The organism is Rubrivivax rivuli (assembly GCF_004016505.1).
Classification (GTDB): Bacteria; Pseudomonadota; Gammaproteobacteria; order Burkholderiales; family Burkholderiaceae_C; genus Rubrivivax; species Rubrivivax rivuli.
This window is the reverse complement of the sequence record NZ_SACR01000006.1, coordinates 112,962-168,483: the sequence shown is the minus strand read 5'-3', so window position 1 is coordinate 168,483 and position 55,522 is coordinate 112,962. Positions and strand designations below refer to the sequence as shown.

The following is a 55,522-nucleotide window of genomic DNA, read 5'->3' as shown; positions in this document are numbered from 1 at the left end:
GGCCCAAAGCCCGCTGGTGGACTTCAGGCTTGCTTGCGCCGGCTCCAGCCCAAACCCAGCAGTGCAACTCCCACAAGGGCCAGGGATGCAGGTTCCGGCACGCTCGTCGCGCCGGCTGTGAAGCGAATGTTGTCGATGGACCAGTAGTCGCCGGAGTTCGCTTGCAGCGTGAACCTCTGGATCGACGCTGAACCAGCATTGATGCCGTAGAAGGCGCTGTATGGGAAGGGCATGGTGCTGACCTGGTTCGGGACAACGACGGTCTCGATCACCCCGTTGAAGGCGTTGTAGGCAGTCAGGTTCTGGCTGAAGTTTGTAGCGCCAATCTGCAACCCAAATGCCGTCATAGGATTCGAAAACGTGAACGTCAGGGCGCCTCCAGCGTTGATCAGGCAAGGCGCGCTATTCCCTGAGTAAACGCAATTGCCTGATGAATCAATGGTGAAGCCGCCCGTGATGGTGAGCGCACCGATCGTCAGGCTCGAGTAGGGCCCCCCTGTGATGCCCGTGAAGTTGACGAGTGTTGACCCTGCTAGAGCCGGGTCGCCGGCCGTCGTGATGGGAGTTGCGTAGGACGGACCTGCAGCGAGCAAGAGAGTTGCCAGCAATGCTTGGGTGAAGGGCTTCATAAGGTTCCAGACTCAGGGGTTTTGGGGGCAAAGGTTCAAAGCGCTTTTTACGTAGTCTCCCGATGCGCCGGGGAAATCACAAAACATGCCAGCCCACAGAAACTGAATAGTGACAGTGGTTTAGAGGTTCTACAGTGGGACGCAAGGAGGGGCGTGTAAACTGCGCCGACAGTACTGATCCCGTGGCGCTCAGGACGGCCCCTTAGCGAACCGAGATGCCTTCGTTGGTCTGCACGTGGCGCCCTACGGCATACACCAGGCATTTGGAAGTGGTGCACCAGCGAGGCGGCATCCCAGTGGTCACAAACTGCCGATTCGCTGTTCTCAAGTCCGGGCGAGGCACAGCCGAGCGTCGGGCGGCTTTGAAAGAGCCTGGCGGGCGCGAATGGGTCGACAGCATGCGTTGAACCACGAAATGGTGCTGCTGCAAAGCGGCCAGCGCTTGCGTAGCAGGCTGGGGCGCGAGCCCAGAAGACCTTTCTGGCATCGCGCCTCACCCCTCGGAACCCGCCCGGTCAGTTCCATCAGCACTTGCAGCCAGGTCAGCTGCAGAGGCAGCGCCTGCTCATTCGATTTCCGCATGAGCTAAGCCGATCTCCTTCGTTGGAAGCAGCACCCAGCCTGCCTAGAGTCGCGGCCTCTCGCCACCGCAAGCCTGGACCCCGCCCGTGCCTTCCCGTCGCCTTCTGCTGTCTGCCGCCGCCCTGCTGCTGTCGGCCACCGCCCCTGTCGCCTGGGCCCAGGCCCCCGCGCCGCAGACGCTGCTGAACGTCAGCTACGACGTGAGCCGCGAGTTCTACAAGGCCTACAACGAGGTCTTCGCCGCGCACTGGCTCAAGACCACCGGCCAGAAGGTCACGCTGAACCAGAGCCACGGCGGCAGCAGCCGCCAGGCGCGCAGCGTGGCCGACGGGCTGGAAGCCGATGTCATCACGATGAACCAGCACAACGACATCGACATCCTGCACACGCGCGGGGGCCTGGTGCCGGCGAACTGGGCGCAGCGCCTGCCGAACAACGCCTCGCCCACCACGAGCGTCAGCGTGATCCTCGTGCGCAAGGGCAACCCGAAGAACATCCGTGACTGGAGCGACCTCGGCCGAGCCGGCCTGGGCGTGATCATCCCCAACCCCAAGACCAGCGGCAACGGCCGCTATACCTACCTGGCGGCGTGGGGTGCGGCCGTGAAGGGCGGCGCCGGGCCCGAGGCTGCGCGGGCGCTGGTGACGCGCATCTTCGCCAACGTGCCGGTGCTCGACGGCGGGGGCCGCGGTGCCACCACCACCTTCGCGCAGCGGCAGCTGGGCGACGCGCTGGTCACCTTCGAGAGCGAGGTGCCGCTGATCGTGCGCGAGTTCGGCGACCACTTCGAAGTCGTCTACCCCAGCCGCACCATCCTGGCCGAGAACCCCGTGAGCGTGGTCGACAAGGTGGTCGACAAGAAGGGCACGCGCAAGCTGGCCGAGGCCTACCTGCAGTACCTGTACACCGAAACCGGCCAGACCATCGCTGCACAGTTCGCGCTGCGCCCGCGTTCGCCGCAGGTGCTGGCGAAGTTCGCCAAGAGCTTCCCCAAGCTCAACACCTTCACGGTGGACGAGGTCTTCGGGGGCTGGAGCCAGGCGCAGAAGGACCACTTCAACGACGGCGCGCTGTACGACCAGATCATCGCCGCGGCCAAGCCCCGCTGAGGCACGCAGGTCTGCCATGTTCCTGCGCCGGACACTGCTAAAGCGCCACAGCGTGCTGCCGGGTTTCGACCTGGCGCTCGGTTTCGCGCTGCTCTACATCAGCCTCATCGTGCTGATTCCGCTCTCGGCGGCCTTCCTCAAGACCTTCACGCTGACCTGGCAGCAGTTCCTGGATGCCACCACCACGCCGCGCGTGCTGGCCAGCTACCGGCTCACCTTCGGCGCCAGCTTCCTGGCGGCGCTGCTGAACGCGGTGTTCGGGCTCATCGTGGCCTGGGTGCTGGTGCGTTACGAGTTTCCGTTCAAGCGCGTGGTGGATGCGCTGGTCGACCTGCCTTTCGCGCTGCCCACCGCCGTGGCCGGCATTGCACTGACCGCGCTGTATGCCGGCAACGGCCTCATCGGCCAGTGGCTGCCCTTCAAGGTGAGCTTCACGCCGCTGGGCGTGTGGGTGGCGCTGGTCTTCATCGGCCTGCCCTTCGTGGTGCGCACGGTGCAGCCGGTGCTGGAAGACGTGAACCGCGAACTGGAAGAAGCCGCCGCCACGCTGGGCGCGAGCCGCTGGCTGACCTTCCGCCACGTGATCTTTCCCATCGTGATGCCGGCCCTGCTGACGGGTTTTGCGCTGGCCTTCGCGCGCGCCCTGGGCGAGTACGGCAGCGTCATCTTCATCGCCGGCAACATGCCCATGGTCAGTGAGATCACGCCGCTGCTCATCATCACCAAGCTGGAGCAGTACGACTACGCCGGTGCCACCGCCATTGCGGTGGTGATGCTGGTGGCGGCGTTTGCATTGCTGCTGTTGATCAACCTGCTGCAAAGCTGGGCGCGCAAGCGCCAGGGTGGTTTGGCATGAATGTGGAGCCCCCAAGCTCGCTGGCGCTCGCTACCCCCCAAGGGGGCCGTCCCTCGACGGACCGGCAGAGCCGGATCCGTGAGGGGAAGCTTGATCGTCCGCATCCTCCTCGCGCGTTGCGCAGCGCCACCGCCGAAGCGCCCTGGGTGCGCGTGCTGCTCATCACGCTGGCGCTGGCGTTCATGACGCTCTTCCTCTTCGTGCCGCTGGCCACGGTGTTCTACGAGGCGCTGAAGAAGGGTTGGGACGTCTACCTCGCCGCCATCACCGAGCCCGATGCGCTCAGTGCGATCAAGCTCACCCTGCTGGCGGCGGTGATCAGCGTGCCGCTGAACCTGGTGTTCGGCGTGGCCGCCGCGTGGGCGATCGCGAAGTTCGAGTTCCGCGGGAAGAACGTCCTGCTCACGCTGATCGACCTGCCCTTCTCCGTCAGCCCCGTGATCGCCGGCCTGATCTACGTGCTGGTGTTCGGGCTGCAGGGCTGGTTCGGCCACTGGCTGCAGGACAACGACCTGAAGGTCATCTTCGCGGTGCCGGGCATCGTGCTGGCCACGGTGTTCGTGACCTTCCCCTTCGTGGCACGCGAGCTCATCCCGCTGATGCAGGCCCAGGGCATCGAGCAGGAAGAGGCGGCGCGCGTGCTGGGTGCCAGCGGCTGGCAGATGTTCTGGCGCGTGACGCTGCCCAACGTGAAGTGGGCGCTGCTCTACGGCGTGATCCTGTGCAACGCCCGCGCCATGGGTGAGTTCGGCGCCGTCAGCGTGGTCTCTGGCCACATCCGCGGCCAGACCAACACGATGCCGCTGCACATCGAGATCGTCTACAACGAGTACCAGTTCGCGGCGGCCTTTGCCGTGGCCTCGCTGCTGGCGCTGCTGGCGCTGGTGACCCTGGTGCTGAAGTACGCGGTGGAGCAGCGCGTGAAGCACCAGATGCGCGGCAAGCACCAGGCCGACGAGTGAGAAAGCACCCATGAGCATTGAAGTCAGGAACCTGCAGAAGGCCTTCGGCAAGACGGTCGTCTGCGACCACCTCAACCTCGACATCCCGGCAGGTGAACTGGTGGCATTGCTCGGGCCCTCGGGCTCTGGCAAGACGACGCTGCTGCGCATCCTGGCGGGGCTGGAAGTGCCTGACGCTGGCAGCGTGCTCTTCCACGGCGAAGACGCCACCAGCACCGATGTGCGCGACCGCAATGTCGGCTTCGTCTTCCAGCATTACGCGCTCTTCGGCCACATGACGATCTTCGAGAACGTCGCCTTCGGCCTGCGTGTTCGGCCCAAGGCCACGCGCCCCAGCGAGGCCGAGATCAAGAGCAAGGTGACGCAGCTGCTCAAGCTGGTGCAGCTGGACTGGCTGGCCGACCGCTACCCGCACCAGTTGAGCGGCGGGCAGCGCCAGCGCATCGCCCTGGCCCGCGCCCTGGCCGTGGAGCCGAAAGTGCTGCTGCTCGACGAACCCTTTGGCGCGCTGGACGCCAAGGTGCGCAAGGAGCTGCGCCGCTGGCTGCGCCGCCTGCACGACGAAGTGCACGTCACCAGCGTCTTCGTCACGCACGACCAGGAAGAGGCCATGGAGGTGGCCGACCGCATCGTCGTGATGAACGAGGGCCGCATCGAGCAGGTGGGCACGCCCGACGAGGTCTACGACCACCCCGCCACGCCCTTCGTGCTGCAGTTCCTGGGCGACGTGAACCTCTTCCACGGGCGCACCGAGCACACGCCCGGTGGCGCCGCCGTGAAGGGCGAGACGGTCTACGTGCGTCCGCACGAGCTGGAGATCCTGGCCGAGGCGCCGGCCCCGGGCGAGGCGGGCGAAGCCTGGCCGGCCACGCTCTCGCAGACGCTCACCGTGGGCCCGCACACGCGCATCGAATTCCAGCGCGAGGGTAGCGGGGGCGAGGCGGGCAGCTACCTCGACGTGGAGCTGCCGCGCAGCGAGTACACCGCGCTGCGCGAGCGCTTGAGCCTGCAGCGCGGCAGCCGCGTGTGGCTGCGCGCGCGGCGTGTCACGCGCTTCGAGGTGGGGCAGCGCGCCGCCTGAGCAGCGCCGCCACGCCGGCCAGCATCAGCAGCGCGCTGGCGGGTTCGGGCACCGCGCTGACGCCGAAATCGAGCTGGTAGCTGGCCACGCCGGTGCCGGTGTCCTGCACCCAGAAGCTGTAGGTGCCTGCCGGCAGCGGCGACTGGAAGCCACTGGCGCCGAAACCGATGCCCATGAGGCCCAGGATGTCGGTGCCGATGTCGTTCGCACCGAAGTGCACCCAGCCCAGCAGCCCGGCAGGGCTGCCGCCCGTGGGGTTGACGGTGACCTGCGGGCCGGCCTGCACGCCGATGAAGCTCAAGCCCGAAACGCCGAGGAAGCTGCCGCCCACCACGGTGAGCGTGTCGAGCTGCCAGCCTGCGGGCAGCGTGAAGCTGAAGTAGTCGCGGTCGACCACGCTGTTCTGGCGGCCGGTGGTGCCGCGCACCGGGTTGCTGCCGAGTTCCAGCGTGATGGCGGTGGGCGTGGTGCCGAGGTTGGCAAAGTCGCCCTGCACGGCTTCGTCCCAGCCGCCGGCGGCGTGGGCGGCGTGGGCGGCGGGCAGCGTGGCGGCCAGCGCGCAGGCGGTCAGCAGCGTGCGTGCGGTGCGGGTGGGTTGGGTGGGCAGGCGCATGGCAACTCCAGGGGGCGCGGCGCGCCGATCGCCCCATGCTAGTGCGGGGGTGGTCCCGGCCGCACCACCGGCTCAGGCGGGTCCTACACTGGGGCATGGCCGCGCCAGACCAGTCCTTCCGCTACGCCTTCATGCCGATCTGGCGCCTGCAGACGACGATCTGCACCGCCGCCATCATGGCCGTGTGGGTGCTGCTCTCGGTGCTGCTCGACCGCCCCCTGACGCGGCCCGGCCTGCTCACCAGCCTGAGCACCTCGGCCTCTTGCGCGGTGGCGCTGGGAATGGTGATCGCGCTGGCGCGCTTCCGCGTCGGGCCCGAGGGCCTGCGCACCTTCAACAGCTTCGGCCGGTGGCGCTGCGTGCCCTGGGCGGCCATCGAGCGCGTGGAGCCGGCGCGCTACTACTTCCTGCCCCACCTGCGGCTCACCGTCGATGGCCACCGCACGAAACACTGGGTGCCGCTCTTCCTGCACGACATGGGCGGTTTCCGCCAGGCCGTGGCCCAGGCCGCGGGGGCCCGGCACCCGCTGGCCCGTGCGCTGCCGATACCCGCGTCAGCCGCCCACCGCGACGAGGCCCCTTGAGCACGGCCCTCGACATCCTGCTGCGCCCGGCCGCGCCCGACGACGCGCTCTGCCTCTCGGTGCTGGCCATGCAAGTGTTCCTGGACACCTACGCCACCGAAGGCATACGCCCGGCCCTCGCGCGCGAGGTGCTGGCCGGCTACAGCGCCGAGGTCTTTGCCGCTGACATGGCCGCCGCCAGCACCCGCATCACCGTGGCCGAGCGCGCGGGCCACCTCATCGGCTTCGCCCACCTGACGCTGGGCGCCACCGAGCCGCTGGCGCCCCCTGGCGTGCAGGCCGAACTGCTGCGCCTTTACGTGCAGGAGCGCTTCACCGCCCGCGGCGTGGGCACGGCCTTGCTGGCGCAGGCCGAGGCCCAGGCCGCAGCGGCCGGGGCCACGGTGCTGTGGCTCACGCCGTGGGTGCACAACCACCGCGCGCGGGGCTTCTACAGCGCCCGCGGCTACGCCGACTTCGGGGCCACCTGGTTCCGTTTCGAAGGCGAAGCCCACGAGAACCGCGTCGTCGCCAAACACCTGTTGCCCCAGGAGGCTTGAATGCTCGAAGGAAGCTGCCATTGCGGTCGTGTGCGCTGGGCCTGGCATCACCCGGTCTTGCCCGAAGGCGCCACCGCCTGCAACTGCACCGTGTGCCGCCGCTACGGCACGCTCTGGGCCTACGACCACGAAGGCGAAGGCATCACCGTCAGCGGCCCCACGCGCGCCTACATCCGTGGCGACTCGGTGGAGTTCCACTTCTGCCCCGAGTGCGGCTGCGTGGCCTTCTGGCGCGGGCAGCAACTGCAGGCCGATGGCCGAAGGCGCATCGCCGTGAACCTGCGCATGACCGAGCCCGGGCCCATCGCGCGCATTCCCATCGACCACTTCGACGGGCTGGACACCTTCGACGACCTGCCGCGCGACGGCCGCTGCGTGGCCGATGTCTGGTTCTAGCGGGCTGCGCTTGAAGACCTGGGCCGTCGTGCTGCTGGGCCTGTGCCTGGGCTGGGCCGTGCAGGCCCAGCCCTTCAACGCCGCCACCTACAACCTGCGCTTCAACACGGCCAGCGACGGCCCCAACGCCTGGCCCCACCGGCGTGATGCGGTGAAGGCCCTGGTCCGCCATCACGAGATCGACTTGCTGGGCACCCAAGAGGGCCTGATCGACCAGATCGAAGACCTCGAGGCCCTGCCCGGCCTGGCCCGCGTGGGCGTGGGCCGCGACGATGGCCGGCGCGCGGGCGAGCACTCGGCCCTCTTCTTCCGCACCGAGCGCTTCGCGCTGCTGGCCAACGGCGATTTCTGGCTCAGCCCCACGCCCGAGGTGCCTGGCAAGGGCTGGGACGCCCGCTGCTGCCACCGGCTGGCCACCTGGGCCCGGCTGCGCGACCGGGCCAACGGCCGCGTCTTCGTGGCCTTCTCGGTGCACTTCGACCACGAAGGCGTGGTGGCCCGGCGCGAATCGGCCCGGCTGATGCTGCGCAAGATGCGCGAGATCGCCGGCGACGCACCCGCGCTGCTGCTGGGCGACCTCAACGCCACGCCCGAATCCGAGCCGGTGCAGATCCTGCTCACCGGCCTGCGCGACGCCCGCAACCTGAGCGCGACACCCCCCGAGGGCCCGGTGGGCACCTTCAACGGCTTCAAGCCCGACGCGCCGCTGCTGGCGCGCATCGACTACGTGCTGCTGAGCCCGCAGTGGCGCGTGCTGCGCTACGCAGCCCTGGCCGATCGGGTCGAGGGCCGCTTTCCTTCGGACCACCTGCCCGTGGTGACCCGCCTGAGCCTCGAGTGAATGGGTTCCGCTAGCCTTGCCGGTTTCGAGCCTGCCGCCCGCCCCAGATGAGCACAGACGCCTCGCAGAAGAGTCCGGAAGCCGGCGCCCAGGATCCGCCCGGGGCGGCCTCGCCAGTAGCGGCCAGCCCTCCAGAAGCTGCAGCCGCAACGGCGCCCACCACGGTGCGCCTGGAAGGTCTGGCCGAGGCGCTGCAGCAGGCCCGCTCGGCGCTGGATTTCGTCGGCCCCGCCGGCCGCTTCCACGTCGCCAACCTGCGCATGGTGCTGCTGCGCAATGCACTCATCGTGCTGGCCATCGTGGCGGCGGCGGTGCTGCTGGGGGTGGTGGGTGTGCGCGAGGCCAGCCGCCCCACGCTGACCATCGCCGCCTTCGACGTGCCGCCCAGCCTGCAGGCGCGCGGCCTCTCGGGGCAGGTGCTGGCCAAGGCGCTGTTCGACGAGCTCATCCGCCGGCGCGAACTGGTCACCACGCTCGATGCGGGCGAACTCAAGGGCACCTGGGCCGAGAACCGGGTTGACGTGGCCATTCCGCAGGCCGGCTTCACGCTGCAGTCGGTGTTCCGCTACCTGCGCTACGCCACCGGCAACGAGACCTCGATCGACGGCGAAGTCGTGCTCGACGGCGACAACGCCACGCTCAAGGTGCGGGTGGCCGGGAAACCGCCCACGGTGGTTCAGGGCCCGCTGGCGGAGTGGGATCGGCTCGTCGGCGCCCTGGCTGGCGGTGTGCTGGAGGCCACGCATCCCGCAGTGCACGCCGCGTGGCTGGGGCAGAAGGCGCAAACACCCGCGGAGCTGGCCGCTTTGTCCCGGCACCTGCGTGCCATGCAGCGAGCCCATCCCCCGCACAGCAACGCCGTGATGTCGGTGGCCTACGACGCCTACGGCAGTGCGCTGAAGCTCCAGGGCCGCACCGACGATGCGATGGCGGCCTTTGGCGAGGCCATCGCGCTGGACCCCACGAATGGCTCGGCCGTCGTCAACATGGCCAGCGCGAAGTTCGGACTGCGTGAGTTCGAAGAGGCCGAGCGGCTGTACGCGCAGGCGCAAGCGATGCGCCTGCCAGACTTCGTGAAGCTGTCGGCACTGCGTTCACGCATCCATGGCGCCATCGACATCGGCGATTGCGACGCCGCGCGCCAGGCGCTGCGCGATGCGAAGGCTTCGCCCTTGTACGAGCCTTGGAGATTCATCAACAGCGAGGCCACCTTCATCCACCAGTGCGATCACGAAGAGGCGCGCGCGGTCGCCATGGTGGCCAGGGCATATGCGCTGCACCCTGAAGACGCCGCCTATGCGAACACCCTGTCGAAACTGAACTACGAGCGCCCCGAAGGCCGCTATCGCGAGCAAGGGTTCAAGGTCAGTCGCGAGGCGATCGCGGCGGGCATTGCGAGCGGTGCCATCTACGAGAACTTCAGGGCAGCACTGTTGGAGGCCGGTCGCTTCGACGAGGCAGCGGAGGTTCTGGCCAAGGAGGAACGTCTCTTCCGCGATCCCGCCCAGCTCGAGCTCTGGCGCAAAGGTGTGGCGGGCTGGGTTCACCTGAACCGTCGGGAATTCGCCAAGGCAGAAGAAGCCTGGGAGGCTTCGTTCGCCAAGCTTCCGCCCCGCGAGCAAGGGGAGTTCTCCGATTGGGCTCGGGTGCAGATCGGTCTGGGTCGGTTCGACCGCGCCCTGGCCATCTACCGCGACGGGCTCCAGCGCCTGCCCCGCAACTGCCGGCTCTGGCAGGAACTGGGCTCGGCCCAGGCCGCACGCGGCCGGCCCGAAGACATCACAGCGGCCTTGGCCACCTTCGACCAGGGCATCGCTGCCGTGCCCAAGTGCGGCCTGAGCTACAACGCTGCTGCGCGGCTGCTCATTGCGCAGGGCCGGCCGGCGGAAGCCAGGGCGAGGCTGGAGACCTTGATCCGACAGGCCCCGAACTCCGACGGCGCGGTGATTGCCAAGGAGTTGCTGGCCAGCCTGCCGGCCAAGCCCTGAACCTGCACGGTCTGCGGCGGGGCCGGCCCGCCCGGGCACCGGTGCATGCCCGCAAGCGCCTTGAAGGAGGACCCGCTGATGACCCCGAATCGCCGTTTCGTGTTGACTGCTCTCGCCGCGACACTGCCGAGCCTGGTGTGCGGCCCGGCCGCTGCCGCCGCCCCGCCCGGCACGCCAGCCCGCCTGGGGCAGGCGGTGAACGCCGCGCAGGCCCAGGGCTTCGCGGGCGAGGTGCTGGTGGCCGACGCCGACAGCGTGTGGTTCGAGCACGCCGTGGGCCTGGCCCGGCGCCAGCCGGATGTGGCGCACAAGACCGGCGCGGTGTGGCGCTGGGGCTCGGTGAGCAAGCAGGTGACGGTGACCATGGCCATGCAGTTGGTGGATGCCGGGCAGCTGAAGCTGGACGACACGCTCGCCGAGCGCTGGCCGGCGTTCCAGGCACCCAACGCCGCGCAGATCACCGTGCGGCACCTGATGCAGCACTTGTCTGGCCTGGCGCACCCCGACAACAGCCCCAGGGACCCCGATGGCGTGTGGTCCTTCTACCGCCGCAAGGGCCCGCCCTGGCAGCCCGACGCGCTGCGCTTCTGTGCCGGGCCGGCGACGGCCGTTCCGGGCGAGCGCTTCTACTACGGCGACTGCGACACACTGGTGCTCGCCGGCCTGCTCGAGCACCTCACTGGCCAGACCATCCCTCAGCTGATGCAGCAGCGCCTGGCGCAGCCGCTGAAGCTGCGCAGCCTGCGGCTGAACGAGGGCCGCACGCGGGCGATGGCGGTGGCGATGGACGCCCGCCGCCAGCCCGTGCCCCAGCCCGTGATGGCCACCTATGGCGCTGGCGGCGCGATGGAAGGCACGGCACGCGACCTGCTGGCCTTCAACCGCGCCCTGCTGGCCGGGCGCCTGGTCAGCGCGGCCTCGCGCCAGGCCATGTGGACCGGCGAGCCGAAGTGGGGCTATGCCGGCCTGGGGGTGTGGGCCTTCACCGCGCCCATCGCCGGCTGTGCCGAGCCCGTGGAACTGGTGGAGCGCCGCGGCTACGTGGGCGGCATCCAGGCGCGCAACATCATCGTGCCGGCGCGCGGCGTCTCGGTCGTGATGTTCAGCAACCAGGCCGACTTCGATTTCGGCGAGATCTGGCAAGGCAAGGGCTTCTCGCATGACGTTCTGGCTGCGGCGCTGTGTACTGCCGCCGAGGGCCCGGCGGCAACGCTGCCGCGGTGAGCCGAAACCCCCAGGCGCGCCGGGCGCGATACTGCGCGCCATCCTGAACCCCGGCTTCGCCCCCACCTTCCATGGAAAAGATCCTGGCCAGCATCGGCTCGCTGCTCTACGGCATGCGCTTCACGATGCTCTTCTTCTACGTCGGGCTGGTGGCCATCATCTTCGGCATCCTCGGCAAGTTCATCTTCGAGACCTACAAGCTGATGAACACGCTGCTCACGGGCAGCATCGAGAAGATCGACCTCATCATCAAGGTGCTGGAGCTGGTCGACATGACCATGGTGGCGCAGCTGGTGTGGGTGGTGGCGCTGGCGGGTGTGTCGCTGTTCGTGACCACCGGGCACTTCGACAGCAAGGACATCAAGAAACCCGACTGGCTGGACCACGTCAACACCTACAACCTCAAGCTGAAGCTGGCCTTTGCCATCATCTCGATCTCGGGCGTGCACGCGCTCAAGACCTACCTCAGCGGCGACCTGTCGCTGGAGAACACGAAGATCGTGGCCGTGATCGCGGTGATCCACTTCTCATTCGTGCTCGCGGCCATCGGCATCTCGTTCGCGGAGCGGCTCACGCGCGACCAGCACTAGTCGCACCCGGCGCGCGCCAGCTCAGATGCTGTGCGCCTCGGGCTGCGCGCCATCCAGCGCCGCCTGCACAGCCGCCCGCGTGAGCGTGGGCGCGAAGGTGCGGATGAAGTCGAAGACGTAGCCGCGCAGGTAGGCCCCGCGCTTGACGGCCACGCGCGTGGTGTTGGTGGCGAAGAGGTGGCGCGCGTCCAGCGCCACCAGGTGCCCGTCGCGCGCTTCGTCGAAGGCCACCGAGGCGATCACGCCCACGCCGATGCCGAGTTCGACATAGGTCTTGATGACGTCGGCGTCCATCGCCTGCAGCACGATGTCGGCCCGCAGACCTTCGCGCTGGAAGGCCTGGTCGATGTGGCTGCGGCCGGTGTAGCCGCTTTCGTAGGTGATCAGCGGGCACTGCGCCAGCCGCGCCAGCGTGAGCTTCTGCCCCGCCGCGGCCTCTTGCGCCAGCGCGTGGCCCGGTGGCACCACCACGGTGTGCGTCCAGCGGTAGCAGGGCAGCGTGACGAGATCGGGGAAGTCGGCCAGCGCCTCCGTGGCGATGCCCAGGTCGGCGTGGCCGTCCAGCACCATCTGCGCGATCTGCCGCGGTGAGCCCTGCTGCAGGTGCAGCACCACGCCACCGTGCTGCGCGCGGAAATCGCGCACCGCGGTGGGCAGCGCGTAGCGCGCCTGCGTGTGCGTGGCCGCCACCGTCAGCAGGCCCTGTTCGGCGCTGGCGAAGTCGGCCCCGGCGCGGCGCAGGTTCTCGGCCTCCTGCAGCAGGCGCTCGATGATGGGCAGCATGGCCTGGCCGGGTGGCGTCAGCCCCAGCAGGCGGCGTCCGGCGCGCACGAAGAGCTCGATGCCGAGTTCGTCCTCCAGCTCCTTGAGCTGGCGGCTCACGCCGGGCTGCGAGGTGTGCAGCGCCTCGGCCACCAGCGTGAGGTTGAAGCCCTGGCGCACCGTCTCGCGCACCGAGCGCAGTTGCTGGAAGTTCATGGGGTCGGTTTCATGGCAGCGCGCAACCTTCCATTATTCGGAAGCCGCGGCCGCTGCGGCCAGGAAGGTTTTCGAGTCAGCTGATGCGTTTTCCGCAGCAGGGCCCAGGCCCCACCACGGCGGCAGCAGCGCCACCACCTCGGGCCGTGTGTAGCGCTCGTCCAGCAGCCACAGCCAGCCGCGGTCTTCCGGCGTGCGCAGCACGCGGCCGGCGGCCTGCACCACCTTCTGCATCGCCGGCACGAGCTCGGGCGGACCCAGGGGCTCTGCGTCGTCGTCGGCCCCCAGCAACTGCTGCAGCCGCTCCTGCATCGCGTCTTGCTGCGGCGACACCGGCGGCAGTGCCAGCGTGGCGATGAAGGCGCCGATGAGCAGCGGGCCGGGCAGGTCCACGCCTTCGGCGAACACGCCGCCCAGCACCGCGAAGCCGATGCCCTGCCCCTGCGGCTGGAAGCGCGCCAGAAAGCCTTCGCGCGCGGCCGGGCCCATGCGGCGGTCTTGCCGCCATTGCGGGATGTCGGGCCGCAGCGCAGCCAGGCGCTCGGCGGCCTGCGCGAGGTAATCGAAGCTGCTGAAGAAGGCGAGGTAGTTGCCGGGGTGGGCATCGAACTGCCGCGCGAGCACGCCCACCAGGCGCTGCAGCGAGGCCGGGCGGTCGGCATAACGCGTGGACAGGCCCGCGGCCACGCGCACCTGCAGGTGTTCGGGCGGGAAGGCGGGCGGCACGTCGAGCCAGCCGGTGTTCTCGGGCAGGCCCAGCAGGCGCTGCGCGTAGGCCGGCGGGGCTATGGTGGCGGAGAACAGCACTGCGCTGTGCAGCGCTGCGAACCGCGGCCGCAGGAAGGGCGCCGGCGCCACGTTGTGCAGCACGATGGCAGCACGGCCGCCCTGCCCGTCGTGCGCGGTGTCAGGGTCGGTCTGCAGCGCCAGCAGCGTGTGCGGGCCCAGCGTCTCCAGCAGCCGGGCGTGGCGCTGCAGTTCGAAGTGGAAGTTCAGCAGCGGCCCGGTGGCCAGCGGCAGTTGCTGGAAGTGGTCGGCCAGCGCGCCGCTGGCCTGCTGCAGCGCCTGCACGTAATCGTCGGGCGGCTCCTTGCACACCTCGTAGGGTGTGCTGGCACTGGCCAGCCACTCGCGCGCGGCCGCGGCCAGCCGGCGCAGTGGCGCGCGCAGGGCGGCCGGGGCGGTGGCCGCGGTGTCCTGCAGCAGCGCCAGCGGCAGCTCCGCGCTGTACATCGCGCGGGTGCGCTCGACGAGGTTGTGCGCTTCGTCCACCAGCACCGCCAGCTTCCAGCCCAGGGCCTGCGCCAGGCCCCAGGCGTGGCCGTTGGGGTCGAAGAGGTGGTGCACATCGCCCACCAGCACGTCGGCCCAGCGCAGCAGCTCTTGCCCGAGGTAGTAGGGGCACAGGCCGTGGCGCAGCGCGATGCGGCGCTGCGCGGTGGCGTCCAGCCAGCCTTCTGCCACGGCCTCGGCGCGCGCGGCGGGCAGGCGGTCGTAGAAGCCCAGCGCCAGCGGGCAGGCCTGGCCGTGGCAGGCCTTGTCGGGGTGTTCGCAGGCCTGCTCTTTGGCCACCAGGCTCAGCACGCGCAGCGGCTGTGCCGGCATGGTCTCGCGCACGCTGCCCAGCGCTTCCAGCGCCGTCAGCCGCCCGGTGCCCTTGCAGGTGAGGAAGGCCAGCTTGTCCACGCCCTGCCCCGGCACGGCGCGCAGCAGCGGGAAGAGCGTGCCGATGGTCTTGCCGATGCCGGTGGGCGCCTGCGCCAGCAGCGCCTGGCCGCGCACGGTGTGGCGGTACACGGCTTCGGCCAGCAGGCGCTGACCGGGCCGCCAGCGGCCCGGTGGAAAGGACAGGGTGGCCAGTGCGGCATCACGCGCCTGGCGGTGCAGCGCTTCCTGTTCGGCCCAGGCCGCGAAGGCTGCGCAGCGTTGCTTGAAAAGCGCTTCCAGTTCGGCCGCACCAAACACCTGGCGCAGCTCGGTCTCGGTCTGCGTGAGGGTGTCGAAGTAGACGAGCGCCAGCGCCACTTCCTCGACAGCGCGCGTGCGGCAGAACAGCGCGCCATAGGTCTGCAGCTGCGCCCAGTGCAGCAGGCGGCGGTTGTCGGGGATGTCTTCGTGCCGCCCGCGCAGCGTCTTCACTTCTTCCAGCGTGCGGCGGCGCGGGTCGTAACCGTCGGCGCGGCCGCGAACGCGCAGGCCGCCTTCTTCGGCCTGCAGCGCGATTTCGGTCTCGTAGTCGGCCCCGCGCCGGCTGGCCACGGCCTGCTGGCCCTGCAGGCCTTCCAGCGCGGTGGCGCTGGGCGTGAAGCGGCGGTCGAGATCACCGTGCTTGGCCGTGAACTCGCAGAGTTCACGCACCGAGACGGTGTACCGCCAGGCGGGCGCGGGGGTTTCTTCCACCGGCATTCAGCCCCGCAGCCGCGCCTGCAGGCGCTGCAGTTCGTCACGCATGGCCTGCAAGGTGGCGGCCGGCAGGTCGCCAAAGAGCCGGGCCGCCACAGCCGCCTCGGCCTGCTCGAAGCGGCGGCAGGCCTGCAGCCCGGCCGCACTCGGGCGCAGGCAATGGCTGCGCTTGTCTTCGGGGTGGGGCTCGCGCAGCAGCAGACCCTGGTCCAGCAGCTCCTTGACGAGGCGCGCCACCTGGCCCTTGTCGCGCCCCGTGGCCTGCACCAGCGCCTGCTGCGTGAGCCCGGGCTGGCGCTGGCACAGCAGCAGCAGGCGCAAGGCCACGGGCGATCCGCTGGCCTCGGCCCCGCCGGTCAGCTCTTCACGGAAGGCCTGCTTCACGGCGCCGAACAGGCCCATCAGCTGTTGCAGCGCGGCGGTTTCGGCGGCGGGCGGCGGGGTGTTGTTGCGGGGTTTCGGCGGCTTCATGGCTGAATGGTTGACGTGGTCAACCAATCGGGCTAGATTGTTGACATTATCAACCACGCGATCACACATTGAACCCTGCAAGCTCCCTGCCGGCCCCCTCGGCCCCACCCGCCGCGGCCGATGACGCCTCGGCTTTCGTTCAGCGTGTGCGCCACGAACTCAAGCGCCGCGTGCTCACCGTCTTGCGTGTGCAGGCGCCCAGCCCGGCGGTGCGCAGCATCACGCTGGGCGGCAGCGATCTCGATGACTTCGTGAGCCTGTCCTTCGACGACCACGTCAAGCTCTTCGTGCCCCCCGCTGCCGGCATGCCTGCCGGCGCACCGCCGGTGATGCGCGACTACACCCCGCGCCACTTCGATGCCGCCGCGCGCGAACTCACCATCGACTTCGTGCTGCACGGCCACGGCCCCGCCGCCACCTGGGCGGCGCAAGCCGCGCCGGGGCAGACGGTGGCGGTGGGCGGCCCGCGCGGCTCGATGGTGCTGCGTGCCGCCCTGCCCTGGCAGTGGCTGGTGGGCGATGCCAGCGCACGCCCGGCCATCACCCGCCGGCTGGCGGAACTGCCGGCCGGCGCCGCGGCGACGGTGGTGCTCATCGAGCCCGACGCCGCCGAACGGCAGCCCCTGCCCACCGCGGCGGTGCTGCAGCTGCACTGGGTGGCCGATGCCGCTGCGGCACTGGCCCTGCTGCGCAGCCTGCCCGTGCCTGCCGGCGCGGGCTATGCGTGGTGTGCGGGCGAGGCCTCCGCCATGGCCGCTGTGCGCCAGGTTCTCGTGGCCGAGCGTGGGCTCGACACGCGTGCCGTGCGGGCCGCCGCCTACTGGAAACACGGGGCCGCGGCGCACCACGAGACGCTGCAGGCCTGAGTCGCGCCACAGCGCCCGTCCTCTGGCGGCAGCACCTGTGCAGGCATGGGCCGGCCACGCGGTCGCCGCGCCGTCGATCACAATGCCCCTCTTGCACCGCTCGCCTCCCCGCCTGATCACGCTGACGCTGCTGACCGCGTTGTCGGCGCTGACCCTGAACATGCTGCTGCCCTCGCTGCCGTCGATGGCACGCGACCTGGCGGCGCGCGAGGCGGTCACGGCGCTGGTGGTCTCGGGCTACATGCTGGCTTCGGCGGTGTGCCAACTGGTGCTGGGCCCGCTGTCCGACCGGCTCGGCCGCAGGCCGGTGATGCTGGGTGCGCTGGCGGCCTTCGCGCTGGCTTCGCTGGGCTGCATGCTGGCGCAGGACGTGGCCGTGCTGCTGGCCTGCCGCGTGATGCAGGCCGTGATCGTGGCCGGTGCGGTGGTGTCCAGCGCCACCATCCGCGATCAGCATTCGGCCGTCGATTCCGCCGCCAAGCTGAGCCTGATCGCCTCGGCCATGGCGGTGGCGCCGATGCTGGGCCCCTTGCTGGGCGGTGTGCTGGACGTCACCCTGGGTTGGCGCTCGGTGTTTGCGCTCTACGCGCTGATGGGCGCGGCCCTGTGGGTGCTGGTCTGGGCCGACATGGGCGAGACGCGCGCGCCGGGCCTGCCCGCGCCGCGCTGGGCCGACGCCGGGGCCTTGCTGCAGTCGCCACGCTACTGGGCCTACGTGCTGTGCACGGCCTTCTCGGTGGGGGCCTTCTACGTCTTCGTCACGGGCGTGCCCTACGTGGGCGCTGCGGCCTGGGGCCTGTCGCCCGCCGAGGTGGGCCTGGGCGTGGGCTCGATCACCGGTGGTTTCCTCGTGGGCGCCGCTTTCAGTGCGCGCCGTGCTCGCCGCCTTGGCACGGGCGTGCTGCTGATCTCGGGGCGGGTGGTGTCGGTGGTGGCGGTGGCGCTGGCCCTGGCCGTGTTCGCCGCCGGCATCTCGCACCCCGTGGCGCTGTTCGGGCTGACGGTTTTCGTCGGCCTGGGCAACGGGCTGACGCTGCCCAGCGCGAACGCCGGCACCCTGTCGGTGCGCCCGGCCCTGGCCGGCACGGCCGCCGGCCTGAGCGGCGCGCTGGCCATGGCGCTGGGCGCGGTGCTGAGCACGCTCACCGCCGTGGCGGTGGAGCGCTCGGCCACGCCGACGACGCTGCTGGTTTTGATCATGGGCTGCGTGCTGCTGTCGCTGGCGGCGGCGCTGGTGGCCACCCGCCTGGAGCGGGCGGCGGCGCGTGTCACGGCCTAGCAGCCCTGCCAGGACTGGGGCCGGTGCGGCGGCTCGCCGGGCCCGCCGGGGACAATCGGGTCCATGAGTGAACACATCGCCCACCGCCTGCGCAGCGCTGCCGCCGACCTGCCCGGTGAACGCGTGAGCGTGGCCACGCTGGCCGAGCTGCACGAGAGCTCCGCCAACGCCGGCTCGGCCCATGGCGCGCTGCTGCTGATGATGGCTGTGCCCTGTGTGCTGCCCATCCCCGGCACGGGCACGGTGCTGGGCCTCGGCCTGCTGGCGCTGGCCGTCGCCATCTGGCGCGGCGATCTGGCGGCCACCCTGCCGCGGCGCGTGGCCGAGTTCGAGATGTCGCGCGAGTGGGCGCAGAAGGTGCTGGGCGCGCTGGCCAGCGTCTACGGCCTGGCTTCGCGCTTTTCGCGTGAACGCCTGCAGCCGCTGGCCAGCGGTGGCGGCGGTGCGGTGCTGGCGGTGGCCGTGGCCTTGATGGCGGCGGTGCTGATCATGCCCATCCCGTTCGGCAACGTGCTGCCGGCGGTGGCGTTGGTGCTCATCGGCCTGGGGCTGGTGTTCCGCGACGGCCTGGCGGTGCTGCTGGGCCTGGGCACCGCTGCGCTCACGGTGGGCGGCCTGGTGCTGATCTCGGTGCTGGCCACCGATTGGGCGGCCAGCTGGCTGCCCCGCCTGTGGGCCTGATCGGGGCTGGAGACCGGCCTGAGCGGCCGTCGACCGCAGTGCCGAGCCGGGCTCAGCGCGCGTCGGCCGGATCGAGGTGCTCGCGCGCCGCGGCCATGCCGCGGTCGGCGGCCTCGCGCAGCCAGCGGTAGCCCTCGCGCCGGTTCTGGGGCACGCCCAGGCCGTGCTTGAGGGCCAGGCCGTAGCGCAGCATGCCGCCCCAGCGCCCGGCCTCGGCGGCCGTGCGGTTCCAGCGCGCGGCCTCGGGCAGGTCTTGCGGCACGGGGCCGCGCTCGTTGAAGAGCACGTCGCCCAGGTACTCGGCCGCCAGCACGGCGCCGGCCTGTGCGCCGGCGCGCAGCATGGCCACGCCGCGCGCGGCATCTTGTGGCACGCCCTCGCCCCACGTCAGCAGCGCGCCGTAAAGGCCCAGCGCGTCGCGCTGCTGCTGCGCGGCCGCGCGGGCCAGCCAGGTGGCGGCCTCGGCCTTGTCCTGCGGCAGGCCCGCTCCCTCGAAGAGCCGCGCGCCCAGCGCGTACTGCGCGTCGGCGTGGTTCAGGCGCCCGGCGGCGGCGCGCAACCAGGCGGTGGCCTGCGCGGGGTCGGCCGGGCCGCCTTCGCCGCGGTAGGCCATCAGCGCCGCGTTGGTCATCGCGCCGGGCTCGTCCAGGCCGGCCGCGGCCGTGAAGAGGCGCCGGGCTTCGGCCAGGTCGCGCGGGCCGCCTTCGCCCGCTGCGTGCATCTCGCCCAGTTCGGCCAGGGCCTGGGCCTGCTGCTGCGCAGCGGCCAGCGCCAGCAGGCGGCGGGCTTCGGCAGGGTCTTTCGGCCACAGGCCGCCTTGGCGGCGCTCGGAGCCGGCCAGCCACTGCGCGTGGCGTTCGCCGCCCTGCACGGCGGCATCCAGCCAGCGCCGGCCGGCGGCCGCGTCGGTGGCGATACCGCCCTCGCCCTTCAGCAGCGCCATGCCCCACTGCAATTGCGCGCGCGGCTCGCCGCCTTCGGCGCCCTTGCGCAGCCAGCGCAGGGCCTCGGCCGGCTGCGCGGGCACGCCGTGGCCGAAGAGCAGGGCTTCGCCCACCGCCGTGGCCGCGCCGGCATGCCCGGCTTCGGCCGCCTTGCGGAACCAGGCCAGCGCCTGCGCGTCGTTGCGCGCCACGCCGCCGTAGCCCCCGGTGTAGAGCAGGCGGCCGGCGTTCCACATCGCCTCGGCCTGGCCGGCGAGGGCTTCGGCGAGGATGCGCGCGGCGGTTTCGGCTTCGGTCTCGCGCACACGCACGGTGGTGGTGACACTGCTTTCGATGGCCGCCGGGCCGCCCTCGCCACCGCCGCCACCGCCGCTGAACCCCGACAAGGGGCTCACCGCGGCCCTGTCCGGGCGTGTGCTGCCGCTGGTGCTGCCGCCCGTGCTGGTGCTGCCGGGCGCGCTGTTGCGCTGGCGCAGCTCGTTCAGGCGTCGTTCGGTGCGGGCTGCGTCGTTGCGGAACTGCGTGGCCATGCGCTGGCGGTTGGCTTCGTCGGCGTCGCGCCGGTAGTAGCCGAGCCTGGACTGCGCCTGCGCTGCCAGCGGGGCGAGCAGGCTGCACACCACGCACAAGGCGCCCAGCTGCAGCAGGCGGGCGTGCCAGCCCGTCCCGAGGGCCCTTCTCATGGCCGCAGATCGGCTTCGAAGATCTGCGGCGCCACCTGGTGGAGGGGCAGGTTCAGCTCGCGCAGGATCATTTCGCGCCAGGCCCGGCCTTCCTTTTCGTCGGCCTGGTTGGCCTTGCGCACCCGGGCTGCGATCACCGTGCGCAGCTCGGGCGAAGGCTTGACGCCGAAGTCCATCATCCACACCACGTTGCCGCCCGCGCTGCCGTCGGCCGTGCGGTAGAGCGTGAAGGTGCCGCCGTTGATGCCGTCGTCCTTGTAGTTGGCCACGCGCAGCCGGCCGCCCGCGTTCTGCACGATGCGGTTGAAGGCCGCCATCACGTCCGTGGGCGAGCGGTAGCTGGCTTCGAGCAGGCGCTGCTTGGCGCCCTCGTGGCCGGCCACCATCGCGCGCACGCTCCAGTAGTGGGCCTCGTCGGGGTTCTTGGGCACGCCCTCCAGCCCCGTGGCATGGTGGCGGCCCAGGGCGTTCATCGCGAAGGCGCTGCCGCCCTTGGCCGCGCGTTGCCACCAGCGCATGGCTTCGGGCGCGTTGGCGGGTGTGGCGGTGCTGCCCGAGAAGTACATGTCACCGATCTGCGCGGCCGACCAGCTGTCGCCCTTGTCGGCGGCGCGGGTGTAGGCGGCCAGGGCCTTGGCGGCATCGGCCGTCACGCCCTCGCCCTTCTCGTACATCCAGCCGACCATGCGCACGGCCCACAGGTTGCCGGCGTCGGCCGCCTTCTCGAAGAGCGGCAGCGCGCGCGCCGGGTCCTTCTCGGCGCCATTGCCGGTGCGCAGGGCGTCGGCCAGCTCGGCCATGGCCTTGGCGTGGCCCTGGGCCACCAGCTCGTCGAGGATGGCGCGGGCTTGCGTGGTCTGGCCGGCCTTGCGCAGGGACAGGGCCTCGTCCAGGCGCTTGTCGAGCGCGGCGCTGCCCTGGGCCCAGACGGCGGGCAGCCAGAGCGCGACCGCCAGGGGGGCCAGGAGGCGGAAGAACGAGGCAGCGCGCGACGGTGCGCGCCGGGCGGCAGGCTGGGGGCTGTGCAGGCAGGTGGGCATGGCGGCGTTCTCCAAGGCAAGGGGTCCTCCCCTGCCTACGCCGCAAACGCCGCCGCCGCGTCTCACGCCCCGCACGGGCGGGGCTTCGGCAGAAGGCCGCTCAGTTCGTGCGGCCCACCGCCGCCTGGGTCAGGGGGCCGGGGGTGTAGCTGAGGAAGGTGCGCTGCACGTTCATCACCTGCACCCGGGCACCGGTGTGTGTGGCGTTCAGGCGGGGGCCCGTCCACTTCAGCACGCACTGGCCGCCGGGGCTGGTTTCGCAGCTCACGGTCTGCAGGCCCACCACGCTGGCGCCGGCATGCACCTGCAGGGTGGCCTGCACCAGTGCGCCGCCGACGTTGGCGCCGCTGGCGTCTTTCACCACCGCGGTGAACTGCGGCACCCAGTCGGCCGCGGTGGGCGCGCTGCGCACCATGCTGCCCGTGAGCGTGGCGATGCGCGCCACCGGCGCGGCCGGCCGCGCCACCTGCACGCTGCGCAGGCCGCCGCCGGTGTAGGCCAGCTCCGTGCCTTGCACGCCGGTGATGGCCAGGCCCAGCACCGGCGTCTGTGCCCAGTTCGCGGCGGCGCTGTTCAGCGCGCACAGCCCCTGGGCGTTGGTGGTGCAGGCGAACTCGCTGCTGCTGTTGGAGTAGCGCGCCGCGACGCGCGCGCCAGCCACGGGCTGGTTGTTCTGGTCCACCGCCTTCACGGTGACCGCGGCGCTCCAAAGGCCGATGGCCGGCACGCTGGTGGCCGAGACCAGGCTGCTCACCGACACGGTGCGCACGGTGGGTGCCGGGGTGGGCGTCGGCGTGGGGGTGGGCGTGCCACCCGCCGCAGCGCCATCCAGCCCGGCATACAGCAGGCCCCGTGCGGTGTTGGCCGGGGCGCCGCTCACGGCGTTGGCGGTGGCCTGGGCCAGCATCTGCTGGCGGATGGTGGCCGGGGCGGCCGCAGGGCTGGCCTGCAGCAGCAGCGCGGCGGCGCCGGCCGCGTGCGGCGCGGCCATCGAGGTGCCGTTCATCGTCACCACCGCGTTCGGCGCGGCGTGCCCGGCCGAGGCGATGCCCGCGCCCGGCGCCCACAGCGCCACGCAGGGGCCCCAGTTGGAGAAGCTGGCCTTCAGGTCGTTGCGGTCGCTGGCGGCCACGGTGACGAGGCCGGCCGCGCGCGCCGGCGATTGCGTGCAGGCGTCGACGTTGCTGTTGCCTGCCGCGGCCACCACGGTGTAGCCGGTGCTCACCAGGCGCTGCACCGCGGCGTCCAGCGTGGAGGAGGCGCTGCCACCCAGGCTGAGGTTGACCACGCCGGGCTTCACGCCGCGCGCGGCCACCCAGTCGATGCCGGCCAGGATGGCGCTGCCGCTGCCGTTGCCGCTGCAGTCCATCACGCGCACCGGCACCACGCGGGCGCCGGCGGCCACGCCCAGCGTGCTGCCGGCCGCGCTGCCGGCCACGTGCGTGCCGTGGCCGTTGCAGTCCAGCGTGCCGCGGCCGTCGTTGATGGTGCTGAAGCCGGCCACCAGGCGGCTGCCGAACTCGTTGTGCGGGCTCACGCCCGTGTCCATCACGTAGACGTTCACGCCGGCGCCGGTGAGCGTTTGGCGGAAGCTGTTGTCGAAGCTGCGTGTGCGCTGGTCGATGCGGTCCACGCCCCAGGCGCGGGCGTCGAGCGTGCGCACACCGGCGGTCTGGCCGGTCTTGAAGAGGCGGTCGGGCTCCACCGCGTCCACGCCCACGTCCTGCGCGAGCGCGTCGGCCACGGCCTGCGCCTGAGCCCAGGGCACGGTGATCACGAAACCTTCCACCGCGTGCGCGAACTGCTGGCGCACCACGGCGCCGGGCGCGGCCTGCAGCACCGAGCGCGCCATCACGGCCTGCGCGGTGCTGGCCACGGCGCTGGCCTTGGCGTTCAGGCGGGCTTCCTGCAGCGCGGCGGCGCTCGGGCTCTCGCCGGTGCTGCCGGCACCCAGCATCGTGGCGCGCTCGTTCACGGTCACCGAGGCCGGGTTCAGGCGCACGATCAGGCGCACCTCGCTGCCGTCGGCGGTGGGGTCGATCTGGCGCTGCTCGGCCTGCAGGCCGGCTTCTTCGGCCGGCGTCCACAGCGCGAAGCGGCGCATTTCGCTGCTGCCGGCCGCGCCTTGTTCGGTGGAGACAGCCACGTTGTCGGCGCCGCCACAGGCGGCCAGCAACAGCGCAGCCGCCAGGGCGGTGGACAGGCGCAGGGGGTGGGAAACAGCAGAAGTCATGGGCCGCACGCTCGCAAGGGGTCTGGGGGCGAGGGCCACGCTGGAACAGCCCTCGCGAGACCGCGGTCTCGCGCGCCGGGCAGGCCCGGCAGGCTGGCAACCCCGCTGCCATGGCACTTGCGTGCTTTAGGCCGGTGGCTTTGCGTCCCTGCCTTTCGGCAGGTTTGCCCTCAGTAGACGTGCCTGTTGCCGGGGTTCGCTCACCAGAGCCGAACCGCTGTAACAAGCAGTGACATATTGTGACTCGTTTTCGCCGGTGCCGGGTGTGCGCAATTGCCGCCGGAGCCCGCGCTTGGCGGGCGGGTGCCCTTCAGCGGTGCCGCCGCGGGACGAAGCCCGCCGCCCTCAGCCCTCGCCGCTGCCCATCAACCCAGGCAGCACGAATGCAAAGGTCGCACCGAGAGCCAGCAGCAGCAACGAGAAGCCATAGACCGCCAGCGACCAGCGCCGCGTGCGCAGGCAGGCGGCGCGAAGCTGCGGGTCCAGCGGACAGGGCGCCGTGCGGTTGCGCCACTGCAGCACGCCGCCGGCCGCCATCAGCACGCTGGCCGTGCCGAACACCCAGCCCTTGTGCTCGCTGAGCCACACGATCTGCGGCACCGCCGCCACCAGGCCCGACAGCGCTGCGCCCGCACCCAGCATCACCAGCAGCGCCGGGAGAGCGCAGCACACCAGCGTGCTGGAGCTCGCCAGCAGCGACAGCCAGGCCGACAGCGCCGATTGCCGCAGTTCGGCGCGCCCGTCGTCGCCGCGCGCGCGCGGGGCATTGGGGCCCGCTCCTGAGGGCTGCTTCACTTGCCCTTCATCTCGGCGCGGATCGCCGCCACCGTCTGCGGCACCGCCTGCGTGGAGGTGACCTCGTAGCCGGCCTCCACGATCTCGGCCTTGACCTTCGCGACGTCGATGCTCATGCCCGGCTTGGGCTGCACGGCCACCACCTTCTTGGCCAGGTTGATGTACAGCGGCCCGGTTTCGCTCATCTTGGTGAGGCGCTTCTCGATGCCCTGCGCGCAGAAGGCGCAGACCATGCCGTTGACGGCGAATTTGACGGTGCCCGCGTCGGCAGTGGGCGCGCCCGGCGCCGGGGTCTGGGCCGTCGCGGCCAGGGCGGCGGCGCCGAGAACGAGTGCGGTGAGGATCTTCTTCATGGGGTTCTTTCGGGATGGGGTCCGGGTTCAGTGGTTGAACATCAGGTTGAACATGCCGCCGTCTCGGTTGACGCCGATCTCGACGAACCAGCGGCGGTGGATGAAGCGCAGCATCGGTGTGAGCAGGGTGCTTTCCTGCATCGCGCCGGGGCTGTAGCGCGTGCGCTCGGCTTCGATCAGCAGCCACGGCTGTATGCCTTCGTACTCGGCCTCCCAGAACGAGAAGCCGGTGCGCAGGCGCGCCACGTCGTGGCGCAGCCGGCCCTCGCTGCGCAGCGCCTTGAGGCTGCCGCCGAAGTAGATGCGCGTGGTCTCGTAATCGGCCATGAAGGCTGCGGCGCCATAGGTGCCGCGGCCGCCGATCTGGCCGTGGCCGCCGGCGCGGCGCAGTTGCCCGGCCTCGCCTTGCAGCCACAGGTTGGCCTGCGCGTGCGGCAGGTTCCAGCGGTGCAGGCGGTGCGTGAGGCTCAGGCCCGCGCTTTCTCGCCGCAGGCTGGCGCCGTGGGCCACCGGCTCGTCCCAGCGGCGCAGCACGCCGCCGGGCGCCCAGGTTGGCACGAGGGCGTAGTTCGCGGCCAGGCTGCGCGTGGACGGTGTGCTGTCCACCATCAGCATCCAGCTCTCATAGGGGCCCATGGGCAGCGCCGTGGCCGGGCCGTGCAGCGCCAAGGTGGCCGCGGCCAGCAGCGCCGGCAAGCCGAGGCCGGCCAGCGCCCGGGGTAGGGAAAGGTTCATCGGGTTCCTGACGAAGGCAAAGGCAGATCACGCCGACGCAGGGCCTTGCCCCGCCGTCGGCGGCCAGGTTGCTTCGTCAGGCCCGGGGTGGACGTTCAGGCAGTGGCAGCACGGGCGGGCCGTGGCCTTGGGGCGCGGCCTCCGGGGCGCTGGTGGCGGCGCTGATGGGCCCGATGCCGGCCTCGGCCAGGCACAGGGCCGTGCCGTGGCACAGCGAGCACAGCGAGCAGCCGGTGCTCGACCCCTCGGGCGTGCTGCCCTCGTCGGCCGCCATCGCAGCGTGGCAGGGCGGCAGGACCAGTTCGCCCGCTTTGGCCAAGGGTGCAGCCGCCGCCAGGTGCATCGCCACCTCGGCCCAGCCGCGCAGAGGCAGCAGGGCCAGCAACACGCCCAGCAGCAAACCGCCCCACAGTTGGCGGCTCTGACGCAGGGTGGTGAACGACGGCATGTCTGTCTGTTCAGGGCGAGCGGCGGCAGTGTGCCCCGCTGCGGGCAGCCCTGCGCGGGCCGGGTGTTTGCAGCGGGACCGCGCCAGCAGCGCCCCTTCACGGCACCAGCGACAGGAAAAGAAAGGCCGCGAACAGCACCAGGTGCACCGCGCCCTGCATCACGTTCGTGCGGCCGGTGCCCAAAGTGATGGCGCCCACCAGGAAGGTCAGCGCCAGCAGCACCAGTTCCTTGGGCGGCAGGCCCAGCACCAGCGGCAGGTCCAGCAGCGTGGCTGTCACCACCACCGCCGGGATGGTCAGGCCGATGCTGGCCAGCGCCGAGCCCAGCGCCAGGTTCATGCTGGTCTGCAGGCGGTCGGCCAGCGCGGCGCGCACGGCGGCCCAGGTCTCGGGCAGCAGCACGAGCAGGGCGATGGCGATGCCGATCACCGTCTTGGGCGCACCGGCTGCGCTGACCGCGGCCTCGATCACCGGCGAGAGCTGCTTGGCCAGCCCCACCACCACCACCAGCGAGACCATCAGCAGCGCGAAGCTGGCCCAGGCCTGCCCGTTGCTGGGCGGCAGGGCGTGCACGTCTTCGTTGCTGGCGTTCTTCTGCGGCAGGAAGTAATCGCGGTGGCGCACGGTCTGCACGAACACGAACACCGCCCACAGCGCCAGCGACGACACCGCCACGAAGGCCAGCTGCGAGAAGGTGTAGGTGCCCACCGAAGAGCTGGTGGTGAAGGTGGGCAGCACCAGCGAGAGCCCGGCCAGGGCCACCAGCGCCGAGAGCGCCGAGTTCGTGCCCTCGAGCCGGAAGCTCTGCTCGTGGTGGCTCAGGCCGCCGGCCAGCAGGCACACGCCCACCACGCCCGTGCAGATGATCATCACCGCCGAATAGATGGTGTCGCGCGGCAGCGTGGCCTTGTCTTCGCCGCCGGCCAGCATCAGCGAGACGATGAGCGCCACCTCGATGACGGTGATGGCCACCGCCAGCACCAGCGTGCCGAAGGGCTCGCCCACGCGGTGGGCCACCACCTCGGCGTGGTGCACGGCGGCGATGACGGCGCCAATGAGCGCCACGCCGCACAGCGTGGCCAGCCAGGCGCTCAGTGGCAGGGCGAAAGTGGCGCCGAGCAAGGCGGCGCCGGCGGCAGGCAGGGCGATGAACCAGAGCGGCATGTGGGTGGGGCGGTCGTGGGACGATGGAGCGGCGCGGAATGGCCGGCCGGTGGTGATGCCGTGCCCGATCGTAGAGCGCCGTGCCGGAGCCCTTGGCGCGTCAGTGGCAACAACGCAGCGAGCGACTGTCGCTTGGGCGGGGCGGCCAGGGGCAAAGAACTGGGGTCACGCGCGTCACAGCGCAGCATGCATGCATCAAGCGCTGCCGCTGCGCGACCCGATGGCACACAACAGGGCCCCACTCAAGGCGAAAAGCAGGGCCGGAACCCAGCCCCATTGCGCAGCCACCACTGGCGCTGGCGCGACGAAGGTGACCACGGCGATGCGCGACAGCGCCGCCGCCGCCAGGGCTGAGTTGAGCGCGCCACCCATGAAGCCTTCGCGGCCCACCTGACCGAAGAACACGGCGGCCGAGAACGCACTCATCAAGCTGACGCCCCACGCCGCGCCGGCCAGGCCTTGCAGGGGCAGCATCGCCTCCAGCGAGGTGGCGTTCCAGACGCCTGCGCTGCACGCGGCGGCCGCCAGCACACCGCCAGCCATCACCGGCCAGGCGCCGAAACGTGTGACGGCCAGGCTCGCTGGCATCAGCGCCAGATTGAAGCCGACCCAGAACACCGGCAGCAGCATGGGCAGCATCGATGCGGGCGCAAGGCGCAGGTACAGCGGCGCGGCGAGCAGATGGGCATGCACCTGAGCGGCCGCCGCCGCCAGCAAGACGGCCGGCAGGAAGCCCAGGATCGGCGCCACGCCATCTCGTCGTGTGCGCGAAGCCGGCGGCGCCGCCGCGGTCTCGATCCCGGCCGCGCGCTCAGCAGCCTGGCGTTGGGCCAGCGCCCGCTCGGCCCACACCATGCCGGCCGTGATGGCGGCCAGCGACAACCCGGCCAGCGCGAAGGGCAGCCGCGGGTCCAGCCCCTTCAGCGTCAGGCCCAGGTACGGGCCGATGGCGGCAGCGATGCCGGTGCCCAGCAACACCAGGCTCACCAGCCAAGGGACGGCGGGCTTGGCCACGTAACGGCCGAGCAAGGTCAATGGCGGTGCCCGCAACGCCGCGCTGGTGGCTGCCCAGAGCGCGGTGATGGCCACGAACAGGCCCGGCGACCCACGCGGCGCCACCCAGGGCAGCACCAGGAAGGCCACGGTGGACAGCAGGGTGACGCCCAGCACCCCCCAGCCGATGCGACCGAGCACGCCCGCCGCCCGGTCTGACCAGACACCCACGGCCAGGTCGCAGGCAAGGAAGATCAATTGGTCCATGAGCAACAGCCACGGCACGGCCGACTTGGGCAGCCCGGCTTGCGCCGCCAGCGCCGGCAAATAGATCACATAGACGATCCAGCCGACCGCGAACAGGAACTGCACGCCAGCCAGGTACAGGCCGACGGCGGTGGGTGCCTTGGCGGATGGGCTCAACTTGTCGTTCAACGCGGTGTTGGGTGGTTCGGGGCTGGAGGGATTCTCAGGCTTGGCCCGAGGGGCTGCGTCCGTGCAACAGCGCCGGCTTCGGCGCATGGAGGCAGCCCGGGGCGACCCCGAACCTGTGATTGAACGCGCGGCAAGACGCAGCCTCGGCCGGCTCTGCTTGTCGCGCAGGGCGGCCAGCAACCCAAAGCCGCCTCGGGCGCCGAGCCCAACCAAGCCCGGCTTTGAAGCCGTGAGGCACCTCGAGTAGCCTTGCTCAGATGAATTCGCCGACGCCGTCCCCACCGCCCTGGCTGCACGAGGCGCGCGAGCAATGGCGCTGGCGCGGTCAGACGCGGCCGCCTTTTGCCGATGAGCCCGGGCGGGGCCAAACCTCGGTGTGGGACTTTCCACGTCCGCCGGTGTTGGCGCCCGAGCCGCGAGAGGTGCGCATCGTCTGGGGCGGCGTGCCGGTGGCGAGCACCACGCGTGCGGTGCGCGTCCTTGAGACTGCGCACCCGCCGACCTACTACGTTCCTTGGGCCGATGTCGCGCGCCATCTGCTTCATCCGACGCCAGGCGGCTCATTCTGCGAATGGAAAGGCCCGGCCCGCCACTGGAGCTTGATCGACGGCAAGCGCCAACTGCCCTCGCATGCCTGGAGTTACCCGCAGCCGCTGGCTGGAGCCGAGGCGCTGGCCGGATGTGTGGCTTTCTATGCGCGCGGCCTGGAGTGCACCGTTGGGGGCCTGCCGGCCACGCCGCAGCCTGGCAACTTCTACGGGGGTTGGGTCACGCCCGATCTGGCTGGGCCCTTCAAGGGCGAGGCGGGCAGCGAAACCTGGTGAGGGTGGGCGTCAGGCAAAGGCTGGAGGCACCGCGTCGCGACGCCCCCTCCATCCGCAGAGCTGTCGCTTCGAACGGGTGTTGCCAGATACCCGGCACCACCAGTTCTCAGTGCGCGCCGACTGGTGATCCGCATGGGCATGGTTTCAGGCATCCCTGCGCAATGCGGGGCGTACGGTCGGTGGGTAGCGAAACCATGACCAGGCGACAAGCGCACCGAACGCGGTGTAGACCGCTGCAAAGACCCAAAGCGGCGCCTCGTGGTACAGCAGCCGTTGCACCCAGTGTTCGATGAAGCTGCGCTCGTAGCCGAGTTGACCGGCTTGCTCGCGCAGCCTGGATTCCAATATGGTGAGCCCGCAGTACTGACCGAGCCACGCCTGAACAACGACCACCGTGATGGCGATCAGGTGAGCCAAGCGCCACCAGAGCTTTTTTGCCCAGGCCCACCCGCGCCAGTTGCCGATGAGGATGGCCGGCAACCCGAGCACGACAAAGATGACGACAGCGAAGTGAAGCAGCAGTACCGCGTTTGCGAGCGCTTGATAAGGCACGGTGAATGACTTGCGACGGCTAACTTTCGAGCCAAACGGGCGACGATGGCGAGACGCCCGGCCCGGGCTGGCAAAAACGTACCGTGTTCCGCCAGACCAGGCCCGGTGGCATGGCGTTGGCGCTTCGCCTGAGTGAGGGCTTGGTCGTCACTTTGGTTTTCTCTCTGTCGTTGGTACCTTGGCCGGATGCGAATTCCGTTGCTCGATGAGTGCCAGTTGCAGTTCGACGATCTTGTCCAATGGTGAGCGCAAAGCGCTTCGATCTGGAATGCCAAGAAATCGCTTCTTGGCTTGCTCGAAGAGGCCAAGGCGACGCTCGAGTTCGCCTGCGACCAGTGTCGCGGTGACGTACTCTTTGTCCTCGGGGGAGCGCTCCTTCAAGACTTGTTCATACCAGCGCAGCGCCTCTGTTGCGTAGGCGATGTATTGCTCTTGACCGCGAGCTTCCCAAGTCGCTCGCAAGAGCGTGGTTGCAATGCGCGCTGATGACTCCCGGGCCTCTATTTGAAGTCTGGAGGCCACGTAGTAATTCGTATGTGAATCGAGCAGGGCTCGATACCCTTCGCTTTGCACGTACTGGCCCAAGGTCTCCAACTCAGCCTTGGAGAAGTTCTGCTTGTAGATGATGAACCCGTTGTCTGGGCATTTTTCCAGCGGCCACGGCGCTGCAGTTGGACCGATGGGCTTCATGTCAAGCCACATGCCGAACTCTGTGCCCGACAAGACGGTGTTGACCTTGAACTTCTTTCCGTCGATCGGGCAGACAAGCTCAACGCTTCCAAACGTCAAGGCCTGCGCGGGCAGGATGAACGCTGAAACAGCGCAGCAGGCCATGGACAGTTTGTGTTTGAAGCGCACTTGGAGTCCTCTTGGAAGTGTTTGACGCCGTTTCGGCGTGCTGCATCTCCAGTGATGCACTTCCGGTTCGCCGATCTTGTCAGCAGTTGGACCGGATCGCCTTGCCTATTCTCTGCACTTCGGCCGGATCGCCTGCCTGAATGGGCGGCGTGAGTTCGCTTGCGCGTTTGTGCCACCAATCGTCGGACTTGGCCTCGTACAAGGATTTCAACACCTGCCACACCGCCACCGCCTCATTCCGGGTGAGCGAGTTATCGGACGGCCATTCCCAGCCGTGCAACGAGGCCAGCGCAGACTCGTCGCAGCGAAAGGCATCGCGGCGCAGGTACGGGAAGACCTCTGACATCACCTGTTCGCTGTGCGGGCCGACCATGAAGGCTAGTAGCAGATCGTTTGCGTCGCCCATCCGGCCCTCCGCCAATCCGCGGCGCAGGAGCGGCAGCCACTGTGTGCGGCTGAAGGCATCCAAGGCCTGGCACCGGCGACGTTCATTGTCTCGCCAGGCTTGCATTGCGAGCTCCAGCTCTCTGCTCATCAGGGCCTGGACTTCTGCCGAATGGATGCGCTCAGGCAACCCATCAAGAGCATCCATCGCGAAGCATCCCCCAATGGCTACCGCAGCGCGCGTGGCCAGTCCCGTTTCGTTGCCAGACAGTGCGGCTTGCACCAATTGCGCAAGCGCGGCAGGACTCTCAAGACTCGCCAGGAAAGCCGATTCCGACCAAGGGCTGTTTTCTCCGGTAGCGAGGGTTGCCGCGGAAGCTGTCCGTGCAGGTGACGGCGCACGCGTAGTCGGCTCTGGCAACGCATGGCCCGCATGATGATTGGCGGCGTGGCGCTCCGGTTCAGGCGCCAGCCATGGTGGGGTCGCCTCCTGGCGCTCCGACGCAAGTACTGCGATCCAGCCCAAGAAAGCGCCAGTGGCCGCCGCACCGGCAGCCAACTGGATCCACCTTTTGACGTGCGTCTGCATTGCGCAGCAGCATATCGTTTCAGCAGCGATCCTGGCACCACCGCCATTTGGCGGGGCATACCGTGCGACAGGTCGTGCTGGCAAAGTGGGGCCTGGGGCCGAAGCACTCGGGATGCCGATCAAGCTCGCTGGCGGTGGCTCTCCAGCACCGCCAGCATCTCGTCGCTGAGCAGGCTCTCGTCGGCTGGCGGGGGCGCACCGTCGGCCAGCAGCAGCCGCAGCACCTCCGCGTAATCGCCGCCAGGCACGGGCTCGTTGCAGCCGGCGTGCAGGCAACTGCCCAGAGCCGTGCCACCGTAGCCGTTGCGCTCTGACCAGCGCGCGCCGTGCTGCAGCAGCAGCGCCACCATCGCCGCATCACCACGGAAGGCAGCTTGGTTCAGTGCACTGGCCTGCCAGGGGCCGGGCACGTCCACCGGCCAGCCGATGTCGAGCATCAGTTGCACCGAGGCCATGGCGCCGCGCTGCGCCTGCTCGGGCAGCAGCGTGCGGTGCCAGGGCGGCAGTTCGCCGATCAGGCCCGGGTGTTCGGACAGCAGCGCCTGCGCGGTGGCGGCATCGGCCGCGGCGCAGGCCGCGAGAAAGCGTTCGTGCAGGCTGTCGGGCGGGCGCTGGCCCAGCGGCGCCAGCCAGGCCAGCACGTCGGCGCGGCCGGCGCGTGCGGCGTGCCAGGCCAGGCTGTGGCCGTGGCCATCCAGTGCCGCGACATCGGCGCCGTGCTGCACCAACAACTGCAGATGCGCGAGGCTGCGGCCGCGCTGCACCGCGTGGTGCAGCGGCCGCGTGTCGCCGTTGGGCGAAAGCTCGTTGGCATCGGCGCCCAGCTCCAGCGCCTGCTGCAGGTGCGGCAAGGAATCGAAGTCGAGCTGGCGGAAGAGCGCGTTGGTGCCGTGCCAGCGCCCGCCTGCGGCCACCACCGCGGCCAGGATGCGGCGGTCGTCCTGCTCCACCGCGTGGTACATCGATTCGTTGTCGTTGGGCTCGGCACCGGCCGCCAGCAGGCGCTGCGCCATGGCCGCGCTCTGCGCGCGTGCCACGGCCCCGTACAGCGCGGGCAGTGGGCGCTCTTCGGATTCGGGGTCGGGCAGGCCAGCGTTGGGGTTGGCGCCGGCGGCCAGCAGTTCATCGAGCGCGGCCAGCAGCGGCGCTTCCAGCCCGGCACGGGCCAGCGACGAGAAAGCCACCAACGCCAGCGGCGGTGCGCCCCAGGGCGGCAGCGGCGTGTGCGGATCGATGCCGGTGGCGTCGCCCTGCAGCAGGCGCAAGGCGGGCGGCAGCGGTCCGGGGCGCGACTGCAGCAAGGCCAGCGCCTGCGCCGGCCGCGGCGCGGCGTAGCCCCGGCCCAGTGCCAGGGCCAGCACCCGCTCGGTGTAGGCCGCTTCATCCAGCGCGTGCGCGCGGCGGCGTTCCACTTCGTCCAGCAAATGGGGCCAGCTGGCGAAACCGTGTTCTCGCGCGAGCACCAGCTGGGCTTGCACCAGCCGCGGCGGCGCCGGCAAGGCGTAGGGCGCGGCGCGGGCCAGGGCCTCGGGCTCGCCCTGCTGCCAGGCGCGCAGCAGCTCGCGCGCCTGGCGGCGCAGTTGGTCGGGGTGGGGGTGGGCGGGCAGCACGCGGGGCGTGCCGGGAGCAGGGTTGCTCATGAAAGATCCTCCATGCGATGAAGCCTGCGATCCGCGTGTTCAGGCCGCACAGGGGATGGGGATGCGGTGGGCATCGACACAGGCGGGCTCGGCCCTTTCCGCGGATCCGGCGGCGCCCTGCTTGCGCCGTGGGGCGCGATGTTGGCAGTGCGGGCTGTGCGGGTCAACCACCGCGCTCGCGCGGCCCATTCGAAGCGCTGAAAGCGCAGGCGGCACACGCGGACAGCCCACGCCCGCCTCGATCACGATGGGCGCACACGCCAGCCGCGTTCCGTGTCGCGGCGCGCCGTCCGGGCAACTTCAGCGCCGCGAACGGAGGATCAGCCAACCCACGCCGAGAACGGGTGCCAGGATGATCGTGTTGGAGATCAGCCCGGCGACGATGGCGTCGGTGAAGCTCACCGCCGGGTTGGGCATCGTCGCAGGGAGCATGACGGCCAGGAAAAGCACACCCAAGGCCAGTGGCAGAACCCGCCCCGTCACGGCAGCGGTTCTGTGCATCATGAACACGAGGCCGACGATCAGACCGATACGAAAGACGTCGGTCAATTGGGAAAGCACGAGATCGGTCAATGCAGCATCTCCTGGGTGACTTGCGTTGCGGGCCGGGGCCTCGTTTCCAGAGGCCCCGGCCCGACGGTCAGCAACGCTTCATCGATCGCTGTCGCCAGCGAAGATGTCCTTCTTGTGGGTGCCGCCGGGCACGAACAGCATGCCCACGACCACCGTCATGACGGCCACGACGATGGCGTACCACAGGCCCGAATAGATGTTGCCGGTCTGCGCCGATATCGCGAAGGCAGTCGCCGGCATCAGGCCACCGAACCAGCCGTTGCCGATGTGATAAGGCAAGGACAGGCCCGAATAGCGGATGCGGGTCGGGAACAACTCCACGAGCATGGCTGCAATGGGGCCGTAGACCATGGTCACCAGGATGACGAGGTAGGTCAGGATCAGGATGATCGTCAGCTTCTGCGCCGTGAAGATGTCGACGAAGTTCTGGGCCTTCGCAATGGTCTTGTTGTCGGCCGGCACCAGCGGATAACCCGCCTGCTTCAGCGCCGCGTTCAGCGTTGAATCGAAGGTGGCCTTGGCCTTCTTCAATTCATCGCCGGCCAACTTGCCCGCGTCATACGACTGGATGGTCGTTTCGCCCACCTTCACCACGGCCAGGGTGCCTGGCGCTGCGCCTTCCACGGTGGTGTAGTTCACCGAGGTCCGTGCCAATTGCGCTTTGGCGATGTCGCACGACGACGTGAATTTCGCCGTTCCCGTGGGGTTGAACTGGAACGAACAGTCTTCCTTGTTCACGGTCACCGAAACCTGAGTTTGGTGGGCCGCGTAGATGGCCGGGTTCGCAGTCTTGGTCAAGAAGCCGAAGACAGGCAGGAAGGTGACGGCAGCGAGCACGCAGCCTGCCAGGATGATGGGCTTGCGGCCGATGCGGTCGGACAGCGCGCCGAAGAACAGGAAGCCGCCCGTGCCCAGGATCAGCGACCAGGCCACCATCACGTTGGCCGTGAAGCTGTCGATCTTGATCACGTTCTGCATGAAGAACAGCGCGTAGAACTGGCCCGTGTACCAGACCACGGCCTGACCCGCGACGAGGCCGAGCAGCGCAACGACGGCGATCTTGCCGTTCTTCCAGTTGCCGAAGGCTTCGCTCAGCGGCGCCTTGGAGGTGCGGCCTTCTTCCTTCATCTTCTTGAAGGCCGGGCTTTCGTTCATCTGCAGCCGGATGTACAGCGAGATCGCGAGCAGGAAGATCGAGCCGATGAAGGGCACGCGCCAGCCCCAGGCATTGAACGCCTTGACCATCTGCGGTGTGCCGTCGGCCATGAGCACGGCAACGCCGTCTTTCATCAAGGCCACGTCGGGATAGTTGCCGTTGACATAGCCCTGCACCGACAGGATGACGATCAATGACAGCAGCAGGCCGAGCGTTGCCGTGGTCTGGATGAAGGCTGTGAAGTAACCGCGCTGGTTGGAGGGCGCGTGTTCGGCAACGTAGATCGCCGCACCACCGTACTCACCGCCGAGGGCCAGACCCTGCGCCATGCGCAGCAGGATCAGGATGATCGGAGCGGCAACGCCCCAGCTTTCGTAATTGGGCAGCACGCCGACGAGAAACGTCGACACGCCCATGATCACGATGGTCATCAGGAAGGTGTATTTCCGGCCGATCATGTCGCCCAGCATGCCGAACACCAGGGCGCCGAACGGGCGCACGATGAAGCCGGCTGCAAAGGCAAGCAGCGCAAACACATTGCGCGTGTTCTCGGGGAAAGCGGTGAAAAACTGGGCGCCGATGATGGCGGCCAGCGCACCGTACAGGTAGAAGTCGTACCACTCGAAGATGGTTCCCGCAGAAGAGGCTGCGATCACCTTCTTCTCTTCCCGTGTCATCGGGCGTGATCGCTCCCGCACGTTGTTGGTTGCGTCTGCTGTTGCCATTCTTGTTGTTCCTTGTGTGTCCGGCCTGATGACCAGACGGTTTCTTGTCCGCAGTGGGCCTGCGGATTGCCTTGCTCGTGGCCCTCAAGCAGCGCCTGAGGCGGTGCAGTCACGCAACGGGTGACTTCTTCAGGCGTTTCATGGCCTGTCTCGAATTCGAATGTGTTGGAGCTTGCTTACGGCCAAATTGCTGGCTGACGGATATCGCTCGAATGCAAGGGAAAGCCCCTAGCGAATTGGGGCCAAGCCTCGGGCGCGCAGCCCCGTTGAGGTGGGCATGGGCCCCGCGTCGCGTCTGGATCTCACGCGCCGGGCCTTCCGGTTGGTCACTGGCAACGGCGCGCCGTGCCGTGTTCGACGCTTCGCCGGGTGAATCGATGCCGACAGGCCTGCACCCAGCCTCAGGACGGTTTGCGCACTTGGGTGCCGCGCTTGTTCTGCGCCATCTCGGCGAAGAAGTCGTAGAGCTGCTGCGCTGCCGGCGCCAGCGTGCGGCCGTTGCGGCGGATCAGGCCCACGCGGCGCGTGACCACGGGTTCGTCCAGCGGCACGCTCACCAGCAGCGGGTGGTCGCGCCCGGGCATGGCCATGGCCGGCACCGCCGCCACGCCCAGGCCGGCTTCCACCATGCCCAGCAGCGTGGTGACGTGCTGGGCCTCGCACACCGCCACCGGGCGCCGCGCCACGCCGGCCAAGGCCTGGTCGAGCAGCAGGCGGTTCCCCGAGCTCTGCGTGACCGCGATGAAGTCGTGGTCGGCCAGGTCGGCCCAGGCCACGCGGCGCTTGCGCGCCAGCGGGTGGTCGCGCCGGCAGGCGGCGACGAAGCGGTCTTCGCGCAGCGGCATGAAGTGCAGGTCGGGCTCCTGGCTGCCGATGAAGTTCAGGCCGAAATCGGCCTCGCCGCGCACCACCACGCCAAGCACCTCGTTGGCGCTGGCGTCGTGCAGCTTCACGCGGATCTTGGGGTAGCGGTCGCGGAAACGCTGCACCACCTGCGCGGCGTAGTAGTAAACGGTGGAAGGCACGCAGGCCACGGTGACCTCGCCCATGCGGTGGCCGGCGATGCCCTGCATGGCCAGCAGCGTGCCGTCCAGGTCGTCCAGCAGCGTCTGCACCTTGCGCGCGAAGTCGCGCCCCACGGCGGTCAGGCTCACGCGGCGCGTGGTGCGGTCGAGCAGGCGCACGCCGAGGGCTTCTTCCAGCTTCTCGATGCGGCGGCTGAAGGCCGGCTGAGAGATGTGAACGGCCTCGGCCGCACGGCGGAAGTTGCCGAGTTCGGCCACCGCGCGGAAGGCCTGCAGGTCGTTCAGATCGAAGGCGATGGCCATGGAAAACCCTGAGGAACCCGACGTTTCGATTGATGCGCATTGTCGATCAATGCCTCAGAACTGTGCAATTCCGCTGCATGAGCCGAAGCGCCACCATCCCGGCCATGACATCGATGACCCTGCCTTGCGTCTTGATGCGTGCCGGCACCTCGCGCGGCCCGTTCTTCCTGCGCGAGTGGCTGCCGGCCGACGAGGATCTGCGCAACGAGGTGCTGGTGGGCGCCATCGGCGCGTCCGACCCGCTGGGCGTGGATGGGGTGGGCGGCGGCAGCACGCTCACCAGCAAGGTGGCCATCGTCTCGCGCTCGGCCGAGCCGGGCTGCGACGTGGACTACCTCTTCGCCCAGGTGGGCGTGGGCACGCGCTCGGTGGACACGCGGCCCAACTGCGGCAACATGCTCTCGGGCGTGGGCCCCTTCGCCATCGAGCAGGGTCTGGTGCCCGCGCAGGACGGCGAAACCAAGTTGCGTGTCTTCAACGTCAACACGCGTTCACGCATCGACGTGACCGTGCAGACCCCCGGGCGGCGGGTGCGCTACGACGGCAGCACGCGCATCGACGGTGTGGCCGGCACCGCGGCGCCGGTGCAACTGGAGTTCCTCGACGCCTGGGGCGCGGTGACGGGCTCGGTGTTCCCCACGGGCCGTCGCATCGACGTGATCGACGGCGTGCCCTTGAGTTGCATCGACGCGGCCATGCCGCTGATGATCGTGCGCGCCAGCGACCTGGCGCGTGATCTCGGCCAGTCTCTGAACGGCCGTGAGAGCCCCACCGAACTGGATGCGAACCTGCCGCTGCTCCATCGCCTGGAGATGCTGCGCCGCCTGGCCGGCGCTGCGATGGGCCTGGGCGATGTGAGCCACAGTGTCATTCCCAAGCCGGTGGTCGTGAGCGAGGGCGACACGCCCGAGGCCGTGACTTCCCGCTACTTCACGCCGCGGCGGTGCCATGCCTCGCATGCCGTCACCGGTGCCATCGGCGTGGCCGCCGCCTTCTCCCTGCCCGGCACGGTGGCCAGCGCAACGCGCTTGCGCCAGGGCCGCTACGCGGTGCAGGTGCTGCACCCGCAGGGTCGCATCGAGGTGGCCATGCACACCGAAGGCGGGGGTGAAGAGGCCCGCATCCAGGGTGCGGCGCTCGTGCGCACGGCCCGCAAGATCCTGCAGGGCGAGCTGCAGATTCCAGATTACGTGCTGTCCCGGCCCGCCCCGGCGACGGCCCCTGCCGAACCCGAAACCCATGATGGAGACAAGACCATGAAAGCGCTCATCGCGCCGCTCTTGGCGGCGACGCTGGCCGTGGCCGCACCGGCCCACGCGCAGGCCCCCTACCCCAGCAAGACCATCACCATCGTCGTGCCCACGGCCGCCGGCGGCGGCAATGACTCGATGGCGCGCGCCGTGGGCCAGAAGCTGGGCGCCCTGCTGGGGCAGACGGTGATCATCGACAACCGGGCCGGTGCCAACGGCTCCATCGCCAGCGAGTACGTGGCCCGTGCCGCGCCCGATGGCCACACCCTGATGTGGGGCTTCACCGCCACCCACACGCTGAACCCGGCGCTGCAGAAGCTGCGCTACGACCCGGTGGCCGACTTCGAGCCCATCAGCCTCACGGCCACCTCGCCCACGGTGATGGTCGCCACGGCCAATGTGCCGGTGAAGGACGTGAAGGACCTCGTGGCGCAGCTCAAGGCCAAGCCGGACAGGTACACCTACGCCTCGGCCGGCAGCGGTTCGGCGCCGCACTTCGCGGGCGAACTCTTCAAGCTGGCCACGGGCACCGTGATGCTGCACGTGCCCTACAAGGGCTCGGCGCCGGCCATCAACGACACCCTCGCGGGGCACGCGCAGTTCATGTTCCCGAGCCTGTTCACCGCGGCCTCGCACCTGAAGACCGGCAAGCTGCGGCCGATGGCCATTGCCGGCCCCAAGCGTGTGGCCACCCTGCCCGACGTGCCCACGCTGAAGGAGCTGGGGTACGACGTGGACGTTTCGCAGTGGTATGGCCTGTTCGCGCCGGCCAAGACCCCCAAGCCGATCATCGACAAGCTGCACCAGGCCGCGGTCCAGGCGCTGAACGACCCCGAGATCGTCAAGCGCATCGAAGCCGACGGCGCCGACGTGCAGTCGAGCACGCCCGAGCAGTTGGGTGCCCTGGTGAAGAACGAACTCGTCAAGTGGAAGGCCGTGGTCGCCAAGGCCAAGCTCACCGCCGACTGAATCTCTCAGGCCCCACCACCACGACAACACTCCGGAGACCTCCATGAAGCACTCGCTCAGGCCCGTTGCGGCCGCCCTGCTGGGCCTGTCCGCCGCAGCCCTGGCCCTGCCCGCTGCAGCCCAAAGCACCGTGCAGCTCAGCGGCATTGCCGACGCCGCCGCACGTTCCGTCAGCAACCAGGGCCGCGGCTCGGTGAAGAGCCTCGTCAGCGGCTCCAACAACACCAGCCGGCTGGTGGTGCGCGGCACCGAAGACCTGGGCGGCGGCCTTTCGGCCAGCTTCTGGCTGGAACACGGCATCGCGCTGGACACCGGCACATCCACGGCCGCCGGCTTCTGGGACCGCCGCTCCACTCTCAGCCTCAGCGGCAAGAGCCTGGGTGAGGTTCGCATGGGCCGCGACTACGTGCCCACCTACCTGAACTGGGTGCGTTTCGACCCCTTCAGCCACGTCGGTGTGGCGGGCAGCAACAACAGCGTCTCGGCCACGCCGCTGGGTCCCATCCGCAGTGCCTTTGGCAGCAATGCGAACACCACGGTGCGCGCCAACGACACGCTGCAATACCACCTGCCCGGTGGCCTGGGCGGCATCGATGGTCAGGTGATGCTGGGGGCGGGCGAAGGCGCCGGCAACAAGGTCATCGGTGCTCGTCTGGGCTACGTCGCAGGCCCGCTGAGCCTGAGTGCCGCGCGGGTGCAGACCGAGAACGCCAACACCAGCACCGGCAAGTTCATCGACACCGCCATCGGCGGCACCTGGAACCTGGGCTTCCTGCGCGCCAACGCGGTGTGGCGGCAGTTCAAGCAGAACCAGAGCAAGCAGACCAACCTGATGCTCTCGGGCACGGTGCCGGTGAGCACGGGCGAGGTGAAGTTCTCGATGATCCGCGTCGACCTCGACGGCCGCGTGGGCACCACCAGCATCGATCCCAACGGGTCCACCCACCTCGGACTGGGCTACGTGCACACGCTGTCCAAGCGCAGCGCGCTGTACGGCACCTGCTCGCGCATCAGCAACCGCGGTGCCGCCACCTACCAGGTGCCGGGCGGCCCGGCCGGCCTGGCCGGCGGTGGGCGCTCCACGGGCTACGAACTGGGCATGCGCCACAACTTCTGAGTCCGGGCGGGCGGCCGCGGGCTGCCACGCCGCCGGCCCCGCCCAGGTACAAAGACGACATGGACACTACCACGCTCGACGACCTGAAGGCCTGGGTGGGCCGCAGCGAGACCCTGCACGACACCCTGCACCCCACGCCCGCCGCGGCGCTGACGGCCACGCTGGACCACGCGCCCCAGGCCTGGGCCCCTGGCACGCCGCTGCCACCGCTGTGGCACTGGCTGTACTTCCTGCCGCAGCACCGCGCCAGCGAGATCGGGCCCGACGGCCACGCCCAGCGCGGCGGCTTCCTGCCGCCGGTGCCGCTGCCGCGGCGCATGTGGGCGGGCAGCCAGTTCAGCTTCCACGCGCCGCTGCGCATCGGCGAGGCCGTCACGCGGCGCAGCACCATCGCCGAGGTCACGCCCAAGCAGGGCCGCAGCGGCGCGCTGGTGTTCGTGAAGGTGCGGCACGAGGTCTCCGTGCAGGGCGCCGCCAGCCCCGCGCTGACCGAGTTCCACGACATCGTCTACCGCGAGGCGCGCCGCCCCGGCGATGTGGAGCCGCCGCCGCAAGCCGCCCCCTCTGGCGCCCCTTGGCAGCGCAGCCTGCGGCCCGACGACGTGCTGCTCTTCCGCTACAGCGCGCTCACCTTCAATGGCCACCGCATCCATTACGACCGCCGCTACGTCACCGAGGTCGAGGGCTACCCCGGCCTCATCGTGCACGGCCCGCTGATCGCCACGCTGCTGCTCGACCTGCTGCGCCGCGAACTGCCGCAGGCCGAGGTGGCGAGCTTCCAGTTCCGCGCGCTGCGCCCTACTTTCGACGGCGCCGAGATGCGCGTCAACGGCGCGCGTGAGGGCGACACCGTGCGCCTCTGGGCGCAAGACCACGCGGGCTGGCTGACCATGGACGCCACGGCCACGCTCAAGTCGGCGGGGCGCTGAAGCGATGCAGCCGCTGCAAGGCCTGACCGTGGTGACGCTGGAACATGCGATTGCCGCGCCCTTCGCCACGCGCCAGCTCGCCGACCTGGGCGCGCGTGTCATCAAGATCGAACGCCCCGGGGCGGGTGATTTCGCGCGCGGCTACGACCGCCGCGTGCGCGGCCTGGCCTCGCACTTCGTCTGGACCAACCGCAGCAAGGAGAGCCTCACGCTCGACCTCAAGCAACCCGCGGCGCTGGCGCTGTTGCTGCGCTTGATCGTCGAGAAGGCCGACGTGGTGGTGCAGAACCTTGCGCCGGGTGCGGCGGCGCGCATGGGCGTCTCGCACGCGGCGCTGCAGGCGCAGCGGCCCGACCTCATCGTCTGCGACATCTCGGGCTATGGCGACGACCCCGAGCACCCCGGCCCCTACCGCGACAAGAAGGCCTACGACCTGCTGATCCAGGCCGAGAGCGGCTTTGTCAGCACCACCGGCACGCCGGAAGAGCCTTGCAAGGCCGGCATCTCGATTGCCGACATCGCCGCCGGCATGTACGCCTACAGCAACATCCTGGCCGCCGTGCTGCAGCGCCAGCGCGACGGCCGCGGCCGCCGCATCGACCTGAGCATGCTCGAGGCCATGGGCGAGTGGATGGGCTACCCGCTCTACTACGCCTTCGACGGCGCGGCCCCGCCGCCGCGGGCCGGCGCGGCGCACGCCACCATCTACCCCTACGGCCCCTTCCCTTGCGGCGACGGCAAGCAGGTGATGCTGGGCCTGCAGAACGAACGCGAGTGGGCGCAGTTCTGTGCCGTGGTGCTGCAGCAGCCGGCGCTGGCGCAGGATGCGCGCTTCGCCGGCAACGCCCAGCGCAGCGCCCACCGCAGCGAACTGCGGCAGCTGATCGTCAGCACCTTCGCCACCCTCACGGCCGATCAGGTGCAGCAGCGGCTGGACGCGGCGCAGATCGCCAGCGCCGAGCTGCGCGAGATGGCGGGCCTGTGGCAGCACGAGCAGCTGGCCGCGCGCGGCCGCTGGCGCGAGGTGGGCACGCCCGCCGGCCCGGTGCCCACGCTGCTGCCGCCGGGCAGCTGGCAGGACGGCGACCCGCAGCTCGGCCCCGTGCCCGCCGTGGGCCAGCACACCGAAGCGCTGCTCGCCGAGCTGGGCGTGGATGCCGCCGGCGTGGCTGCGCTGCGCGCGGCCGGGGCGATCTGAGGCCCTTGCCCCGCATGTCTCCGACGCCCGTGCTGCCGCGCAGCTATCTCTTCGTGCCGGGCGACCGGCCCGAGCGTTTCGCCAAGGCCCTGGCCAGCGGCGCCGATGCCGTGGTGCTGGACCTCGAGGACGCGGTGGCGCCCAGCGTCAAGGCCGCCGCCCGCGCTGCGGCGGCGCAGGCGCTGGCCAGCGGCGACCCGCGCTGGGTGCTGCGCCTGAACGACGCCGCCTCGCCCGAGTTCGCTTTCGATCTGGCCTTGCTGCAGGCCGTGCCTGCGCCGGCGCTGATGCTGCCCAAGGCCGAAGACGCCGGCGTGATCGCGCGCCTGCACGCGGCCTGCCCGCAGGCCGCCTTGCTGCCGCTGGTGGAAAGTGCGCGCGGCGTGCTGGCCGCCGGGGCGCTGGCCGCTGCGCCCGGCGTGCAGCGCCTGGTGTTCGGCACGCTCGACTACGCGCTCGATCTCGGCCTGGAAGGCCCGCTGGCCGGCAGCCTGGGGCTGGACCTGCCCGCCGCGCTGCTGGCCCTGGCCTCACGCGCCGCGGGCATCGGCGCCCCGGTGGCCGGCGTCACGCCCGCGCTGGACGACGAAGCCCAGCTGCGCGCCGACTTCGACCGCGCCCGGGCGCTGGGCTACACCGCCAAGCTCTGCATCGACCCGCGCCAGGTGGCGCCCGTGCATGCCCTGCTGCAGCCCAGCGCCGAAGAGCAGGCCTGGGCGCAGCGCGTTGTGCAGGCCGCCGAAGCGGCGCACGCCACAGGCGCCGTGCAGCTCGACGGCCGCATGGTCGACCGCCCCGTCATCGAACGTGCGCGCCGCCTGCTGGCGCGCACGGTCCCGTGAACCCGACTCGAGAAAAACCGCCATGGCCGCCAGCATCATCGACAGCAGCATCTTCCAGGGCCTGTTCAGCAGCGACGCCATGCGCGCCGTGTGGAGCGACGAGAACCGCACCCGCAAGTACCTGGACGTCGAACGCGCACTGGCGCGCGTGCAGGGCCGGCTGGGGCTGATCCCGCAGGAAGCGGCCGACGAGATCGTCAGCCACTGCGAGCTCGAGCAGATCGACATGGCGCGCCTGCGCCAGCAGACCGAGCGCATCGGCTACCCCATCCTGGGCGTGGTGACGCAGGTCAACCAGCTGTGCCGCGACAAGCTGGGCGAGTACGTGCACTGGGGCGCCACCACGCAGGACATCACCGACACCGCCACCGTGCTGCAGATCCGCGAGGCGCTGGTGCTGGTGGACGACGAGCTCGCCGCCATCGCGCAGGCGCTGGCGAAGCTGGCGCGTGAACACCGGCTCACGCCCGTCATTGGCCGCAGCAACCTGCAGCAGGCCATCCCCGTGACCTTCGGCTACAAGATGGCGGGGCTGCTGAGCGCGGTGCTGCGCCACCGCGAGCGCATCGCGCAGCTGCGTGAACGTGTGCTGGTGGGCGAGTTCGCCGGCGCCGCCGGCACGCTGGCCAGCCTGCAGACGGGCGCGATGGAAACGCAGGCCGCGCTGTGCGCCGAGCTGGGGCTGCAGCAGCCTGTGATTGCGTGGCACACCATCCGCGACAACATCGCCGAGGTGGGCGCGGTGCTGGGCCTGATCGGCGGCACGCTGGGCAAGCTGAGCACCGACGTGAAGCTGATGATGCAGACCGAGGTGGCCGAGGTCTTCGAGCCCTTCCACCCGGGCCGCGGCAGCAGCAGCACCATGCCGCAGAAGCGCAACCCCATCGCCAGCTGCTACATCCACGCCGCCATCAGCGTGGTGCGCCAGCACGCTGCGGCGCTGATGGACGCGATGGTGGCCGACCACGAACGCAGCACCGGGCCCTGGGAGATCGAATGGATCGTGCTGCCCGAGGCCTTCTGCCTGATGGCCGGCGCGCTGAAACACAGCCGCGCGGTGCTGGAAGGCCTGGAGGTCGACCCCGAAGCCATGCGCCGCAACATCGACATGACCCACGGCCTGGTGATGAGCGAGGCGGTGATGATGGGCCTGGGCCACCACCTGGGCCGCGAGTACGCGCACGACCTCGTGTACGAGCTCTGCCGCGAGGCGCTGAAACAGCGCCGCCCGCTGCTGGACCTGCTTTGCGAGAACGCCGAGATCATGCGGCACGTGAACCGCGAGCAGCTGGCCGCGATGTGCGAGCCCGACAACTACCTGGGCCAGAGCGGGGTGATGGTCGACCGCGTGCTCGCGCAGATGGCGGCCCGCGGCGCTTGACCGCGCGCCCGGGCTGCACGCCCGGGGCTTAGCATCGGTCGCACCCTTGGTGTTGCGAGCGAAGCCCATGCCCGAAGACGTGCCGCGTTTCTGGTTCGAGGAGATCCAGCCCGCCCCAGGGTGGCGCAGGCCCGAGGGTCGTCTGGCCGAGGCGATCGTGCTCGACCCGGTTTCGCCCTGGCGCCCGCGCGGCACGCCCAGGGCCCGCCTGCAGCAGCCGGGTTCCAGCCTCTGAGATGGCAGCCCTGCAGATCGTCGAGCACCGCGCCGCCTGGGCCGGTGAGTTCGAGGCGCTGCGCCAGCGGCTGCAGGCCGCGCTGGGGCCGCTGGCGCTGCGCATCGATCACATCGGCTCCACCGCGGTGCCGGGCCTGTGCGCGAAAGATGTGATCGACGTGCAGGTGACCGTGGCCACGCTCGACGGCGAGGCCGGCGCGGCCGTGGCCACCGGCCTGCAGGCGGCCGGCTTCGTGCTGCACGCCGGCGCCACGGCCGACCACGTGCCGCCCGGGGCCGAAGCCCACCCCGCGGCCTGGCGCAAGCAGCTGTTCAAGAACCCGCCCGAGCTGCGCCGTGCGCACATCCACGTGCGCGTGCGGGGCGCGGCGAACCAGCGCTATGCCCTGCTGTGCCGCGATTTCCTGCGCGCGCACCCGCCCACGGCGCAGGCCTACGGCGAGCTCAAGCGCCGGCTGGCCGCAGCGCTGGCAGACCCCGCGGCCTACCCCGAGGTCAAGGACCCGGCGGTGGACCTCGTCGTGCTGGCCGCCGAGGCGTGGGCCGCGCAGCGCGGGTGGTCGGGCGCTGGCTGAGGGTCGGCCGGGGCCGGGCCTCGCTGCCAGCCCTCAGGCTGTGGGATGCACCGCACCGGGCCCGCCGCTAGTCTGCCGCTCGCCGAAGTCCGGCACAGAAAGGAAGGGCCATGGCCGCCACACTCAAGCCTGCCGACACGCGGGCCGCCCTCGACAGCGTGGGAACCCCTGCGGCCAAGGCCGTGTCGCAGGACGCCGAGCTCACCGGGCTGCTGACCGACATCCTCAACGGCACGCTGGCCGCGTCTGAAGGCAAGCTCGGCGCGGCGCTGGGCTTTGCCGACAAGTACGCCGCCTTGGCCGACTTCGCAGGCAAGTCGCGGCAGAACCAGACCGTGCGCGCCTTTGCCACCTCCAGCCAGATCCTCACCCAGACCTTGGGGCTGCTGAAGCTCGGCAGCAACGCTTCGCCCGGCATGGTGCTCGCCACCGTGGGGGCCATGTTCACGAAGAAGGTGGCCCTGGCTTTCGGCCTGGTGGAAAACGACAAGCAGGCCAAGCTGGTGGCGGCCACGGCCGATTTCGCCTCGGCGGCCTTGACGGTGGGCGTTGCCGCCGCCGGCCTCAGCAACCCCGTGGGCTGGGTGCTGATGGCCGGGGCGCTGGCGCAGCTGGGGGCCACAACCTTCAAGGGTTACGCCGCGTACACGGAGTGAAGGCCGGCCCGCCGGCTTAAGCTGGGCTTCATCTCCGGCAGGCGCAATGGGCGGATGCCGTTGCCGTTCTCGCTGCCTGCCTCGCTGTCGTCCTTGCTGTCCCGACCCGGGCGTCCGCGGCCAGCTGCCGCCCTGGGTTCAGCCGCCTCGGCAGCCCCGCCCCCCGCCAGCCCCTGGCGACCCAGCCTCAGCACGCACGGGCTGGTGGTGCTGGCGGCGCTGTACTTCACCGCCACGGCCAACCTGCCTTTCCTGGCCCGCGCACTGGCCGACCGCAGCGCCGCCGACCCCGCCGCCTGGGGCTTCGGCGCGGCGCTGGCACTGGGCGTGACGGCGCTGCAGGTGCTGCTGCTGGGCCTGCTGTGCACCCGCTGGACCGCCAAGCCCGTGCTGGCGGTGCTGCTGGTGGTGGCGGCCGTGGCCAGCCACTACAGCGCCGTCTACGGCACCTATCTCGATCCTTCGATGGTGCGCAACCTGCTGCGCACCCACCCGGCCGAGGCCGTGGAGCTGCTGAGCCCGGCGCTGGCGCTGCAGGTGCTGCTGCAGGCCGGCCTGCCGCTGTGGCTGTTGTGGCGGCTGCGCCTGCGCCCGCAGCCTTGGCCGCGTGCGCTGGGACGGCGGGCGGCCCTGCTGGTGGGGGCGGTGCTCGTGATGCTGCTGGCGGTGCTGGCGGTGTTCCAGCCGCTGTCGTCCCTGATGCGCAACCAGCGTGAACTGCGCTACCTCATCGCCCCCGTGAACGTGCTGTGGTCCGCCGGCGCGGTGCTGGTGCGCGACACCCGCACGGCCGCGCGGCCCCGCCAGCCCATCGGCCTGGACGCGCAAGCCGGCCCGAGCTGGGCCACGCGCAAGCGCCCGCTGCTGGTGGTGATGGTGGTCGGCGAAACCGCCCGCGCCGCAGACTGGGGGCTCAACCCGGGCAGCACCGCCAACACCACGCCCGAGCTCGCGCGCTGGCAGGGCTCCGGCGGTCTGGTGAACTTTCCATCCGTGAAGACCTGCGGCACCGACACCGAGACCTCGCTGCCCTGCATGTTCGCGCCCGTGGGCCGGCGCGATTACGACGAAGGCCGCATCCGCGGCCAGCAGAGCCTGCTGCACGTGCTGGCGCGGGCCGGCGTGGCGGTGCACTGGCGCGACAACCAAAGTGGCTGCAAGGGCGTGTGCGAAGGCCTGAGCAACGAGACGCTGGCCGCCGCCAACACGCCGGCCCTCTGCCCCGAGGGCCGCTGCCTGGATGAAGCGCTGCTGGCCGACCTGCCGCAGCGCCTGCAGCAGGCCCAGGGCACGCAGCTGCTGGTGCTGCACATGCTGGGCAGCCACGGGCCTTCCTACTACCGCCGCTACCCGCCGGCTTTCGCGGCGAACCTGCCCGACTGTCGCCACGACGAGTTGCGCCGCTGCAGCGTGGAAAAGGTGCACAACGCCTACCTCAACAGCCTGCGCTACACCGACCACGTGCTGGCGCAGGCGCTGCAGATGCTGAAGGCGCAGGAAGACCGCGTGGACACGGCGCTGGTCTACGTCTCAGACCACGGTGAATCGCTGGGCGAGCACGGCCTGTTCCTGCACGGCATGCCCTACGCCATCGCCCCCGAGGGGCAGACACGCGTGCCCATGGTGGCCTGGGCCAGCGCCGGGCTGGCGCCGGCCATCGGCGTGCAGCCCGCGTGCCTGCAGGGCGCGTGGCAGGCGGCGGCCCAGGCCGGGGGTGTGGCGCACGACCACCTCTTCCACACGCTGCTGGGCCTGCTGGACGTGCGCACCGCGCTGCACGCGCCGGCCTGGGACCTGACGCAGGCTTGCCGCCCCGCGGCGGGCACGGCCCCGGCCACGCCGTGAGCCTGCTGCGGGTGTGGGCTGCGGGCCCGAGGGCTGCGGCCCGTTCGCCGCGGGCACGGCTGCTGATCGGCCTGCTGCTGGCGCTCGTGTTGCTGCTGGCCTGGGATGCCAGCGGCGCCGATCTTGCCGTGGCCGGCTGGTTTGCCGATGCCACGGGCTTCCGATGGCGCGATGCGTGGTGGACACGCGGCCTGCTGCACGAAGGCGGGCGGGTGGCCGGCCTGCTGGCGCTGGCGGCGCTGGCCGCGCATGCCTTCTGGCCGACCGCTGCGACGTCGGCCGCAGCTCAGCCCACGCGCGCAGAGCGCCTCTACGCGCTGGTGGTGGTGCTGTTGGTGGCCGGGGCCGTGCCCGCCCTCAAGCGCCTGAGCCTGAGCAGCTGCCCCTGGGACCTGGCCCTGTTCGGCGGCGTGGCGCAGCACGTCTCGCACTGGCGCCTGGGCGTGCCGGACGGCGGGCCGGGCCGCTGCTTCCCCTCGGGCCACGCCGTCACCGCCTTTGCGTTGTGGGGCGCGGTGCTGCCCTGGCGCCACCACCGCCCGCGCCGGGCCTGGGCCATCGCCGTGGGGGTGGCTGCTGCGGGCCTGCTGCTGGGCGCGGGGCAGGTGCTGCGCGGCGCGCACTACCCGAGCCATGTGCTCTGGTCGGCCTGGCTGTGCGCGGCGTTGGTGGTGGCTGCGGCCCTGGTGCAGCTCTGGCTCTTCGAACGGCTGCGCCTGCGGGGCCGGCCGCTACCATGAGCGGCATGCGTTTGCTTGTTCTGGAAGACGACCCCGACCTCGGCGAGGCCCTGTCCACCGGCCTGCGCCAGCGCGGCCACGTCATCGACTGGTTCCGTGAAGGCCAGAGCGCCGATGCCGCCATCAGCAGCACGCCGTACGACGCCGTGGTGCTCGACCTCGGCCTGCCCGGCACCGATGGCCTGGTGTGGCTGCAGCGCTGGCGCGCGCGCGGCGTGAGCCTGCCGGTGCTGGTGCTCACCGCGCGCGACGGCCTGGACGAACGCGTGACGGGCCTGGACAGCGGCGCCGACGATTACCTCATCAAGCCCATCGCCACCGAAGAGCTGGCCGCCCGCCTGCGCGCGCTGCTGCGCCGCAGCGCCGGCCGTGCGCAATCGGCCTGGACGCACGGTGCGCTCAGCTTCGACCCGGCCACCAAGCAGGTGCAATGGCAAGGCCAGACGGTGGAGCTCACCGGGCGCGAGCTGGCGCTGCTGGAAGCGCTGCTGAAGCAGCCGCAGCGCGTGCTGTCGAAAGCCCAGCTGCAGGAGCGCCTGTACGACTGGAGCGGCGGCGAGCCCGAGAGCAACACGCTGGAAGTGCACGTGCACCACCTGCGCCGCAAGATCGACCCCGGCATCGTGCGCACGGTGCGCGGCGTGGGCTATGCGCTCGGCGCGCCCGTGGAGCCCTCCACGCCGGAAGGCATGGCGTGAGCCTGCAACGCCGCTTGCTCGTCTACCTGCTGCTGTGCGCACCGCTGGTGTGGGCGGTGGCGCTGCTGGCCTCGGCCGACCGTGCCCGCGCCGAGGTGAATGAGCTCTTCGACACCGAGATCATCCGGCTGGCCCGCCAGGTGCAGGTGACGCTGGACGGCCTGCCCAGCCAGCCTGCCGCTGGCCGTGTGGTGGCGCCAGCGCGATCCAGCGGCGCAGCCGATCTCGACGACCTCGCGCTGGCCGTGTGGAACCGCCAGGGCCAGCTGCTGCTGGTCGACCGCGAAGGCGTGCAGCTCCCGCACCGGCCGCAGGCGGCCGGGTTCGTCGATCTCGTGCTGGGCGGCGAGGAGTGGCGTGCCTATTACCTGCAGGCACCCGAAGGCGAGTGGCTGGTGGCCGCCGGCCAGCGCCTGCACGAGCGCGACGAGCTGGTGTGGGACCTCATCGGCAGCCAGCTGCTGCCCTGGGTGCTGGTGCTGCCGGTGCTGCTGGCGGCCATGGCCTGGGCCGTGCGCCAGGCCCTGGCACCGGTGCGCGTGCTGGCCGAAGACCTGCAGCGCCGCGGCGCCGACGACCTGCGCCCCGTGCCCGAGGCGCAGGCCCCCACCGAGCTGCGCCCGCTGCTGGGCGCGATGAACGGCCTGTTCACGCGCATCGAAACCACGCTGGCCCGTGAGCGCCGCTTCACCGCCGACGCCGCCCACGAGCTGCGCACGCCGCTGGCCGTGCTGCGTGCGCAGTGGGACGTGCAGCGACATGCCGCCAGCGAGGCCGAGCGCCGCCACGCCGAAGCCAAGCTCGGCGCGGGCCTGGACCGGCTGGACCGCCTGGTCTCGCAGATGCTGCTGCTCAGCCGCGTGGACGCCAGCGAGCGCCTGGCCCGCACCGAGCCCGTCGATTGGGCCGCCGTGGTGGAACAGGCCGTCAGCGACGTGCTGCCGCTGGCTGAGCGCCGCCGCATCGAACTGGGTGTGGACTGGCCGCCGGAGGGCAGCGCGCCTTTCCCGGTGCAGGGCGATGCAGCGCTGCTGGGCGTGCTGCTGCGCAACCTGCTCGACAACGCCGTGCGCTACGCCCCCGAGGCCAGCGCGGTGACGCTGCGTTTCAGTGCCGAAACGCTGGCCGTGGAAAACGCCGGCCCGGCGCTGACACCCGAGGCGCTGGCCCGCCTGGGCGAGCGTTTCCACCGCACCGAGGGCCAGGCCGAGACCGGCAGCGGCCTGGGCGTGTCCATCGCGCAGCGCGTGGCGGCGCTGCACGGGCTGCGGCTGCGGCACGGGCCCGGGGCCGGGGGGCAGGGCGTGGTGGCCACGCTGATGCGCGGCGCTGACGTCGCCTGACGCGTCCGGCCAGGCCCGGGCGGCCGGCTTGCCGGCGAAGCCGGTGGTCCAATGCGACGCAGCATGTCCGCACCGCCAGCCCCGCCTGCCGCCCCACCGCCGCCGCCCCCACCGGCAGGCACGGCGGTGCGCGCCGCCACCGTGCCCGAAGGCCGCACGCGGCGCCTGCTGCACTTCGGCCGCGCGGTGGGCGAGATGGCCGCAGGCGCCGCGGCCGAGGGCGTGGCGCAGCTGGCGCGGGGGCAGCGGCCGGCGCTGGCGCAGCTGATGCTCACGCCGGCCAACGCGCGGCGGCTGGCCGAGCGCCTCTCGCAGATGCGTGGGGCGGTGATGAAGGTGGGTCAGCTGCTCTCGATGGACGGCCACGGCGTGCTGCCGCCGCACTTCGCCGAGCTGCTGGGCGGCCTGCGCGACCAGGCCCACGTGATGCCCGCCACCCAGCTGGCCGAGGTGCTGGAACGTGAATACGGCCCCGGCTGGCACCGCCGCTTCAAGCGCCTGAGCTTCGAACCCGTGGCCGCGGCCTCCATCGGCCAGGTGCACCGCGCCGAGACCCACGACGGCCGCGTGCTGGCGCTGAAGATCCAGTACCCCGGCGTGCGGCGCAGCATCGGCAGTGACATGGCCAACCTGGCGCTGCTGCTGCGCACGCCCGGCCTGGTGCCGGCAGGTCTTGATCCGGGCGCGATGCCGGCACTGCTGGCGCGTGTGCAGGCGCAGCTGGAACACGAGACCGACTACCTTGCCGAGGTGCGCGCCGCCAAGGCTTACCGCGAGAAGCTGGGCGACGACCCGGTGCTCACCGTGCCCGCGGTGGACGAAGAACACTGCACCGGCCACATCATCGCCACCGCCTTTGCGCCCGGTGTACCGGTCGACCGCCTGGCCGCGCCAGGCGTGCCGCAGGCGCAGCGCAACCACGTGGCGATGGCACTCAGCCGCCTGGCGGTGCATGAGTTCTTCCGCATGCGCCTGGTGCAGACCGACCCGAATTTCGGCAACTACCTGTTCGATGCCGACACCGGGCGCATCGCGCTCATCGACTTCGGCGCGACGGAGCTCGTCACGGACGAGCGCGTGGAACAGCTGCGCGAGCTCGGCCGCGCGCTGCGCGCCGATGACGTGCCACGCCTGCAGGCCGCGGCCCAGGCCGCCGGCTTCACGGCGCGCGAAGACCCGCCCGCGCAGAGCGCCGGTGTCATCGGCCTGATGCGCCTGGCCGGCGAGCCGCTGCGCCATGCCGGCGCCTACGACTTCGGCGTCTCCACGCTCTTCGCGCGCAGCTTCGAGCAAGGCCGCGCACAGTTCTTTGGCGACGGTTATGCGCGCACGCCACCGCCCGACCTGCTGTTCCTGCAGCGCAAGTTTGCCGGCACCTTCATGCTGTGCACGCGGCTGCGCGCGCAGATCGACCTCGCCGACGTCTTCGGCGCGGAGCTGTGAGCAGGGCCGGGCCCGGCGCCGGCTCAGCGCCCGCGCCGGCCGGCGATGCCCAGCCCGGCCAGCGCCAGGCCCACCAGCGCCAGCGTGGCCGGCTCCGGTACCCGGCTTTCCTGCGTGGCGGCGACGAAGTCGACCCGCAGGTTGTCGAACGAGGCGTTGCGGTTCAGGCCGTTGTCGGGGGCGGTGATCCTGAAGCCCAGGCTCTCACCCAGGTCGGCCGAGCCCGACGCGATCTCGTAGCGCAGCGTCCAGGTGCGCACGGTGCCCTGGGCAGGGGTGGGGGTGCTGGCGCTCAGCGGGCTGAGGACATCGCCGCCTGCGGTGAGGCCTGCGGTGAACTCGGCGAAGGGCGCGTTCACGAAACTGCCGACATCGAAGGTGACGGTGTAGGTGCCGGCGGCCAGCGACAAGCCGGTGAAGGTCTTGGTGGCGACCCGCCCGCCGATGTTCTGGATGTGCAGGTACTGGTGGCCCGCCGTCGGGGCCGTGCCGCAGCAGGCCAGCAGGAAGTGGATGGGGTTGCCGGTGAGGGCCCAGCCGTCGTTGGTCTGGACCGGATCGTTGACGATCAACGAGGCCGAGGCCGGCAAGGAAAGCAGCAGGGCCGTGCCCAGAACGGCAGCCTGGCGCTGCGGCGCCTGGAAGAGTTTTCGGAAAGACGGCATGGCGGCGGTGTCCGTTCGGTGCGGGTGCTCAGGTGAGAGCAAGGTTCGCGCCGCGGTGAGAAATCGCCGCAGATTCAGGGGCTTGCCGGCGGGCGTGACGGTCCGTTGTCAAGCGGGCCGACAGCCTGCCGGCTCGCCCTGCCGCTAACGCGCAGCCGGCGCCGCGCCCTGCCCCGGCAGCCCGGGTACCGCGATGGGCTTGCCGTTGACCAGCGCCGCGCCCTCGCGCAGCTCGAATTTCGCGCTGATGCTGTCGCCCGTGCGCACGATGAAGCCCTGCCCTTCGGCCTGCGCCAGCTGCTGGTCGATCAGCTCGGGCGGCAGCGGCTGGCCCAGGGCCTCGCCCAGCTTCGGCAGCAGCGCCACCGGGGCCTCCACACCCATGCGCAGGGCCATCTTCTGCATCAGCGCCGGCATCAGCGCGGCGCCTTCGGTCTCTGCGGCCGTGATGCCGTTGAAGCCCAGCTGGTAGCTCATCTTCGCGGTCTGGCCGCCCAGGGTCACGCTCAGCTCGTCCATGCTGATCTGCGGGTTCTGCGGCAGCAGCTCCTTCAGCGGCGCGAGCATCGGCTGGAGTGCCGCCATGGGGTCGGCGGCCGGGTCCTTGGACGGGCAGCCGGTGTTCATCAAGGCGCCCATCAGCGCCGCGTAGCTCTGAGCGTGCAGCTGCTTGAGGCTGAACTTCATCGTCACCGCGTCCAGCGGCAGGCTGCCGATCTGGCCTTGCGCCTGCAGGCTGCCACTGGCCTGGTAGAGGCCGCCGGCAATGCCGCCGTCCTGCGTGTACTTCATGTTCTTCAGGGTGAACATCGGCTTGCGCTGGCCGTCGGCGGCCACGGTCTCGAAGTTCATCGCGGCCATGCTGCCGCTGCCCTTGCCGCTCAAGGCCCACCACATCGGCGCGTAGCCCTCGCCTTGCAGCTTGGCGTCGGTGACGACGAAGCGCATGCCCGGCGCCGGCCCCTGGCCCGGGGCGCTGACGGCATAGCTGGGCAGCGAAGCTTCGTAGCGCGCGCCGCCATCGGCACGCACCTGCACCCAGGCGCTGGCGCCCTTGAATTCGAAATCGCCGCCTTCGGGCGACTTGATGCGCAGCGCGGGCACCTCCAGCTGCGTCTTGTAGCCGCCGTTGTAGGCCACCAGGGTGCGCAGGCTCAGCTGCGTCTGGGCATCGCCCAGCAGCTTCTTCAGCTGCGCCTGCTGTTCGGCGCTGAGCACGAGGCTGCTGTCGATGCGCGCGGCGCCGAAGCCGGCAAAGCCCGGCAGCGGGCCGTGGCGGATGTCGTCGCGCCAGGTCAAGGGCGTGGTCTCGGCCCCGCAGCCGATGGCCAGCGTGAGCGTGCGCGTGGCGCCGAGCAGGCCCGCGCGGTACTGCACGTCGGTGACGCGGAAGGCGGGCTGCGGCTGCCCCGGCTGTGCCTTCCAGCCTTCGGCCTGCGCCACCAGCGCGGTCTTGAGCTTCTGGCCGGTGACGTAGGTGGCCCCGGCCCAGCCGGCCACCACCACGGCGCCCAAGGCGGCCGCGAGGACGGTTTTCTTGTTCATGCGTGACTCCCTGTTTTTTCGTGCCGGCCGGCAACGCGCCGGGGCGGCGCATTGTGGCGGCGGCCGCGCGCCGCAGGCCCCCGCCTTCAGGGGAGCGCAGCGGCTGGATGCACGCCCGCGCGCTGGGGCCATAGCCCGGCCCGCGCTTGGGTTAGCCTCCCGGGTGCACCTCTTCCTGCCCCGACACGCCAAGCCCCCCCGCACCCATGGCCGAATTCAAGAAGCGCCTGCGCCGGTGGCTGCCCACCGCGCAGGCGCTGGAGCAAACCCGGGGCTTTGCATGGCTGGGCCACTACCTGCGCGAGCACCCGCGCCTGTGGGTGCTGCACCGCCGCGGCTTTGCGCTGGGCGTGGCGCTGGGCATCGGCATCGGCGTGTTCCCGCTGCCGCTGCAGATGCCGGCGGCCATGCTCGCGGCCGTGGCGCTGCGCGCCAACGTGGCGGCCGCTGCAGCGGCCACCTGGCTGACCAACCCCTTCACGATGGCGCCGATCTGGGCGCTGTCGGCTTTTCTCGGTTCCTTCGTCGTGCCCAAGGCCGTGGCCGGGCCCAGCGCGCCGCCGCCGGTGGATTGGCAGTGGTCGGCGCCGCTCACCTGGCCCGCGGCGCTGTGGGAGCAGGTCACCTCCTGGGGGCCGGCGCTGCTGGCGGGTTTTCCGCTGGCCGGCGCGGTGCTGGGCCTCACGGCCTACCTGCTGGTGTACTGGGGCTGGGCGGTCTTGATCCGCCAGGAAAGGCGGCGGCGCCTGCGGCGCCGCGCCCTCAAGACTTCGGCTTGATCTTCGCCAGCAGCGCGCGCGCTTCTTCGCGGCGGCCGGTGTCGGCGATCTGGCGGCCCGGGCGGCCCGGCGCGGTGAGCACCTTCTCCAGGTAGGGCACGGCCTCGTCGGCGTGGTCGGTCTCGACGAGGAACTCGCCATAGAAGTAGTTGGCGTCGATGCCCTGCGGACTCAGCGCCAGGCCC

54 protein-coding genes and 1 riboswitch (1 of these 55 running past the window's edge) are annotated in these 55,522 nt (G+C 70.7%); of the genes, 30 read left to right on the top strand and 24 right to left on the bottom strand.

What is annotated here, in order from left to right; translation table 11 throughout:
* Positions 1–23: 23 nt before the first annotated feature.
* Positions 24–629 carry a PEP-CTERM sorting domain-containing protein gene (locus EOE66_RS19305; protein ID WP_128230376.1) on the bottom strand — a complete coding sequence of 202 codons (606 nt, stop codon included), beginning with the start codon at positions 627–629 and terminating at the stop codon, positions 24–26.
* A gap of 668 nt (positions 630–1,297) precedes the next feature.
* On the opposite strand from EOE66_RS19305, the gene EOE66_RS19300 reads away from it, so the two are divergent.
* The 4 genes from EOE66_RS19300 to EOE66_RS19285 all read left to right on the top strand — a co-directional run bounded on the left by EOE66_RS19300 (position 1,298) and on the right by EOE66_RS19285 (position 5,219).
* Positions 1,298–2,320, top strand: a complete 1,023-nt coding sequence (locus tag EOE66_RS19300; protein ID WP_164885179.1) for a sulfate ABC transporter substrate-binding protein — start codon at positions 1,298–1,300, stop codon at positions 2,318–2,320.
* 16 nt (positions 2,321–2,336) lie between these two features.
* Positions 2,337–3,176, top strand: coding sequence for a sulfate ABC transporter permease subunit CysT (gene cysT, locus EOE66_RS19295; protein WP_128230375.1), 840 nt, complete (start codon positions 2,337–2,339; stop codon positions 3,174–3,176).
* A gap of 74 nt (positions 3,177–3,250) precedes the next feature.
* A complete protein-coding gene (cysW, locus tag EOE66_RS19290) occupies positions 3,251–4,138 on the top strand; it encodes a sulfate ABC transporter permease subunit CysW (protein WP_245479118.1) in 888 nt (295 codons plus the stop codon).
* Positions 4,139–4,148: 10 nt separating this feature from the next.
* Complete coding sequence (locus EOE66_RS19285) at positions 4,149–5,219, top strand: sulfate/molybdate ABC transporter ATP-binding protein (protein WP_128230373.1); 1,071 nt, start codon at positions 4,149–4,151, stop codon at positions 5,217–5,219.
* On the opposite strand, the gene EOE66_RS19280 is transcribed toward EOE66_RS19285, so the two are convergent.
* Positions 5,185–5,832, bottom strand: coding sequence for a PEP-CTERM sorting domain-containing protein (locus EOE66_RS19280; RefSeq protein ID WP_128230372.1), 648 nt, complete (start codon positions 5,830–5,832; stop codon positions 5,185–5,187). The genes EOE66_RS19285 and EOE66_RS19280 overlap by 35 nt on opposite strands.
* 95 nt (positions 5,833–5,927) lie before the next feature.
* Here EOE66_RS19280 and EOE66_RS19275 point away from each other — a divergent pair, with 95 nt between their 5' ends.
* The 7 genes from EOE66_RS19275 to EOE66_RS19245 all read left to right on the top strand — a co-directional run bounded on the left by EOE66_RS19275 (position 5,928) and on the right by EOE66_RS19245 (position 11,994).
* A complete protein-coding gene (locus tag EOE66_RS19275) occupies positions 5,928–6,416 on the top strand; it encodes a hypothetical protein (protein WP_128230371.1) in 489 nt (162 codons plus the stop codon).
* Positions 6,413–6,955: a GNAT family N-acetyltransferase gene (locus EOE66_RS19270; RefSeq protein ID WP_205702755.1), complete on the top strand. Its 543-nt coding sequence runs from the start codon at positions 6,413–6,415 to the stop codon at positions 6,953–6,955. Before EOE66_RS19275 ends, EOE66_RS19270 begins: the two co-directional genes overlap by 4 nt.
* Entirely contained in the window at positions 6,956–7,351 is a 396-nt protein-coding gene (locus tag EOE66_RS19265; protein WP_128230370.1) for a GFA family protein, read from the top strand. It begins immediately after the preceding gene.
* A 10-nt stretch (positions 7,352–7,361) separates the two neighbouring features.
* A complete protein-coding gene (locus tag EOE66_RS19260; RefSeq protein WP_205702754.1) occupies positions 7,362–8,192 on the top strand; it encodes an endonuclease/exonuclease/phosphatase family protein in 831 nt (276 codons plus the stop codon).
* Positions 8,193–8,239: 47 nt separating this feature from the next.
* Complete coding sequence (locus tag EOE66_RS19255; protein WP_128230368.1) at positions 8,240–10,180, top strand: tetratricopeptide repeat protein; 1,941 nt, start codon at positions 8,240–8,242, stop codon at positions 10,178–10,180.
* Positions 10,181–10,258: 78 nt separating this feature from the next.
* Positions 10,259–11,404 (top strand): serine hydrolase domain-containing protein, encoded by a 1,146-nt coding sequence (locus tag EOE66_RS19250; protein ID WP_164885178.1) that lies wholly within the window; start codon positions 10,259–10,261, stop codon positions 11,402–11,404.
* 71 nt (positions 11,405–11,475) lie between these two features.
* Complete coding sequence (locus tag EOE66_RS19245; protein WP_128230366.1) at positions 11,476–11,994, top strand: YqhA family protein; 519 nt, start codon at positions 11,476–11,478, stop codon at positions 11,992–11,994.
* Between the two features lie 21 nt (positions 11,995–12,015).
* On the opposite strand, the gene EOE66_RS19240 is transcribed toward EOE66_RS19245, so the two are convergent.
* From EOE66_RS19240 to EOE66_RS19230, 3 genes are read right to left on the bottom strand one after another with little or no spacing between them, the layout of a single operon-like run.
* Positions 12,016–12,972: a CysB family HTH-type transcriptional regulator gene (locus EOE66_RS19240; RefSeq protein ID WP_128230365.1), complete on the bottom strand. Its 957-nt coding sequence runs from the start codon at positions 12,970–12,972 to the stop codon at positions 12,016–12,018.
* A gap of 33 nt (positions 12,973–13,005) precedes the next feature.
* A complete protein-coding gene (locus tag EOE66_RS19235) occupies positions 13,006–15,372 on the bottom strand; it encodes an ATP-dependent DNA helicase (protein WP_245479109.1) in 2,367 nt (788 codons plus the stop codon).
* A gap of 6 nt (positions 15,373–15,378) precedes the next feature.
* The gene (locus EOE66_RS19230) at positions 15,379–15,846 is read right to left on the bottom strand and encodes a MarR family winged helix-turn-helix transcriptional regulator (RefSeq protein ID WP_205702753.1); all 468 of its coding nucleotides are present in this window, start codon (positions 15,844–15,846) and stop codon (positions 15,379–15,381) included.
* A gap of 68 nt (positions 15,847–15,914) precedes the next feature.
* On the opposite strand from EOE66_RS19230, the gene EOE66_RS19225 reads away from it, so the two are divergent.
* The 3 genes from EOE66_RS19225 (at position 15,915) to EOE66_RS19215 (ending at position 18,672) form a co-directional block, all read left to right on the top strand.
* On the top strand, positions 15,915–16,712 hold the full coding sequence (locus EOE66_RS19225; protein ID WP_310733112.1) for a siderophore-interacting protein: 798 nt from the start codon (positions 15,915–15,917) through the stop codon (positions 16,710–16,712).
* 91 nt (positions 16,713–16,803) lie between these two features.
* A complete protein-coding gene (locus EOE66_RS19220; protein WP_164885177.1) occupies positions 16,804–17,991 on the top strand; it encodes a Bcr/CflA family efflux MFS transporter in 1,188 nt (395 codons plus the stop codon).
* A gap of 63 nt (positions 17,992–18,054) precedes the next feature.
* Complete coding sequence (locus tag EOE66_RS19215; RefSeq protein ID WP_128230362.1) at positions 18,055–18,672, top strand: exopolysaccharide biosynthesis protein; 618 nt, start codon at positions 18,055–18,057, stop codon at positions 18,670–18,672.
* A 52-nt stretch (positions 18,673–18,724) separates the two neighbouring features.
* Here the strand turns inward: EOE66_RS19215 and EOE66_RS19210 are convergent, their stop codons facing one another.
* From EOE66_RS19210 to EOE66_RS19170, 9 genes are all read right to left on the bottom strand, one after another.
* Positions 18,725–20,299: a tetratricopeptide repeat protein gene (locus EOE66_RS19210; protein ID WP_128230361.1), complete on the bottom strand. Its 1,575-nt coding sequence runs from the start codon at positions 20,297–20,299 to the stop codon at positions 18,725–18,727.
* Positions 20,296–21,339, bottom strand: coding sequence for a tetratricopeptide repeat protein (locus EOE66_RS19205; protein ID WP_128230360.1), 1,044 nt, complete (start codon positions 21,337–21,339; stop codon positions 20,296–20,298). Before EOE66_RS19205 ends, EOE66_RS19210 begins: the two co-directional genes overlap by 4 nt.
* A 100-nt stretch (positions 21,340–21,439) precedes the next feature.
* Positions 21,440–23,572, bottom strand: coding sequence for a S8 family peptidase (locus EOE66_RS19200; protein ID WP_128230359.1), 2,133 nt, complete (start codon positions 23,570–23,572; stop codon positions 21,440–21,442).
* Between the two features lie 92 nt (positions 23,573–23,664).
* Positions 23,665–23,751, bottom strand: a riboswitch (cyclic di-GMP riboswitch).
* A gap of 166 nt (positions 23,752–23,917) precedes the next feature.
* Positions 23,918–24,367: a hypothetical protein gene (locus tag EOE66_RS19195; protein WP_245479108.1), complete on the bottom strand. Its 450-nt coding sequence runs from the start codon at positions 24,365–24,367 to the stop codon at positions 23,918–23,920.
* Positions 24,364–24,720, bottom strand: a complete 357-nt coding sequence (locus EOE66_RS19190) for a cation transporter (RefSeq protein ID WP_128230358.1) — start codon at positions 24,718–24,720, stop codon at positions 24,364–24,366. The genes EOE66_RS19195 and EOE66_RS19190 overlap by 4 nt, the downstream gene beginning before the upstream one ends.
* A gap of 27 nt (positions 24,721–24,747) precedes the next feature.
* The gene (locus EOE66_RS19185; protein WP_128230357.1) at positions 24,748–25,455 is read right to left on the bottom strand and encodes a hypothetical protein; all 708 of its coding nucleotides are present in this window, start codon (positions 25,453–25,455) and stop codon (positions 24,748–24,750) included.
* 76 nt (positions 25,456–25,531) lie between these two features.
* On the bottom strand, positions 25,532–25,903 hold the full coding sequence (locus tag EOE66_RS19180; RefSeq protein ID WP_128230356.1) for a hypothetical protein: 372 nt from the start codon (positions 25,901–25,903) through the stop codon (positions 25,532–25,534).
* Positions 25,904–26,000: 97 nt separating this feature from the next.
* Positions 26,001–27,068, bottom strand: a complete 1,068-nt coding sequence (locus EOE66_RS19175) for a calcium:cation antiporter (protein ID WP_128230355.1) — start codon at positions 27,066–27,068, stop codon at positions 26,001–26,003.
* Between the two features lie 195 nt (positions 27,069–27,263).
* Entirely contained in the window at positions 27,264–28,496 is a 1,233-nt protein-coding gene (locus EOE66_RS19170) for an MFS transporter (protein WP_128230354.1), read from the bottom strand.
* Positions 28,497–28,753: 257 nt separating this feature from the next.
* Here EOE66_RS19170 and EOE66_RS19165 point away from each other — a divergent pair, with 257 nt between their 5' ends.
* Positions 28,754–29,320, top strand: coding sequence for a DUF427 domain-containing protein (locus EOE66_RS19165; RefSeq protein WP_128230353.1), 567 nt, complete (start codon positions 28,754–28,756; stop codon positions 29,318–29,320).
* A 144-nt stretch (positions 29,321–29,464) separates the two neighbouring features.
* On the opposite strand, the gene EOE66_RS19160 is transcribed toward EOE66_RS19165, so the two are convergent.
* From EOE66_RS19160 to EOE66_RS19130, 7 genes are all read right to left on the bottom strand, one after another.
* Positions 29,465–29,872, bottom strand: a complete 408-nt coding sequence (locus EOE66_RS19160) for a DUF2784 domain-containing protein (protein ID WP_128230352.1) — start codon at positions 29,870–29,872, stop codon at positions 29,465–29,467.
* 147 nt (positions 29,873–30,019) lie between these two features.
* Positions 30,020–30,730, bottom strand: a complete 711-nt coding sequence (locus EOE66_RS19155) for a DUF2225 domain-containing protein (protein WP_128230351.1) — start codon at positions 30,728–30,730, stop codon at positions 30,020–30,022.
* 79 nt (positions 30,731–30,809) lie between these two features.
* On the bottom strand, positions 30,810–31,703 hold the full coding sequence (locus tag EOE66_RS19150) for a hypothetical protein (RefSeq protein WP_128230350.1): 894 nt from the start codon (positions 31,701–31,703) through the stop codon (positions 30,810–30,812).
* A gap of 119 nt (positions 31,704–31,822) precedes the next feature.
* Positions 31,823–33,343 (bottom strand): ankyrin repeat domain-containing protein, encoded by a 1,521-nt coding sequence (locus EOE66_RS19145; RefSeq protein ID WP_128230349.1) that lies wholly within the window; start codon positions 33,341–33,343, stop codon positions 31,823–31,825.
* 300 nt (positions 33,344–33,643) lie between these two features.
* Positions 33,644–33,916, bottom strand: a complete 273-nt coding sequence (locus EOE66_RS19140; protein ID WP_128230348.1) for a hypothetical protein — start codon at positions 33,914–33,916, stop codon at positions 33,644–33,646.
* Between the two features lie 78 nt (positions 33,917–33,994).
* Positions 33,995–35,749 (bottom strand): MFS transporter, encoded by a 1,755-nt coding sequence (locus EOE66_RS19135; protein ID WP_128230347.1) that lies wholly within the window; start codon positions 35,747–35,749, stop codon positions 33,995–33,997.
* A gap of 449 nt (positions 35,750–36,198) precedes the next feature.
* Positions 36,199–37,125, bottom strand: coding sequence for a LysR family transcriptional regulator (locus tag EOE66_RS19130; RefSeq protein ID WP_128230346.1), 927 nt, complete (start codon positions 37,123–37,125; stop codon positions 36,199–36,201).
* A gap of 77 nt (positions 37,126–37,202) precedes the next feature.
* On the opposite strand from EOE66_RS19130, the gene EOE66_RS19125 reads away from it, so the two are divergent.
* The 14 genes from EOE66_RS19125 to EOE66_RS19065 all read left to right on the top strand — a co-directional run bounded on the left by EOE66_RS19125 (position 37,203) and on the right by EOE66_RS19065 (position 52,348).
* Positions 37,203–39,344, top strand: a complete 2,142-nt coding sequence (locus EOE66_RS19125; RefSeq protein ID WP_245479107.1) for a 4-oxalomesaconate tautomerase — start codon at positions 37,203–37,205, stop codon at positions 39,342–39,344.
* A gap of 43 nt (positions 39,345–39,387) precedes the next feature.
* On the top strand, positions 39,388–40,461 hold the full coding sequence (locus tag EOE66_RS19120) for a porin (protein ID WP_128230345.1): 1,074 nt from the start codon (positions 39,388–39,390) through the stop codon (positions 40,459–40,461).
* Positions 40,462–40,520: 59 nt separating this feature from the next.
* The gene (locus tag EOE66_RS19115; RefSeq protein ID WP_128230344.1) at positions 40,521–41,390 is read left to right on the top strand and encodes an HTD2 family dehydratase; all 870 of its coding nucleotides are present in this window, start codon (positions 40,521–40,523) and stop codon (positions 41,388–41,390) included.
* Positions 41,391–41,394: 4 nt separating this feature from the next.
* On the top strand, positions 41,395–42,588 hold the full coding sequence (locus EOE66_RS19110; protein ID WP_128230343.1) for a CaiB/BaiF CoA transferase family protein: 1,194 nt from the start codon (positions 41,395–41,397) through the stop codon (positions 42,586–42,588).
* 14 nt (positions 42,589–42,602) lie between these two features.
* Positions 42,603–43,430, top strand: a complete 828-nt coding sequence (locus EOE66_RS19105) for an HpcH/HpaI aldolase/citrate lyase family protein (RefSeq protein ID WP_128230342.1) — start codon at positions 42,603–42,605, stop codon at positions 43,428–43,430.
* Positions 43,431–43,452: 22 nt separating this feature from the next.
* Positions 43,453–44,811: a 3-carboxy-cis,cis-muconate cycloisomerase gene (gene pcaB / locus EOE66_RS19100; RefSeq protein WP_128230341.1), complete on the top strand. Its 1,359-nt coding sequence runs from the start codon at positions 43,453–43,455 to the stop codon at positions 44,809–44,811.
* A 67-nt stretch (positions 44,812–44,878) separates the two neighbouring features.
* Positions 44,879–45,046: a hypothetical protein gene (locus tag EOE66_RS21865; RefSeq protein ID WP_164885176.1), complete on the top strand. Its 168-nt coding sequence runs from the start codon at positions 44,879–44,881 to the stop codon at positions 45,044–45,046.
* Between the two features lies 1 nt (position 45,047).
* Positions 45,048–45,623 (top strand): GrpB family protein, encoded by a 576-nt coding sequence (locus tag EOE66_RS19095; RefSeq protein WP_128230340.1) that lies wholly within the window; start codon positions 45,048–45,050, stop codon positions 45,621–45,623.
* Positions 45,624–45,733: 110 nt separating this feature from the next.
* A complete protein-coding gene (locus tag EOE66_RS19090) occupies positions 45,734–46,279 on the top strand; it encodes a hypothetical protein (protein WP_128230339.1) in 546 nt (181 codons plus the stop codon).
* 54 nt (positions 46,280–46,333) lie between these two features.
* Complete coding sequence (locus tag EOE66_RS19085) at positions 46,334–48,124, top strand: phosphoethanolamine transferase (protein ID WP_128230338.1); 1,791 nt, start codon at positions 46,334–46,336, stop codon at positions 48,122–48,124.
* Positions 48,121–48,864, top strand: coding sequence for a phosphatase PAP2 family protein (locus tag EOE66_RS19080; protein WP_245479106.1), 744 nt, complete (start codon positions 48,121–48,123; stop codon positions 48,862–48,864). Before EOE66_RS19085 ends, EOE66_RS19080 begins: the two co-directional genes overlap by 4 nt.
* A gap of 5 nt (positions 48,865–48,869) precedes the next feature.
* Positions 48,870–49,562, top strand: coding sequence for a response regulator (locus EOE66_RS19075; RefSeq protein WP_128230337.1), 693 nt, complete (start codon positions 48,870–48,872; stop codon positions 49,560–49,562).
* Entirely contained in the window at positions 49,559–50,905 is a 1,347-nt protein-coding gene (locus EOE66_RS19070) for an ATP-binding protein (protein WP_128230336.1), read from the top strand. The genes EOE66_RS19075 and EOE66_RS19070 overlap by 4 nt, the downstream gene beginning before the upstream one ends.
* Positions 50,906–50,968: 63 nt before the next feature.
* Positions 50,969–52,348, top strand: coding sequence for an ABC1 kinase family protein (locus EOE66_RS19065; RefSeq protein ID WP_128230335.1), 1,380 nt, complete (start codon positions 50,969–50,971; stop codon positions 52,346–52,348).
* Positions 52,349–52,371: 23 nt separating this feature from the next.
* Here the strand turns inward: EOE66_RS19065 and EOE66_RS19060 are convergent, their stop codons facing one another.
* Both EOE66_RS19060 and EOE66_RS19055 read right to left on the bottom strand, forming a co-directional pair.
* Positions 52,372–53,013, bottom strand: coding sequence for a PEP-CTERM sorting domain-containing protein (locus EOE66_RS19060; protein WP_128230334.1), 642 nt, complete (start codon positions 53,011–53,013; stop codon positions 52,372–52,374).
* Between the two features lie 144 nt (positions 53,014–53,157).
* On the bottom strand, positions 53,158–54,558 hold the full coding sequence (locus tag EOE66_RS19055) for a YdgA family protein (protein ID WP_164885175.1): 1,401 nt from the start codon (positions 54,556–54,558) through the stop codon (positions 53,158–53,160).
* 206 nt (positions 54,559–54,764) lie between these two features.
* Here EOE66_RS19055 and EOE66_RS19050 point away from each other — a divergent pair, with 206 nt between their 5' ends.
* On the top strand, positions 54,765–55,337 hold the full coding sequence (locus EOE66_RS19050) for a DUF2062 domain-containing protein (protein WP_128230332.1): 573 nt from the start codon (positions 54,765–54,767) through the stop codon (positions 55,335–55,337).
* Here EOE66_RS19050 and EOE66_RS19045 read toward each other — a convergent pair.
* Positions 55,321–55,522, bottom strand: the final stretch of a protein-coding gene (locus EOE66_RS19045) for a tetratricopeptide repeat protein (protein ID WP_205702766.1). It continues 461 nt past the right edge of the window; only the last 202 of its 663 coding nucleotides appear in the window; its start codon lies beyond the right edge, outside the window; its stop codon occupies positions 55,321–55,323. The genes EOE66_RS19050 and EOE66_RS19045 overlap by 17 nt on opposite strands.

Bases quoted from the DNA above. Each gene is read 5' to 3' on its own strand.
- EOE66_RS19240 (WP_128230365.1), bottom strand. From the start codon at position 12,972: ATGAACTTCCAGCAACTGCGCTCGGTGCGCGAGACGGTGCGCCAGGGC.
- EOE66_RS21865 (WP_164885176.1), top strand. From the start codon at position 44,879: ATGCCCGAAGACGTGCCGCGTTTCTGGTTCGAGGAGATCCAGCCCGCC.
- EOE66_RS19145 (WP_128230349.1), bottom strand. From the start codon at position 33,343: ATGAGCAACCCTGCTCCCGGCACGCCCCGCGTGCTGCCCGCCCACCCC.
- EOE66_RS19150 (WP_128230350.1), bottom strand. From the start codon at position 31,703: ATGCAGACGCACGTCAAAAGGTGGATCCAGTTGGCTGCCGGTGCGGCG.
- EOE66_RS19255 (WP_128230368.1), top strand. From the start codon at position 8,240: ATGAGCACAGACGCCTCGCAGAAGAGTCCGGAAGCCGGCGCCCAGGAT.
- EOE66_RS19055 (WP_164885175.1), bottom strand. From the start codon at position 54,558: ATGAACAAGAAAACCGTCCTCGCGGCCGCCTTGGGCGCCGTGGTGGTG.
- EOE66_RS19110 (WP_128230343.1), top strand. From the start codon at position 41,395: ATGCAGCCGCTGCAAGGCCTGACCGTGGTGACGCTGGAACATGCGATT.
- EOE66_RS19250 (WP_164885178.1), top strand. From the start codon at position 10,259: ATGACCCCGAATCGCCGTTTCGTGTTGACTGCTCTCGCCGCGACACTG.
- EOE66_RS19245 (WP_128230366.1), top strand. From the start codon at position 11,476: ATGGAAAAGATCCTGGCCAGCATCGGCTCGCTGCTCTACGGCATGCGC.
- EOE66_RS19305 (WP_128230376.1), bottom strand. From the start codon at position 629: ATGAAGCCCTTCACCCAAGCATTGCTGGCAACTCTCTTGCTCGCTGCA.
- EOE66_RS19120 (WP_128230345.1), top strand. From the start codon at position 39,388: ATGAAGCACTCGCTCAGGCCCGTTGCGGCCGCCCTGCTGGGCCTGTCC.
- EOE66_RS19165 (WP_128230353.1), top strand. From the start codon at position 28,754: ATGAATTCGCCGACGCCGTCCCCACCGCCCTGGCTGCACGAGGCGCGC.
- cysT (WP_128230375.1), top strand. From the start codon at position 2,337: ATGTTCCTGCGCCGGACACTGCTAAAGCGCCACAGCGTGCTGCCGGGT.
- EOE66_RS19125 (WP_245479107.1), top strand. From the start codon at position 37,203: ATGAGCCGAAGCGCCACCATCCCGGCCATGACATCGATGACCCTGCCT.
- pcaB (WP_128230341.1), top strand. From the start codon at position 43,453: ATGGCCGCCAGCATCATCGACAGCAGCATCTTCCAGGGCCTGTTCAGC.
- EOE66_RS19205 (WP_128230360.1), bottom strand. From the start codon at position 21,339: ATGCCCACCTGCCTGCACAGCCCCCAGCCTGCCGCCCGGCGCGCACCG.
- EOE66_RS19265 (WP_128230370.1), top strand. From the start codon at position 6,956: ATGCTCGAAGGAAGCTGCCATTGCGGTCGTGTGCGCTGGGCCTGGCAT.
- EOE66_RS19280 (WP_128230372.1), bottom strand. From the start codon at position 5,832: ATGCGCCTGCCCACCCAACCCACCCGCACCGCACGCACGCTGCTGACC.
- EOE66_RS19275 (WP_128230371.1), top strand. From the start codon at position 5,928: ATGGCCGCGCCAGACCAGTCCTTCCGCTACGCCTTCATGCCGATCTGG.
- EOE66_RS19050 (WP_128230332.1), top strand. From the start codon at position 54,765: ATGGCCGAATTCAAGAAGCGCCTGCGCCGGTGGCTGCCCACCGCGCAG.
- EOE66_RS19215 (WP_128230362.1), top strand. From the start codon at position 18,055: ATGAGTGAACACATCGCCCACCGCCTGCGCAGCGCTGCCGCCGACCTG.
- EOE66_RS19085 (WP_128230338.1), top strand. From the start codon at position 46,334: ATGCCGTTGCCGTTCTCGCTGCCTGCCTCGCTGTCGTCCTTGCTGTCC.
- EOE66_RS19095 (WP_128230340.1), top strand. From the start codon at position 45,048: ATGGCAGCCCTGCAGATCGTCGAGCACCGCGCCGCCTGGGCCGGTGAG.
- EOE66_RS19285 (WP_128230373.1), top strand. From the start codon at position 4,149: ATGAGCATTGAAGTCAGGAACCTGCAGAAGGCCTTCGGCAAGACGGTC.
- EOE66_RS19190 (WP_128230358.1), bottom strand. From the start codon at position 24,720: ATGAAGAAGATCCTCACCGCACTCGTTCTCGGCGCCGCCGCCCTGGCC.
- EOE66_RS19075 (WP_128230337.1), top strand. From the start codon at position 48,870: ATGCGTTTGCTTGTTCTGGAAGACGACCCCGACCTCGGCGAGGCCCTG.
- EOE66_RS19065 (WP_128230335.1), top strand. From the start codon at position 50,969: ATGTCCGCACCGCCAGCCCCGCCTGCCGCCCCACCGCCGCCGCCCCCA.
- EOE66_RS19230 (WP_205702753.1), bottom strand. From the start codon at position 15,846: ATGAAGCCGCCGAAACCCCGCAACAACACCCCGCCGCCCGCCGCCGAA.
- EOE66_RS19180 (WP_128230356.1), bottom strand. From the start codon at position 25,903: ATGCCGTCGTTCACCACCCTGCGTCAGAGCCGCCAACTGTGGGGCGGT.
- EOE66_RS19130 (WP_128230346.1), bottom strand. From the start codon at position 37,125: ATGGCCATCGCCTTCGATCTGAACGACCTGCAGGCCTTCCGCGCGGTG.
- EOE66_RS19090 (WP_128230339.1), top strand. From the start codon at position 45,734: ATGGCCGCCACACTCAAGCCTGCCGACACGCGGGCCGCCCTCGACAGC.
- EOE66_RS19060 (WP_128230334.1), bottom strand. From the start codon at position 53,013: ATGCCGTCTTTCCGAAAACTCTTCCAGGCGCCGCAGCGCCAGGCTGCC.
- EOE66_RS19185 (WP_128230357.1), bottom strand. From the start codon at position 25,455: ATGAACCTTTCCCTACCCCGGGCGCTGGCCGGCCTCGGCTTGCCGGCG.
- EOE66_RS19135 (WP_128230347.1), bottom strand. From the start codon at position 35,749: ATGACACGGGAAGAGAAGAAGGTGATCGCAGCCTCTTCTGCGGGAACC.
- EOE66_RS19115 (WP_128230344.1), top strand. From the start codon at position 40,521: ATGGACACTACCACGCTCGACGACCTGAAGGCCTGGGTGGGCCGCAGC.
- EOE66_RS19105 (WP_128230342.1), top strand. From the start codon at position 42,603: ATGTCTCCGACGCCCGTGCTGCCGCGCAGCTATCTCTTCGTGCCGGGC.
- EOE66_RS19200 (WP_128230359.1), bottom strand. From the start codon at position 23,572: ATGACTTCTGCTGTTTCCCACCCCCTGCGCCTGTCCACCGCCCTGGCG.
- EOE66_RS19210 (WP_128230361.1), bottom strand. From the start codon at position 20,299: ATGAGAAGGGCCCTCGGGACGGGCTGGCACGCCCGCCTGCTGCAGCTG.
- EOE66_RS19175 (WP_128230355.1), bottom strand. From the start codon at position 27,068: ATGCCGCTCTGGTTCATCGCCCTGCCTGCCGCCGGCGCCGCCTTGCTC.